46 protein-coding genes (1 of these 46 only partly in view) are annotated in these 57,671 nt (G+C 45.3%); 23 read left to right on the plus strand and 23 right to left on the minus strand.

Features of this window, described 5'->3' with window-relative positions; all coding sequences use genetic code 11:
* Positions 1-505: the 3' portion of a nucleoside-diphosphate sugar epimerase/dehydratase gene (locus tag P0M28_RS01390; RefSeq protein WP_302207608.1), read on the plus strand. It extends 338 nt beyond the left edge of the window; only the last 505 of its 843 coding nucleotides appear in the window; its start codon lies off the left edge, out of view; its stop codon occupies positions 503-505.
* Positions 506-569: 64 nt separating this feature from the next.
* Here P0M28_RS01390 and P0M28_RS01395 read toward each other — a convergent pair whose 3' ends face one another.
* The 5 genes from P0M28_RS01395 to P0M28_RS01415 all read right to left on the minus strand — a co-directional run bounded on the left by P0M28_RS01395 (position 570) and on the right by P0M28_RS01415 (position 8,783).
* Entirely contained in the window at positions 570-2,975 is a 2,406-nt protein-coding gene (locus P0M28_RS01395; protein ID WP_302207609.1) for an ABC transporter permease, read from the minus strand.
* A gap of 142 nt (positions 2,976-3,117) precedes the next feature.
* The gene (locus P0M28_RS01400; RefSeq protein ID WP_302207612.1) at positions 3,118-3,990 is read right to left on the minus strand and encodes a hypothetical protein; all 873 of its coding nucleotides are present in this window, start codon (positions 3,988-3,990) and stop codon (positions 3,118-3,120) included.
* Positions 3,980-5,023 (minus strand): hypothetical protein, encoded by a 1,044-nt coding sequence (locus tag P0M28_RS01405; RefSeq protein ID WP_302207614.1) that lies wholly within the window; start codon positions 5,021-5,023, stop codon positions 3,980-3,982. The genes P0M28_RS01400 and P0M28_RS01405 overlap by 11 nt, the downstream gene beginning before the upstream one ends.
* A 26-nt stretch (positions 5,024-5,049) precedes the next feature.
* Positions 5,050-6,435, minus strand: a complete 1,386-nt coding sequence (locus P0M28_RS01410; protein ID WP_302207616.1) for a hypothetical protein — start codon at positions 6,433-6,435, stop codon at positions 5,050-5,052.
* Entirely contained in the window at positions 6,432-8,783 is a 2,352-nt protein-coding gene (locus P0M28_RS01415) for an FG-GAP repeat domain-containing protein (protein WP_302207618.1), read from the minus strand. Before P0M28_RS01415 ends, P0M28_RS01410 begins: the two co-directional genes overlap by 4 nt.
* Before the next feature lie 254 nt (positions 8,784-9,037).
* On the opposite strand from P0M28_RS01415, the gene P0M28_RS01420 reads away from it, so the two are divergent.
* Positions 9,038-10,420, plus strand: coding sequence for a sigma-54-dependent transcriptional regulator (locus P0M28_RS01420; protein WP_302207620.1), 1,383 nt, complete (start codon positions 9,038-9,040; stop codon positions 10,418-10,420).
* A 94-nt stretch (positions 10,421-10,514) separates the two neighbouring features.
* On the opposite strand, the gene P0M28_RS01425 is transcribed toward P0M28_RS01420, so the two are convergent.
* Positions 10,515-10,766 carry a hypothetical protein gene (locus P0M28_RS01425; RefSeq protein ID WP_302207621.1) on the minus strand — a complete coding sequence of 84 codons (252 nt, stop codon included), beginning with the start codon at positions 10,764-10,766 and terminating at the stop codon, positions 10,515-10,517.
* Between the two features lie 308 nt (positions 10,767-11,074).
* Positions 11,075-12,286, minus strand: coding sequence for a hypothetical protein (locus P0M28_RS01430; protein WP_302207622.1), 1,212 nt, complete (start codon positions 12,284-12,286; stop codon positions 11,075-11,077).
* Between P0M28_RS01430 and P0M28_RS01435 the strand changes: the two genes are divergently transcribed.
* Together P0M28_RS01435 and P0M28_RS01440 are read left to right on the plus strand one after the other, a co-directional pair.
* Complete coding sequence (locus P0M28_RS01435) at positions 12,285-12,419, plus strand: hypothetical protein (protein ID WP_302207623.1); 135 nt, start codon at positions 12,285-12,287, stop codon at positions 12,417-12,419. The two genes, P0M28_RS01430 and P0M28_RS01435, sit on opposite strands and share 2 nt — an antisense overlap.
* 75 nt (positions 12,420-12,494) lie before the next feature.
* The gene (locus P0M28_RS01440; protein WP_302207624.1) at positions 12,495-13,577 is read left to right on the plus strand and encodes a sugar phosphate isomerase/epimerase family protein; all 1,083 of its coding nucleotides are present in this window, start codon (positions 12,495-12,497) and stop codon (positions 13,575-13,577) included.
* Positions 13,578-13,740: 163 nt separating this feature from the next.
* Here the strand turns inward: P0M28_RS01440 and P0M28_RS01445 are convergent, their stop codons facing one another.
* The 3 genes from P0M28_RS01445 to P0M28_RS01455 form a co-directional block, all read right to left on the minus strand.
* On the minus strand, positions 13,741-14,685 hold the full coding sequence (locus P0M28_RS01445) for a YihY/virulence factor BrkB family protein (protein WP_302207625.1): 945 nt from the start codon (positions 14,683-14,685) through the stop codon (positions 13,741-13,743).
* A 159-nt stretch (positions 14,686-14,844) separates the two neighbouring features.
* Positions 14,845-15,021, minus strand: a complete 177-nt coding sequence (locus P0M28_RS01450; protein WP_302207627.1) for a Lacal_2735 family protein — start codon at positions 15,019-15,021, stop codon at positions 14,845-14,847.
* Between the two features lie 2 nt (positions 15,022-15,023).
* Entirely contained in the window at positions 15,024-15,746 is a 723-nt protein-coding gene (locus tag P0M28_RS01455; RefSeq protein WP_302207628.1) for a tetratricopeptide repeat protein, read from the minus strand.
* A gap of 72 nt (positions 15,747-15,818) precedes the next feature.
* Between P0M28_RS01455 and P0M28_RS01460 the strand changes: the two genes are divergently transcribed.
* Positions 15,819-16,664: a CvfB family protein gene (locus P0M28_RS01460; protein WP_302207629.1), complete on the plus strand. Its 846-nt coding sequence runs from the start codon at positions 15,819-15,821 to the stop codon at positions 16,662-16,664.
* Positions 16,665-17,002: 338 nt separating this feature from the next.
* Positions 17,003-17,296 carry a hypothetical protein gene (locus tag P0M28_RS01465; protein ID WP_302207630.1) on the plus strand — a complete coding sequence of 98 codons (294 nt, stop codon included), beginning with the start codon at positions 17,003-17,005 and terminating at the stop codon, positions 17,294-17,296.
* A 5-nt stretch (positions 17,297-17,301) separates the two neighbouring features.
* On the opposite strand, the gene P0M28_RS01470 is transcribed toward P0M28_RS01465, so the two are convergent.
* The 3 genes from P0M28_RS01470 to P0M28_RS01480 all read right to left on the minus strand — a co-directional run bounded on the left by P0M28_RS01470 (position 17,302) and on the right by P0M28_RS01480 (position 21,890).
* Positions 17,302-17,676 carry a hypothetical protein gene (locus P0M28_RS01470; RefSeq protein ID WP_302207632.1) on the minus strand — a complete coding sequence of 125 codons (375 nt, stop codon included), beginning with the start codon at positions 17,674-17,676 and terminating at the stop codon, positions 17,302-17,304.
* Positions 17,677-17,679: 3 nt separating this feature from the next.
* Complete coding sequence (locus P0M28_RS01475) at positions 17,680-20,115, minus strand: penicillin acylase family protein (RefSeq protein ID WP_302207634.1); 2,436 nt, start codon at positions 20,113-20,115, stop codon at positions 17,680-17,682.
* Between the two features lie 200 nt (positions 20,116-20,315).
* Positions 20,316-21,890 (minus strand): peptide MFS transporter, encoded by a 1,575-nt coding sequence (locus P0M28_RS01480; protein WP_302207636.1) that lies wholly within the window; start codon positions 21,888-21,890, stop codon positions 20,316-20,318.
* A 551-nt stretch (positions 21,891-22,441) separates the two neighbouring features.
* Between P0M28_RS01480 and P0M28_RS01485 the strand changes: the two genes are divergently transcribed.
* Complete coding sequence (locus P0M28_RS01485; RefSeq protein WP_302207637.1) at positions 22,442-22,777, plus strand: cupin domain-containing protein; 336 nt, start codon at positions 22,442-22,444, stop codon at positions 22,775-22,777.
* A 4-nt stretch (positions 22,778-22,781) separates the two neighbouring features.
* On the opposite strand, the gene P0M28_RS01490 is transcribed toward P0M28_RS01485, so the two are convergent.
* From P0M28_RS01490 to P0M28_RS01500, 3 genes are all read right to left on the minus strand, one after another.
* Entirely contained in the window at positions 22,782-23,255 is a 474-nt protein-coding gene (locus P0M28_RS01490; RefSeq protein WP_302207638.1) for a c-type cytochrome, read from the minus strand.
* A gap of 128 nt (positions 23,256-23,383) precedes the next feature.
* Complete coding sequence (locus P0M28_RS01495; RefSeq protein WP_302207639.1) at positions 23,384-24,727, minus strand: PQQ-dependent sugar dehydrogenase; 1,344 nt, start codon at positions 24,725-24,727, stop codon at positions 23,384-23,386.
* A 66-nt stretch (positions 24,728-24,793) separates the two neighbouring features.
* Entirely contained in the window at positions 24,794-25,033 is a 240-nt protein-coding gene (locus P0M28_RS01500; protein WP_302207640.1) for a hypothetical protein, read from the minus strand.
* Between the two features lie 150 nt (positions 25,034-25,183).
* On the opposite strand from P0M28_RS01500, the gene P0M28_RS01505 reads away from it, so the two are divergent.
* The 3 genes from P0M28_RS01505 to P0M28_RS01515 all read left to right on the plus strand — a co-directional run bounded on the left by P0M28_RS01505 (position 25,184) and on the right by P0M28_RS01515 (position 27,254).
* Positions 25,184-26,245, plus strand: a complete 1,062-nt coding sequence (locus P0M28_RS01505) for a DUF748 domain-containing protein (RefSeq protein ID WP_302207641.1) — start codon at positions 25,184-25,186, stop codon at positions 26,243-26,245.
* 258 nt (positions 26,246-26,503) lie between these two features.
* On the plus strand, positions 26,504-26,875 hold the full coding sequence (locus tag P0M28_RS01510; RefSeq protein ID WP_302207642.1) for a phage holin family protein: 372 nt from the start codon (positions 26,504-26,506) through the stop codon (positions 26,873-26,875).
* On the plus strand, positions 26,859-27,254 hold the full coding sequence (locus P0M28_RS01515; protein ID WP_302207643.1) for a hypothetical protein: 396 nt from the start codon (positions 26,859-26,861) through the stop codon (positions 27,252-27,254). The genes P0M28_RS01510 and P0M28_RS01515 overlap by 17 nt, the downstream gene beginning before the upstream one ends.
* Here P0M28_RS01515 and P0M28_RS01520 read toward each other — a convergent pair.
* The 3 genes from P0M28_RS01520 to P0M28_RS01530 form a co-directional block, all read right to left on the minus strand.
* Entirely contained in the window at positions 27,227-27,982 is a 756-nt protein-coding gene (locus P0M28_RS01520) for a PIG-L deacetylase family protein (RefSeq protein ID WP_302207644.1), read from the minus strand. The two genes, P0M28_RS01515 and P0M28_RS01520, sit on opposite strands and share 28 nt — an antisense overlap.
* A 222-nt stretch (positions 27,983-28,204) precedes the next feature.
* A complete protein-coding gene (locus tag P0M28_RS01525; protein ID WP_302207646.1) occupies positions 28,205-29,023 on the minus strand; it encodes an SDR family oxidoreductase in 819 nt (272 codons plus the stop codon).
* 3 nt (positions 29,024-29,026) lie between these two features.
* Positions 29,027-29,761 carry a CPBP family intramembrane glutamic endopeptidase gene (locus P0M28_RS01530; RefSeq protein WP_302207647.1) on the minus strand — a complete coding sequence of 245 codons (735 nt, stop codon included), beginning with the start codon at positions 29,759-29,761 and terminating at the stop codon, positions 29,027-29,029.
* Between the two features lie 486 nt (positions 29,762-30,247).
* Here P0M28_RS01530 and P0M28_RS01535 point away from each other — a divergent pair, with 486 nt between their 5' ends.
* The gene (locus tag P0M28_RS01535; RefSeq protein WP_302207649.1) at positions 30,248-31,309 is read left to right on the plus strand and encodes a helix-turn-helix transcriptional regulator; all 1,062 of its coding nucleotides are present in this window, start codon (positions 30,248-30,250) and stop codon (positions 31,307-31,309) included.
* Here P0M28_RS01535 and trmB read toward each other — a convergent pair whose 3' ends face one another.
* A complete protein-coding gene (gene trmB, locus P0M28_RS01540; protein ID WP_302207650.1) occupies positions 31,310-31,963 on the minus strand; it encodes a tRNA (guanosine(46)-N7)-methyltransferase TrmB in 654 nt (217 codons plus the stop codon). It lies immediately after the preceding gene.
* 6 nt (positions 31,964-31,969) lie between these two features.
* Complete coding sequence (locus tag P0M28_RS01545; RefSeq protein ID WP_302207651.1) at positions 31,970-33,259, minus strand: bifunctional folylpolyglutamate synthase/dihydrofolate synthase; 1,290 nt, start codon at positions 33,257-33,259, stop codon at positions 31,970-31,972.
* Between the two features lie 421 nt (positions 33,260-33,680).
* Here P0M28_RS01545 and P0M28_RS01550 point away from each other — a divergent pair, with 421 nt between their 5' ends.
* From P0M28_RS01550 to P0M28_RS01560, 3 genes are all read left to right on the plus strand, one after another.
* Positions 33,681-34,193 carry a hypothetical protein gene (locus tag P0M28_RS01550; RefSeq protein ID WP_302207652.1) on the plus strand — a complete coding sequence of 171 codons (513 nt, stop codon included), beginning with the start codon at positions 33,681-33,683 and terminating at the stop codon, positions 34,191-34,193.
* A gap of 80 nt (positions 34,194-34,273) precedes the next feature.
* The gene (gene lptB, locus P0M28_RS01555) at positions 34,274-35,008 is read left to right on the plus strand and encodes an LPS export ABC transporter ATP-binding protein (protein WP_302207653.1); all 735 of its coding nucleotides are present in this window, start codon (positions 34,274-34,276) and stop codon (positions 35,006-35,008) included.
* Positions 35,009-35,012: 4 nt separating this feature from the next.
* Complete coding sequence (locus P0M28_RS01560) at positions 35,013-36,542, plus strand: GH3 auxin-responsive promoter family protein (RefSeq protein ID WP_302207654.1); 1,530 nt, start codon at positions 35,013-35,015, stop codon at positions 36,540-36,542.
* 59 nt (positions 36,543-36,601) lie between these two features.
* On the opposite strand, the gene P0M28_RS01565 is transcribed toward P0M28_RS01560, so the two are convergent.
* Positions 36,602-39,052, minus strand: a complete 2,451-nt coding sequence (locus P0M28_RS01565; protein ID WP_302207655.1) for an ABC transporter permease — start codon at positions 39,050-39,052, stop codon at positions 36,602-36,604.
* Between the two features lie 312 nt (positions 39,053-39,364).
* Between P0M28_RS01565 and P0M28_RS01570 the strand changes: the two genes are divergently transcribed.
* From P0M28_RS01570 to P0M28_RS01590, 5 genes are all read left to right on the plus strand, one after another.
* Positions 39,365-39,706: a PadR family transcriptional regulator gene (locus tag P0M28_RS01570; RefSeq protein WP_302207656.1), complete on the plus strand. Its 342-nt coding sequence runs from the start codon at positions 39,365-39,367 to the stop codon at positions 39,704-39,706.
* Between the two features lie 2 nt (positions 39,707-39,708).
* A complete protein-coding gene (locus P0M28_RS01575) occupies positions 39,709-42,366 on the plus strand; it encodes an ABC transporter permease (RefSeq protein ID WP_302207657.1) in 2,658 nt (885 codons plus the stop codon).
* Positions 42,359-45,016: an ABC transporter permease gene (locus P0M28_RS01580; protein WP_302207658.1), complete on the plus strand. Its 2,658-nt coding sequence runs from the start codon at positions 42,359-42,361 to the stop codon at positions 45,014-45,016. The genes P0M28_RS01575 and P0M28_RS01580 overlap by 8 nt, the downstream gene beginning before the upstream one ends.
* 141 nt (positions 45,017-45,157) lie before the next feature.
* Positions 45,158-47,767: an FtsX-like permease family protein gene (locus P0M28_RS01585; RefSeq protein WP_302207659.1), complete on the plus strand. Its 2,610-nt coding sequence runs from the start codon at positions 45,158-45,160 to the stop codon at positions 47,765-47,767.
* On the plus strand, positions 47,760-48,635 hold the full coding sequence (locus P0M28_RS01590) for a permease prefix domain 2-containing transporter (RefSeq protein WP_302207660.1): 876 nt from the start codon (positions 47,760-47,762) through the stop codon (positions 48,633-48,635). The genes P0M28_RS01585 and P0M28_RS01590 overlap by 8 nt, the downstream gene beginning before the upstream one ends.
* Before the next feature lie 15 nt (positions 48,636-48,650).
* Here P0M28_RS01590 and P0M28_RS01595 read toward each other — a convergent pair whose 3' ends face one another.
* Positions 48,651-50,111 (minus strand): ISKra4 family transposase, encoded by a 1,461-nt coding sequence (locus P0M28_RS01595; RefSeq protein ID WP_302204760.1) that lies wholly within the window; start codon positions 50,109-50,111, stop codon positions 48,651-48,653.
* 111 nt (positions 50,112-50,222) lie between these two features.
* Between P0M28_RS01595 and P0M28_RS01600 the strand changes: the two genes are divergently transcribed.
* The 4 genes from P0M28_RS01600 (at position 50,223) to P0M28_RS01615 (ending at position 57,638) form a co-directional block, all read left to right on the plus strand.
* A complete protein-coding gene (locus P0M28_RS01600) occupies positions 50,223-52,031 on the plus strand; it encodes an FtsX-like permease family protein (protein ID WP_302207661.1) in 1,809 nt (602 codons plus the stop codon).
* 113 nt (positions 52,032-52,144) lie between these two features.
* On the plus strand, positions 52,145-54,517 hold the full coding sequence (locus P0M28_RS01605) for an ABC transporter permease (protein WP_302207662.1): 2,373 nt from the start codon (positions 52,145-52,147) through the stop codon (positions 54,515-54,517).
* A gap of 176 nt (positions 54,518-54,693) precedes the next feature.
* A complete protein-coding gene (locus P0M28_RS01610; RefSeq protein ID WP_302207663.1) occupies positions 54,694-56,223 on the plus strand; it encodes an FAD-binding domain-containing protein in 1,530 nt (509 codons plus the stop codon).
* Positions 56,220-57,638 carry a DASH family cryptochrome gene (locus P0M28_RS01615; RefSeq protein WP_302207664.1) on the plus strand — a complete coding sequence of 473 codons (1,419 nt, stop codon included), beginning with the start codon at positions 56,220-56,222 and terminating at the stop codon, positions 57,636-57,638. The genes P0M28_RS01610 and P0M28_RS01615 overlap by 4 nt, the downstream gene beginning before the upstream one ends.
* The last annotated feature ends 33 nt before the right edge of the window (positions 57,639-57,671 follow it).

The raw sequence follows: 57,671 nt of genomic DNA on the forward strand, positions 1-57,671 counted from the left end.
TGTCTATCTTTACTCGGTACTAATTACGGTGAGTGCCAAAGTTCTTCTGCTATTTAGTTACCGCTTATTGAGTAACAAGCAAGAGAACAAAGTTAACTTTATCATTATCGGGCGCACCTCTACAACTCATGAGTTACTGCGCTCCCTTGATTTAAATCAAAAATTTGGTCATCACTTCTACGGGTTCTTTAATGGAAATGCTTCGGAGGAGAAGAAAACCAAAGATATTACTTCGGAAATTGAGGAGTTTTGCAAAGAGAATGCTATTAACTATATCTACTTTGATTCATCAGTTGATAACAAAGTATTAGTACAGCTCATCAAATACGCCAACAACCATTACATCCGGTTCTCGGTAGTACATAGTCCTATTACTGTTCCATTTAAGGAAGTTGAAACTTCAGTATTTAATAACATTCCGGTTATTTATGGTCGTAATTTCTCGGCCACTTCAAAAAATACCTTACCCGGTATGAAGAAGCTAATTAACTCACTCAAAGCCTAGCCCTTACCATTTTTATAATGGATGAAAAGCAGCTTCTAACTGGAGCTGCTTTTCTGTTTTTACCTTATTCGTACCTTAATGACTCTATAGGATTAGCCTGGGCAGCCTTTACCGTCTGAGTGCTTACAATCAACATTCCAATTAAAAAAACCAGCCCACTCGGTACCAAAAACAAGGTGATAGAATAGTCGATGCTAAAGGCATAGTTATCCAACCACTCTCGCATTATCCAGAATACAATCGGAATACCAATGGCTAGTGCCAACAGCATTAACTGAGCAAAATCGCGAGAAAGTAGTCGTAACAGACTAGCTACAGAAGCTCCTAGTACCTTTCGTATACCAATTTCTTTGGTCTTTTGAGCTACTGAAAAAGAAGTTAGGCCAAACAACCCTAGTCCGGCAATAAAGATGGCTAAACCGGAAAAGATGGCGAAAACCTGACCTATTCTTTGGTCTTCCTGATAAAGAGAATCAAACTGCTCATCCAGAAAATAGTACTCGAAAGGATTGCCAGGAAACAATGTGAGATATTCTTCTTTTAGACTGCTAATAACAGCAGCAACAGGAGTAGAAGCATAGTCGGTATCTATTTTTACCGAAAGTATCCCATTTTCTGGTCTGTAATTAAAGATGATTGGTTCGTAAGCATTTTTCAGCGATTTGTGGTGATAATTAGTAACGACCCCAATGATCTCTCGCAGTTCCTCAGAGTTTCCAACCTTAATTAACTTGCCAATAGCATCTTCCGAAGTACCAAAGCCTAAAAGCTGAACAGCCGTTTCATTAATAAGTAACCTCTCTGACTCTTGGCTTAGGGTATCGTTATAATTTCGCCCCGCCACCAGAGGAATTTGATATTCGGTGATGTACTGATCGTCTATTTCCAGAATGGAATAGCTATGAGCTTCGTTAAAATCTTCTCCTGGTAGTGCTGCCTGTACATTATAGTTATAGCTCTTACCGGGTACATTGCCTGAAAATACAACGCTCTTTACGAAAGGGAAACGACTAATTTCGGTCTTCAACGAAGCCATTTTTCCCGAAGAATTATCATCTACTATCGCCGGACTACTTATAATTAGCGTCTCCTCAATGTTCAGCCCGAGGCTACGATTTCGCATAAAGTTCAGTTGCTGGAAAACAACGTAGGTACCCCCTACCAGTGCCACCGATGCAACAAACTGAAGCACCATAAGCGTTTTCCGTAATGAGATGCCCTGGCGAGAGTTTGAAAAGCTACCTTTAAGCACGGCAATAGGTTGATAAGAAGACAGCACCCAAGCTGGGTATAAACCGGATACCACACTTCCTACTATAATTGCCAAAATGAAAGCTAGCCAGAATAATGGTTCGCCAAAGAGATGCACTGTCTGTATTTCTTTACCCAAAAGATCACTAATCGCGGGAAGGCTTAATTGAAAAATAGTGAGGGCTAGTAATGCACTAACTACGTTAAAGAGCAGTGCCTCGAGCAAAAACTGACTAATTAGTTGCACTCGCTGACTTCCCACTACTTTACGGATTCCTACTTCTTTCGCCCGTTCGGTAGCCTGAGCTGTTACCAAGTTTAAGTAATTGATCCAGGCAATTACTACCAGGAATACGGCGATGATGCTGAAGATGTAAATAATTTGAGCATTACCGGTACTGCCTAAACTATTGCCATATTCTGAATGAAGATACGTTTGAGCTATAGGCTCTAATGTTAATTCTCCCGAATCTTCGGGGTTAGCATTTTTCATAATTGTGTTCACGACCGATGAAACCTGCTGAGGCGATGCTTCTTGATGCAGAAGAGCGTAAGTAGTAAACGCGCTCCAATAACGTAGATATTCCGGTCCATTATCTATGACATCGAATGAGAAAAATATTTCCTGATCGATATGTGAGTTGGCTGGAAAATCTTCAGCAATTCCGGTCACTTGGTACTGCTGAGGTCCGAACATATGGTATAGTGTAACTGTGTTTCCTAAAATATCCTGATCTACCTCACCGAAGAACTTTTGGGCAACTGATTCGGTAATCACCACTGATTTCAGACCAGCCAGCACCTCAGTTCGCTCACCAAACAGCATTGGAAAGTCAAACATGGAGAAAAAGTTGGCATCGGTGTAGACGAATGTTTGCTTGAAAGAAGCCTGTTCGATGCTTCCCTGAATAACCAATGTACCGTTTTGCTCCCAGAGACGAGTGGACTTTTTTACTTGAGAAACTTCGCTCTCTAGCTGAGGAGCTACCGTATGGGGCAATACTGAAGACTTAGCATCACGAGCCTCATCAGTGTACCCTACCCGAAACAACTGATTCTTCTCAGTATGAAACTGATCAAAGCTGCGCTCAAAATATACATATTGAAGGATGAGCAAACCCGCCGCAAGACCAACAGCTAAACCAATAATGTTAATTAAGCTAAATACCTTATTCTTGCGTAGCGTGCGTAAAATTACGATGAATGTATGTCGTATCATAAATGTGCCATTTCTTTACATAGCCTCGAAAAATGATACCGAAATAGTAAATTACTGACTATCAGATATATACAAAATATACTATGAGCAAAATGTGCCAGAATGTAACAGTCATCTGTTCTATTTTGATACAATCCAGGTCTTAATTCCGACTTAAAAGTTGTCGGATTTTATCAGCTATTTCATTGTGCTCTTCTGAGGACGATACTGTAAGATCAGCTAAACTTATGTAAAACGTATTATTTACTGAAGTCATGAGCGGAACCGCTCCTTGCTGACGACCAAAGCCAAACACCACCATCCCGTCGGGTGAAAGGAGTCCCTCAGAAGTATTACCCAAGAAGCCAAGTAAATCAGCGTGACTATCCGGCTCCTGCATTCCCAGTAGTAATGTACGGGGACTGGTTTTACTTCCGAAATACGCCCACTGCCAGTTACCCGTAGCCCGCTCTTCTTTAAAATAATCCGGTAATTCAGTTTGATAACCCAGCTCATCGGTTCCCCAGTAAAAATTGTTGGGCGAATAGCTACCGCCGGGAGTTCCTTCGTATAAGAACCAGTACGCATGTTCACTATCTACCTTTTCCATCGTTACGGTAGCATAGGTGTCATGAAAAGTCCACGTCCACTGCCACTTACCACTGTTACTGTAAGTACGAATCTGATTCTCCCTAACAATCTCGCTAGTACACTGATCAAAACCAGGATGCCCGGCGCCACCATCATCTGACTGGAATACAAAATTAGGCATCCCCCGAAATCCGGCAGCGGCCGAGGCCGGATATTCGCTTAATGGGTTTTTCTTGAAAGCAATCCAATCGTTTCCTTCCGAGTCAATGAGGCAGGAAAGACCGCCCCCGGCTTGGTCGTACCAGTAGGTAGCCGATGCAGTCTTCACCACAAACTGCGGACGATCTTCGTACATCGCTTCTTCAATACTAACCGAAGCGCAACTAACAAAAGGAATGATTGCGACTAAAAGCAAGGAGGTTGAAAAGAAGAATTTATTCATCATTTATGGAAATAACTGAAAATGAGCCGAAGGTGACATCGGTATTATGGGCTAATAGTAATGCGCTACCTGATTGAATATTATCGGAAGCAAATTCTTCGGCTACCAAGTCCCAATCGCCAGGCTCAGCACTTCCATCCCCCCACAGCTTTACCTGGTAGCGAGTTAGTGAATCGTGAATAGTGAATACTCGATGTTTCATCTGATACTTTACTCCTAATTCAATGCTTCTTATTTTGCTGGTATCTTCTACGTACAGATTCTCCCCATCAAAAACTCTCCATCGGCAGCTATCCAAGTTATCCGTCAGACGGAATTCGGCGGTAGCTCCTAATGGGAACCACTTAGTATGAGGTTGATTTTTATCAAAATCGTGCCCCGGCCAACGGGTGGCGATAGCCGAGTGGCTTACATTAAACGTAGGTGGGCCAGGGCGAGGTAGGGTAAAATCGTGAAAAATCACCGAGGTAGTCACCTCGTAATCACGCCAGGAAGTATCGCCAAAGGCTAGTACCCGATCGTAATAAGGTTCCGATGTTCGAACACCACCCTCAACCAATTCCCACCTTCCATCGACAATCTGCACCACATCCGCAATCTGCTGAACAGTATCCCAGTCTACGGCATAGGGAAGTGTCCACTGGTTTGCCGATGTAAACTGAATATTTACGGTTTCATTTATCTGATTTCCTAAAGAATCTATTGCCGTAATCAGTAGTTTATTCTCTCCCTCTTGAAGCGAATCTACGTGCAGATCAATATTAAAATCCCCATTACGAGCGAGTCGCCTTCCATCTTCTCCGATAGAAAGAGTGTGATGGGAACCACCATTAAGCGAATAGCGAAGTGTTTGCAGGGAAGTATCCGGTTGAACATTCCCCAGTACATTGACCCATTGTTGGGTCAGCCCCGGTTGACCAAACTGCTGGTTGGTACCGTACCATACATCAATTTTTAGCGTAGGTTCCACCAACGAAGTCTGCTGCATCAGCAACAAAGCCGTTAAGCCGAAGCCAAGTCCAACGAACACTCGCATGAAAAATTTATTTCTCGTAACGGCTTTCATTTTTGAGGCGTATCAAAGCGCACTTTTACCATAATCCCCGGCCATTGCACTTCCATTCCGTGCACCATTTGTCCCTGGAATAGTGGGGTTTTCAGGGTAGTAATCGTATTCTTTCCAGCTTGCAATACGTGCGTGTCTTCTTGGGTGATAACGTGAAGCATAGCATCGTAGCAAGGATCTTCACGGGAATAGACCAGGTGATCGTTAAACAGAATTCCATTAGAATAACAGGGACTCCAGCTAATCCAGATGAGTTGATAGTCGGTTGCCTGCTGAATATCTTCTGAAATACTGATAGTCTCAGAAAACTCCCCTGAGCGGGTGACCCACTGGGCAGGAACATCCTGAGGTTTATATAGCTCTACTGAAAAATCTCGCATTGGTAACTCTAAAGATTCCAGAGCAGAAGTGGCGTAAATGAGGCCGTCTTTCGTAGTGATCCGAGCGTACACTTGCATAGGTTCAGGCTGATTGGGAAGCCAGTTGGTATTCCAATCTACTGTGAATGGCGCAGATGAACTACTCCCGATATGGCAGATTAATTGCCCCCGGTGCAGGTGGGCGTGCCACTGCCGGTACTGCCCATTGCCCTCCCAATCAGCATCTTCGTAGTAACCTATGTAATCGACTTGCTTAATTTCTTCTTGATTTTCAACATTCAGTGAAAAGCGCAAACCATTCTCGCTGGGAGTAGCCTGCACAGGAGAGGGTTCAGCAGCAAAGGGTGATGCCTGGTTGTAGTAGATGCGGAAGGTAACTCCGTAGAGTAGGTTTTGCGGCCAGCCCCAGTTCTGCGTGCTGTCCACCTTAAAGCGAAAGGTATTTTCTTTTCCTTCCTTCAGATAATCTAGCGGCATTTCTACCGTCGGATTGAAGTGATGCATGTAGTCGTAGGCGGGAGTTGGTATACTGTCGGCTTCGGGCAATGTTAGCCAGTCGCCTTCATTCACCTGGATAGCTAGTCCCCGGGTACCTTCATGACTGAGTACTTTCTCTACTACTACCTCTGCTTTCACTGCATCTTTCAGATCAATTGACTGCGGTAGCGGAATAAACCCGCCTTGATGAGTCTCAGCGGGGAAGTGACCGGTATTGATGGTATAGTCTAGCTTTCCCCCTACTCGCAGGAAACTCTCACCTTCTACTACTTGAGATGGTAGCCAGTGGTATTCACGAAAGACATCACCTGGTTGGGGTTGGGCAATTACTTCTCCGCTGAAACTAAGTAAAAGGAGAGACAATAACGTAATACATACGTTATTACGAGTGAGGAACGAACGAAGTAATCTCCCACTTTCATGGGAGAGTTCGTCAAAAATCCAACTTACCCCCTTTTTTAAAGGGGGAGTAGTGATGGAGAACTTGATAGCTTTCTTTTTCATGGGTTGGGAGTGCCTTCGTTGATCCAAACGTCGAGGCGGGGGGTTTTCCAACTGTAGGGTTTGCCGAGCACGTCGTAGTCGCCATCACCGTCCAAGTCAACTAAGCGGCCTTCGTGTACGCCGTAGCTGGTAGCCACTACGTGTTCATTGAAGTTTCCTTGTCCGTCTCCGAGCAGTATTCGTATCTTAGAATCAGGGTTTCCCTCACCGAAGCGCATCTCGGCTGAGAACAAATCTAAGTGCCCATCCTGATTAAAATCTAGCAGATCAATAGTATGCCCATTATCCAAGCTGGCAACTATTTCTTTTTTATGCCAAGTTCCTTCCTGGTATTCGTAGAGAATCATGGGAGCTACCCCATCCCCTACTACCAAAACGATCTCCGGTCGCCCTCCTTCTATAATCTGTCCGGCTACGGCACGGGTGAAGACGTAGGAAGCATCCACAATATTTTCCGAGAATTCTCCGTCGCCTGTATGCTTAAACCAGCGTCCTCCACCCACAATGTCCATGATTCCGTCCCCATCAATATCAGCTTTCGCTAGACCTTCGTGCTCGTTATCATCTTTCCAACCGGGATAACCTTCTTGACCCAACTGTTCCATCTGGCTATCGGTGCTGTACTTATAAATTGGGTGAAAATCCCACTCTTCAACTTCCTTCGGATTATCGGGTATTTCGGCTAGGAAAAGGGCTTTCCCTTGCTGGTTCCAAAAGACTAATTCCTGTTGTCCGTCACCATCAAAATCGCCGAAGAGTTGGTCATGGTGCTTGTTGCTTCCTGATTTCTTTATGGTGTAGCGTTTCCAGGACTGGCTGTAGTCGGGGTAAGGATTCGCCCACCACCAGACTTCATTACTGCGACTTTCCCCGGCAAATACCAGGTCTTCGTCGCCATCGCCATCAATATCGTAGTGGGTTGACCCGGCTTCTATGCGTAAAGCTTCGTCCTCTACCACCATTCTATCCCAGCTTTCCCCATTTTTCTTGTACCAAACTACCGAAGGGGCGGCAGTACGTTCGGTAATCACAAAGTCAGTTACGCCGTCTTTATCCAGATCAGTAGCCAACGATGCAGTCTGCTGCCCGCCACTATTAGGAATAGGAAGATCATTGTTTTCAGTAGAATAATGTTTCCAGGTGACGATGGGATCAGCATTATCGTTGCGCCACAGGTGAAGATATTGGTGTTGATCCCAACCCACGCTAACAATATCCAAATCGCCGTCATTATCCAGGTCAGCCAGTTGGGTGCCCAGATGACTTTCTTTTCCGGTATCCAGTTCGTTTTTAGTGAAGTTTCCCTGACCATCGTTGCTCCAGGCTTGCAGAGCTAGGTCAGCCCCTTTGTGTTCGCTGGTTAGAATATCGCTATCTCCGTCACCATCCAAGTCGGCTACGGCTAGGTTGTTCATTGAATACTGGGTCACGACCAGGTGCCTTGTCCACTTTTCTTCTTCCGAAGATGCGGGGTTTTCGTACCAAAACAGGTTACCATCGGCCTCTTTTCCCGGATAACGTTCTTCACTAATGATAATATCAGCTTGCCCATCCCCATTCAAGTCGGCTACTTCTACTCGGTCTATCGCGTGATTGCTACGTCCGACTACGTTGGTTTCCCAGTTTTCGCTACCATCGCCGGATGGCCGGCCCCCGGGGTTGGCAAACCATACTACTTTAGTGGGTTCTTCTTTGTTCTTTTCAGAATAGCCTCCGGCGGCAATATCAATGTCCCCGTCTCCATCCAGGTCTCCGGTACCAATGCCCTCATCCGAGGTATTTTTTCCTACCAACGTTCGGGGCCACTCTCCTTCTGTTGGGTCATTAGGTATGGTTAATGCGTAAATATCGCCCGCCCCGGCAATTAATAACTCCGGCTTGCCTTGCCCATCTAACTGGGCAGTAGTAAAACCCTGACTATTAACATGACTAGTAGCCGGTACTTCGGCCACTTTGATTGCCCGCCAGGATGTTCCCGCTTCGTCCTCAGCTTCCAGCCAGTAGACGTCAGGCAGTGCCATCCCAATCACATCGCCGTACTGATCTCCATCCACGTCTACCACAAAAATACCGTCTACATTCATACCAATGTCTTGTTTTTTCCAGTCACCACTCAGGTCTCCCCCGGGGTTTACGTACACGTGCCGTCCCGCCAGTATGTCAGGATAGTTATCGTTCGTCAGGTCGCCCATTGCCAAACCAAAGTAGCGTAGCCAATTGGGTTCAGCATAATCCCCCCACTTATCGCGGGTAGAATCGAGCTCCATATACGTCCAGTGAGAAAGGGATTGGGCAGTTGCCGAAAAAGTAGTGATAAGAAAAATGAGGCTATGAAGCAGATATTTCATAAAAGTACTGAGTTAGGTTGTGGAGGTGAAAATAAGGATTTTAGTAGAAAGATCATTAGCGTATTCCTGATCGTAGCTTCTTTTGTAAAAACCCTCTACTGCTAAAAATGAGCCTCAAGTAAGCAAACCAGCCCCCTTGTCATTCTTTCCAGCAGTATACGGATACATTACATTAGCGTTCTTCTTCCCTTCTAAGCATACTCCTCAAGACTTAACAGTTGTGTCAAAATGAAACAAGGCCTATCTTGGCTGATATGGACAAACAAGCAGGCAATATTCTTATTGTAGACGACGACCAAGCGGTGCTTTATACTGCCAAACTCATTCTGAAGCAGCATTTTACCCACGTACAAACCGAAGGCTCTCCTTCTCAGATTACTACTCATTTGCAGAAGCAGCCTTACGATGTGCTACTGTTGGATATGAACTTTGCCTCGGGAAAAACTTCCGGTGAAGAGGGCTTGTACTGGATTAAGCAGGTGCGGGAGCTAACCCCCAAAGTGCAAATTATTGTCACTACTGCCTACGGCGATATTGAACTGGCGGTAAAAGCGATGAAAGAAGGAGCAGTAGATTTTTTAACAAAACCCTGGGAAAAAGAAAAGCTAGTGGCAACAGTTGCTTCGGTTTGCCAGCTAAGCCACTCCAAGGGTGAGGTAGAAAAGCTAAAAAAACAGCAACAAGCCCTAAGTTACGACCTGGACAGTACCTTTTCTGATATAGTGAGTGAGAGTGAAGCTATGCGCCCGGTATTTGAAACCATTGAGAAAGTTGCCCAAACCGATGCCAACGTTCTGATTCTTGGTGAGAACGGTACCGGAAAAGAGTTGGTAGCCCGAGCCATTCACCGGGCATCACTTCGGTCGGTGCAGCCTTTTATTAAGGTAGATTTAGGTACCATTAGTGAGACCTTGTTTGAAGCGGAGCTGTTTGGACACAGCAAGGGAGCTTTTACCGGAGCGGTAGAAGCCCAGGCTGGTCGCTTTGAAGTTGCCTCGGGCGGCACGCTCTTTTTAGATGAAATTGGTAACCTTTCCCCTGCTTTACAAGCGAAGTTGCTAACAGCTATCCAGAGTAAAGAAGTTATTCGAGTAGGCACTAATCAGCCTATTCCAGTAGACATACGGCTACTTAGTGCCACCAACCAGCCCATTTACGCGCTATCGGAGGGGAACGCCCCACAGTTTCGGCAGGACTTATTGTACCGAATTAATACAGTAGAGGTTAGTATTCCCTCACTCCGTGAGCGCCCCGAGGATATTCCGCTACTTGTAAATCACTACCTCCAAGTCTACGGTAAGAAGTATCACAAGCAGTTTGATTCGCTCCGTTCGTTAGTAATTAGTGCTTTGCAACGCTATGCCTGGCCGGGTAATGTCCGGGAGTTGCAGCACGCTGTTGAACGAGCCGTAATTATGAGCAACAGTACCAGCCTGGAAGCTTCCGATCTGTTGGTAGATTCTCAGCGTAAGAAAGCCCTCTCTCCCACAACCAATTCCCTCAATATGGACGAGGTAGAGAAAAGAGCCATCCAAGAAGCCATCCGAAAACACCAAGGAAACCTCAGCAAAGCTGCCGAGGAATTGGGCTTAGGCCGCAGTACTTTGTACCGAAAAATGAAGAAATATGGGGTTTAGGGTGTTTTATGCTAAGCTTGGATTTATTCCGGCGGTCGTTACTGAACTCATTGGCTAGGCAGTGACATACTTGCGAGGAGGAGTTTGGGTGTAGCTACTCGCTTCGGATACATCGGCACTTCAGGTCATCGTTGCGATGACCATACTTTTCATCTACACTAAACGGTTCGTCGTAACCAGCAAGGCTCGACTTGGTATAAATCATGGTAGGGTATTGTTCCGGCTCTGTCGAGCTGTAGTAGACGTTAAATTGTTTTAGCGAATCCAGTAAGCCTAATTCGGTGACAACGGTATCCAACTCGCTAATAGCCGGTAAGTACCAATCGCTGTAGCCATAGGCCTGCAACTACTGGCAAAATCTGACCGACCTACCCAATGCTTCTTCCGTAGTTGGGCTATAAAAGTCTAATAAAATTCTTGAGTTGACCAACCCATTTTCCTTATCAAATACTCCTGCAGACCTTAAGAATGACTCTACAAATACGGTATCACCATTATGGGGAAATAAACTCAAATCAGCCGGGTAAGCCATAATGGTGCGTCCGTTGAACGCTACCTCGCTCAATTTCTCAGCAGTTTGGAACGAAAAAACCGCACTACTTGTCTTACATCTAATAGGAAACATCTGATTACAAATCTTTTTCAAATCCTGTGCTATTCCTCGAGCCACAGTGCCCAATCCGATGGGTACGGCGCGGTAAATGTATGCTTTCCTGCGCCTAGCGTGCTTAAATCGATTTCTTGGTAACGCTTTCTAGCATCAACAGCAATGACATTTTTAGGCTTTCCGGTAAAGCGATAATCAATCGTACTTGTGTTCTCCTGATAAAATACCAAGTGAGTATTGTCGGTTAAGCAGTAAGCTTCGGAAAGAGTGGTGTCTACCACCATATCTTTTTTAAACCGTTTCTTATCGTTCCAGAATACCGAAAAACACTTTAATGCCTCCTTATTTTCGTACTCACCTGTACCATCTAGGTTGCCCCATATGGCCGCGACGCCCCCGGCCAGAGTGTGGTGCCAAAGCCCCCGTCGGGTTTCTTCTTCATCATAATCTTTTTTCGGATACTTGCTGGGAGTACGAATGCGGTACCGGTCTTCAGAAAATGTTGGTTTATCCGGTCGCTTTTCCTTCATTTCCCGAAGCTCTTCGTACCAAGGCTTATGATATTCATAGCTAGCGTAATCCATTCCTTCGTAAAGTTGATCCAGCTTATTTTTAGAAGCCCGCGCCCCAATCAAGTGGTTCCAACCGTCTTTCTGCCACAGATAATCGTGCCACGCCCTAAGCTGGTTCTCGTCAACCCACTCCCACAAATCAAAGCCATAGCTTATTGACCAGCCTTGTAGCGGATTAAGCTGCCGATAAATTTCATTGAGCAATTCTTTTTCCTCCGCTCCCATAATACCGCCTTTCAAGCTTTTAGAAGTTTGGCTTCGGGAAGCATCTCCCCAGAGCCAAAGGTGGGTACTGCCTCCGGCTTCGTATACTTTACGAATAATCATCGTGAGCTTATCAAAGGTTGCTTGGTCAATACTACGGTCACCCTGACTTACTTTGTTGTTGCCAATATGAAACCACTGCCCGTAGACAGGAATGTGTGCGCCGTTAAATCCGTGCTCTTCCAGGTATATTGCTATAAATTTATCTACCTGCTCTGCTGTAATCAGACTCAGATTATTAGAGTTGTCTTCGTTACGCAGTTTACCGATTACATCAATCATTACGTAGTTCGGAACAAATGCCTCTCCACTACCCGACCAAAGGTATTTTCCCTGGTGGTTTACTACTTCCCCCCGATTAGTTGTTGCGGATTGGCCAGAAAAAAGTAAGCATACGAGCATTAGTACTACTCCAAATTTCATGATAGGTATTATTCTACGAGCGGAACATACGGACGGTGAAAAGAGCACAATGCCAAAACTAGCGTTTTACGCTGATAAATCAGTCATTGATAGCGTTTCTCGCATCTCACTGACCAAATTGCTCATCTTCTAGCTGTTTTATTGCATAAGTTTTCATTTTGAATACCGTAATACGACTAAAATTGTAAATTAGAGCAAAAAAACGCCCATGCAACGAAGAATATTCATTAAGCGATCATCTTTAGTAATCACCGGAGCTGGACTGTTTGGTGCTGCCTGTTCATCTAACACTACTCAAAGCGAAACCGAAAATAGCGAAGAGTCTTCATCCGTTGCGATGTCTACTTCCACTGAGCCACTGTACAAACTTTCATTGGCTCAGTGGTCATTGAATAAAGCATTATTCAATCCGGCTATGCAAGCACTGCCCTGGCCCGAACGCGCTAAACTCTATGATACTGACTACGAACGAGTAATTGCCAATAGTCAGTTAAACAACCTCCAATTCCCGCAGAAAGCCCGTGATCTAGGGTTTGAAGGGGTAGAATTTGTTAATCAGTTTTTTTACAACAAAGCTGAAGATACTCAGTATTTGGCCGATCTTAAACAGGCCTGTGCTGACGCCGGAACCCAAGCTTTACTCATTATGTGCGACCGGGAAGGCGAACTTGGTAACCCCGATGAAGCCGAACGGATGAAAGCCGTAGAAAGCCACTATAAGTGGGTAGATGCTGCCCAGTACCTGGGTTGTCACTCTATCCGGGTAAATGCTCAAAGTAGCGGCAGTTACGAAGAGCAGCAAAAACTAGCTGCCGATGGATTAGCCAAACTGGGCGAATACGCCGACAGTGCTGGCATTAACGTGCTGGTAGAGAACCACGGGGGGCTATCGAGCAATGGCGAATGGTTGGCCGGAGTAATGAAAATGGCTGAAAATGACCGTGTGGGTACGCTACCCGATTTTGGTAATTTTTGCGTAAAGCGAGAATACCCCACTCAAGAAAACCCCAACCCACCCTGCGAAGAAGAATACGATCGCTACCAGGGAGTGGCAGAACTGATGCCCTACGCCAAAGCCGTCAGTGCTAAAACCCACGATTTTAATGAGCAAGGAGAGGAAGCTCATACCGACTATGAGAAAATAATGCGAATTGTTCTGGATCACGGGTACCGCGGATTTGTTGGGGTGGAATACGAAGGCAGCGAATTGGGCGAAGAAGAGGGCATCACAAAAACCCGGGAGTTACTAGAAAAAGTTAGAGATAACCTGGCGGCGGAGTATCAGTCGTAATATACCTCCCTGTATCTCAGCAGCGCTTTCCTGAGTGGTTCTACTAAAATCGTGCAGCAAAGCAAAAGTTTCTAATATTGCCTAATCACTATTCTGATTGGGGTTATTTCTTCCCGATAGATAAAGAGCCGTCACGACTACGTGCTGGCAGATAGTAGTTATTTTATGCATTTTCTTTTTCAATACCATGCTCTTCCTTGTAGTCGGCCAATCGGCGTTCGGCACTCCACCGGGCATGATCGGAAGGCTCAAATTTATGGCCTTTACGCCGGGCGTATACTTGCGTAAACTCCGCTCCGAATAAAAAAATCAGTGCCGAATAGTTGACCCATAACAGAATGAGAATGACCGCTCCGGCAGCCCCAAAGGCTGAACCAGGCTCAGTCTGGCCAAAATAAATTCCCAAACCAATTTTACCGAGTACAAATAGTAACGCTGTTACTGACGCTCCCACCCACACCGACCGCCACTCTACATCTACATCGGGCAGAAACTTATAGATCATAGCAAACAACGTAGTAATTACCCCCAACGACAGTAGTATTTCAGCTATCTGGAATATGTAAAGCAAATAATCAGGTAGAAACTGCTGAATAAAATTTCCGAGTGCCTGAAGTCCGGCGGTTAGCGCGAGTGAAACAATTAGTAGAAACCCAACACCCAGAATAAAGCCCAGTGATAACACCCGATCCAGAGCAATCTTCAGTATGCCTGATTCGGGTTTCGCCTCTACCTCCCAAACTTTATTAAGTGATAACTGCAACTGCACAAACACTCCGGTTGCCCCAAACAGAAGCGTACCAATTCCTACAGCAATAGCAAAGGTAGAATCACCTTGCTGACTTACATTATCAATCATAGTTTGCACTTGTTGAGCCGCCGACTCACTCACTGTGCTACTAATCTGAGCCGTAATTTCTTTTCGAATATCTTCTTCCCCAAATACTCGCCCTACTACTTTGATGATAATAATCAGTAGAGCCGGTAGCGAAAAGATGGAGTAATAAGCAATAACTGCACTCTGTCGGAAGGGATCGTCAGAGATCCATTCTAGATAGGTCTTCTTCAAAATTGAGAAGAGACTTTTCCCTTTTTCTCGTAGGTTCATCAGCTTAAAAAATTAGTCTCGACTCTCAGTTAACCAACTTCTTCATTAGAAGGTTATGATACCTGTCAGCAGAAATAGCACAGCCAAGCACATGTTGCGGTTATCTATCCAATCATGCTACAGTACATCTCAACGAAAATACTACTTATTACCAAAAGCTTATGCACCTTCACTCTTCAAGCGGTCTATTTCTTTGGCTACCTCTTCCGCCTCTGCCATTTTCTCATCACCTGCCCGACGGTCGCGCTGCGATAGTGTGTGCGACTCAGCTAACAGCTTACGGTATTTATCCTGCAATTTTTCCAATGGGTCTTTTTTCTTAAATAATCCGAACATAGTTACTGAATTTTACGAAATGGGTTACGTACAAACTGCATAAAATCCCGAAACTGCTCTCGGGAAGTAAAAACTGCGCGTATTTCTGACCAATATCCTCTCCACTCGGGTGGGTCGGAAGATGCCTGATCGCTTAGCGACTTAATATACTTTTGATTTTCAGACGCTTCCATTGTAGGTCGCTCGGTGGTTACATCTGCTTTTCCGTTGCTACGTTGGTCAAGCCGATCGGCTTGCTGATAACTCTTCTTAGCTTTTTCAATGTAGCCTAGCTTCTCCTCCACTAGCCCTCGGTTATTATAAGCAATGGCATCCTCCGGATCAAGCTCAATGGCTCGGGAGTAATCGTCAATGGCTCCTTGGTAATCGCGCAGCCGATCTTTAATGTACGCCCGGCTAGAATAGCGATACGGATTTTCTGGCTCTAGCTCAGCGGCCCGATCAAAGTCTTCCAACGCTAACTGATTGTTCCCCATCCAGTGTAACGCTACTCCCCGCTCGCTCAGGTAAGTAGCGTTGTTGGGTAGCAAATTAATCAGTCGGTCAAACGTTCGGATAGACTCTTCGTAACGCTGCAACTTGAAGCTAGCTCGGGCTGCCCCGTACAAGCTTTCCGGGTGCGTATCTTCTTCAGCCAAAGCGCGCTGAAAATGCTCCAGGGCTTGTTGATAATTTTCTTGCTGTAACTGCTGATATCCTTGCTTCGCGTGATCCTCGGCACTCATAGACTATAATGGGAGAGTTTTAATGGTACTAGTATTGAACCAGTTAAATCAAAATTAGTTTTACTTTGCAGTATGTTAAGTATCGGAACATTTAATAATTTGACTATTCTGCGCGATAGTCCCCACGGTTTGTTTCTGGAGGCAACCACTGCTGAGGGAGCCCAGGATATTTTATTGCCCAAGAAATACGTTACCCCCAAAATGAAGATAGGGGAAGCCGTAAGCGTGTTTATTTATACTGATTCGGAAGATCGGTTGGTGGCTACTACCGAAACGCCCCTTGCCGAAGTAAATCAGTTTGCGGCACTTACCGTAGTGGGGACTACCTCTTTTGGGGCTTTCCTGGATTGGGGGTTGGAAAAAGACCTGTTACTGCCGAAGAAAGAACAGTTATATCCGGTAGATGAAGGTGATACGGTAGTAGTGCGTATTGCGCTAGATCAGCGTACTCAACGACTTATTGCCGTGTCTAAGCTTCAGCCTTTCTTTCGGAAAGATACTTCTGAGCTACAGGAACAACAGGCTACCTTGGCACTGGTGTATGATACAACTGACTTGGGCTACAAAGTAGTGCTCAATAACCAGTACGACTCGCTGCTCTTTTACAGCAATAGTGCTACCGAACTTGAGCGGGGCGATTCGCTGACAGTATATGTTAAAAATATTCGGGAGGACGGTAAGATTGATGTAACTGCTTTTCCGGCAGGTCGTAATGCTACCGAGCAAGCCAAACTCAGTGTACTCCAAAAATTACAAGAAGCCGGTGGTCATCTATCCCTACACGATAAAAGCACCGCTCAGGAAGTACAGGAACAACTGGGTATGAGTAAAAAAGTATTTAAAAAAGCAGTGGGTGGTTTGTACAAAGAACGGAAGATTCAGTTAGAGGGAATAAATGGAATCAGGCTAACGGAATAACCTACTGTTTTTCAGCAGATTCCCTCACGTGATATAACTATTTAGCTCCGAAGTGTGTATAATTGCACCTGACACTAATATACTATGGGAGTTAAGCAAATTTTCGGCGTTCTATTCACCTTAATGGGTACCGCTATTCTGTTATTTTCAGTTTATGTAGTACTAAAAGGACCCGCCTCAATCTTTGAAGTAGAGGTCAGTGGGTTCCAAACGGCTATTGTTGCAATTTTAGGGTTAATATTTTTCTCAGCGGGAGTTAAATTCCTCCGATAACTATCTTTTTGCTTATTCATTTAGTATTTTGAAGTCCCGTTATAATACTACACATACTGCCAGCCATGATTAGACAATATTCGTCGCATACTGAGATCAAGCGGTTCGTATTTTTAACTGAGCAAGAGTACATTCTGTACTTTGGTCAGCACTACGAAGATTCCGTACAACGAGCCAACACTGAGGGTGAATTAGTTATCCGAGCCCGGAACGGCAACGGAATTGTTTCTTCCTTACCAATTGACCGAGCAAACTACTTAATAGAAAAGTATCATAAACTACTGAAGCGTAACCCTTCCTTGGCACTGTCTTCTCAACCGCAAGATGTAGAGGAGAAACCAGCCGTGGCTAGCAACTAGCATTTTCACTTATAGTACCCTGGCTTTGCAACTTCCTTCTGATTGATAGTACGGAGCAGGCTTCCAGTTAATGCCCCAAACCCTCCGGAAAGTCCGCCAATAGCCGCTGTAGCTGCTACTACCAAACCTGATTGATTTAGCTCAAAGAGTTGGGCGATTTTATCGGTTAATATACTATCGGTGCTGCTATCAATCATCCAAGCAAAAACGAGCCAAAGTATCCCTACGCCCAAAAAGCCGCTTATAAAGGCATTAAAGCCCTTGGTAGGTATGAGTAAGTTGACCAAAAAAGCACACAACACCACCGACCACCACGGAAGAAACTGCTCAGCAATGTAGCTCAGCCCGGCAATGAGTACAATTTTAACTACAAACTTCATAGGCTATTCGGTAGGCTTTGGCTGAATAGTTTGGCGGGCTAACACTGAAGTGGGATTATCCTCAGGATATTGGTAAAACTTCATTGGGTAGTATCCTCCTTTTGCCCAAGTATCAACCATATTCGTATAAAAGTAACTACCCGGATTCCCAGATTGTCCGCCCGGATACACTCCCCAAGCCTTCACCGATTCACTTAAATCAACAACCATTTTCCAGGATGCCCCGTGCCGTTCACTATTGGCACTCACAATGCTTCGCCCACCGCCTACAGGTACGTTGCTCACCCCAAATGGATCTAACTGCAACATATGCTGGATACTTGTTGATTTATAGTCGCCCCAATTTACTGCCGTGCCATGTACTTCCTGCCAATCCTGAATTTTCTGCTGCGCTTCCAAGAACGATTCCTGAAGTAGATCTTTGAGACTTTCCTGGGCGGTAGTAAGCTTAGAGTCGAAAATTGTGTCGTTAGGAAACTGTTTCATCAGATAGATTGTAGCAGCATCGGAAGGCGCATCAAGCGTAATTTCTTCCGCAGCAAACTCATCCCATATGTGTTTTCGCAACGCTCGCCACCAAGTCCGAAAGATAGCGGGCGCGGCTTGACTCACGGCATTCCGGTAGTTCCAGCGTCGCAGAATATCGTACATATCCCTGCCTTCCGCAGATAGAGCCGATAAGTCTAGACTATCGAGCATTAACGGAAGTATATCCGATGCTTTTTGATTGTAAACATCATTTTGTAATTCCATCATTTGCTGAGGGGTAGCTCGTCGAGTTCGGGACAATTGGTCGTTGATACGACGGTTCCGAAAATGTTCGTAGGAATGATCGTAAATATAGTACGGATACGTGGTATCCGCTGGAATTTGGTTTGCCGAACTTACAAATCCCCGCGCGGGGTTTCGCACGTAGGCATTATGTTCTTTCGGAATAAAGGCTTTCCACTCCTGCTCCGGATGGCTTCCGTCCATCAAATACCGTCCTTGTCCCTGCCATTTAGCCGGAAAAGCCCCTTGCACCCACATGGCAATATCACCCGAAGTAGAAGCGAATACAAAGTTTTGGGCGGGGCTCCGATAATGGTCGAGGGCTTTTACGTAGTCGTTGTAATTACGGGCGCGGTTAAGTTCGTAGAAAGCCACTACTTCTTCTGAAGGGTCGTGAGCCACCCACTTCATGGCGTAGTCGCGCGGGGCTGATGTGGAACTCTCTTTGGGAAAACGCTGATCGTACACTACCGGGCCGTAGTGGGTGTAAATGATCGTATCGTAAAATGTATCAGATCCGCGTACTTTTATTTCTTCAATGCGCTGCTGGGTTTTTAGCCGTCGTGAACCAAATTCGTACTCGTCGCGCGATTCGCTGGTAAACGTAATTTTGTACCAATCTTTTACATCTCGGCGAGCGTTAGTCACTCCCCAGGCAATGGAATCATTAAAGCCGATAACCACTCCGGGAGAGCCAGGCAGCGTGGCCCCAAATACGTTCACTCCGGGAGCCTTTAGCTGAACCAGGTACCAGATTGAGGGCAGATTCAATCCTAAGTGCGGATCATTGGCTAGCAGTGGAGAGCCAGAGCGGGTTCTGCTGCCGCTTACTGCCCAATTGTTGCTACCGTTATCCGGATTAGGCTCCTCGATCGTTTCAGTATACAGCGCATTGTTCGAATAGGTTATTTGGGGAGTATCAAGCGGCAGCGCATCAAAGGCCCAATCACGCTCCGTAGGGATCACAGGATCCCGACCGGGTAAAAACACTGGAAAATAACGATCTAGGCTTTCTTTACCGAATAGTTTCAGGGCATTCGTATTTTCCACATCTTCGTCGCTACCCGCCAAATCATCGGCCATGTACTTTAGCAGTAGCGCAGTCTTTATTGGTTGCCAAGGCTCGGGACGATAGTTCAGCAACTTATACTCAACTGGATAATCTTGGTACTTGAGACTTTCAATATAGGCGTTTATACCATCGCTGTAGGCTTCTATTATCTGCCGTACCGTATCATTCTTTTGAACTGCCTGCCAGGAGTTCTCGGCAGCAAAGGCCAACCCCTTACGACGCTGCCCCCGATCGAACTCCAGGGCACGCTCCCCAACGATCTCCGAAATCCTACCCGCCGCCACGTGGGTAACAAACTCCATTTGCCACAGCCGATGCGAGGCTTGCACAAACCCTTGCGCCCAGTACAGATCATACTCGTTTTCGGCAAAGATATGCGGAATCAACAGAGAGTCGTAAACTACCGAAACCGGCTGGCGCACTGAGGCTGAAAGCGTAGGGTCAATATACAATTGTTCCGGTTCGGCATTCTGCCAGAAGCCGTGGAATGGGTCAAGAAAATAACCTAAGGGAGGTACTGATCCGATCTTTACGCTCAAGGCGATGGTCAAAGCCAACGTAATAAGTAGCGAAGAAAAGAATCCAAAGATTTTCATATATTCAATCACCCCTTTGCCTAACTGCGTACCCCAGACGATCAGCTAAGCATAAAAGAATACGATTTTAGGCAGTAAATTACCAAAGTCCGAAAATAGAAAAGTTCCCTCAGATTAAAAACTAAATGGCTCATAGTCCACCGATACTTGCAGACTGTAGACTATCGACCGTAGACTTTTGCATTTCATATTTCGCATTTTCAATGTACTTCTGCCATCCATCGGTTTAGCAGAGGGGACAGCAAGAGTACCACTATCGCCCCGCCGAAGCATACGTAGGCAATAGACTCAAACCCGGCAGTGTAGATTTGCAAGGTTTCCAGTGGCGAAGCTTCCTCTCCTGAAGCTAAATCATCAATAGCTAATCGCTGCCCTACAAAGCCCACAACTTGGAAGGCATAAGCATTGGATAGAAACCAGACCCCCATCATAAAAGCAACAATAATTTGAGGAGAAAGATCAGTAATTTTAGACAAACCCACCGGATAGGTAAATAGCTCCCCCAACGACATACAAAGGTACAGTAGTACTAGAAAGATAAAGGGCACCATTCCCTGTTCGTTAGCCGAACCACCACTTAAAAATAGTATATAGTATCCTAGCCCCAGAAAAGCAATACCCATCGCAAACTTATAGGGTGTGCGCGGGTTAATACGTTTTTTGGATAACCACACCCATAAAGCTGAAACCGGAATAGCAAATAAAATGATAAATAATGGATTCAGCGCATTGGTAGCAGCGGCATTATTGAACGGCCACACATTTAACGTAACATTGCGGGCCGAAAACAGCGTCAGGATATTGCCTGAAAGCTCGTGGAAGCCCCAAAACAACGTCATAAATACCGTAAGAAGTATAGCTACTGCCAACTGCTTACGGGCTTTGGCCTCAATGCGAGACATAATGTAAGCCAAGTACCCTAAGATGAAAATACTAAGTCCGTAGAAGATGAGATTAACAACCGTAGTTTTTCCCAGAAAGCTTTCCCCGCCCGCAATATATTGATAGGAGGCCAGCAGTAAAGCGATAACAGGAACGGCTAGCAAAGAAAGAACCCATACAAAAGATTCTAGCTTTAGGCCAAACTTTTGCTGCTCCAATTTTTTAGGTTCAGGCGGTAACCCATGATTCATAAAAACCCCCTTATTAATTCCTTGCTGAAAAACAATGACTCCTACTAACATGCCTACCCCCGCCAAACCAAAACCATAGTGCCAACCGTAAGCTGCCCCCAGCCACCCACAAAGAATAGGTGAAAGAAAAGCTCCAATATTAATTCCCATATGAAAGATAGTGAAACCAGAGTCTTTGCGGGTATCACCCGGAGGGTACAGGGCTCCCACAAACGTTGAGATGTTAGGTTTGAAAAAACCATTTCCTACAATAATGAAAGCTAAAGCCAAGAAGAAGGCAACATTGTTTTCAATAGCCAACACGAAGTGGCCAACGGCCATAAATATGCCTCCCAGCATAATTGATTTGCGGTAGCCCAGTAGCTCATCAGCTATCTTACCACCAATTAAAGGAGATGCGTACACCAGTGAACCATACGAAGAGTATACGATAGCCGAAATGGTGTCGCGATTGGATAACGCCTCAAACACCTGCTCTACCATGTAGAGGGTAAGCAACGCCCGCATTCCGTAGAAGCTGAACCGCTCCCAAAGCTCAGCAAAAAACAAATAAAACAGCCCTTTGGGATGTCCAAACACTTCGGGGGGAGAAGTTTCTTGAGTTGCAGTAAGGGGGTTAGTTTCTGAGGCAGTGTCAGCCATGTAGTTTGATTTTCAAGTTAGATTAATGCCTAAAAATAGCAATTTTCTACTGAAACAAATTATCAATACAAACCGACAGGGTTGCCTACCCACTGACTGTTTTAGAACCACTTTGACTGTTTTAGAACCACTTTCAGACCAGCTTATGCACTTATTCAACTGTCCCTTCTTCTGCACGTTTTCTGTTGTGTTAGAAAGTAGCTTGAGCTATAAAATTGTTGTTGAGCACTACGTAGTTACAACCAACGGCTTAGTAGTAAGTATGTGCCACCATAAATTTTCGGTTTTGGTGTTACAGCAACTATATATTCACGCATCACTTTAATACAACGTATGTAACGCACTAAATAGCAGATAGTTATAATATTGTATTCATTAGTATACTTTAAGGTACAAACCAATGATTCGTTGTTAATTTTTGGGTGTATGAGACTTATCAGTTACTTGTAACTTAATATCTTCCTTCCGAGTGGGAAGCGATAAGCTAGGTGCTTTGATACCGACCTATTTATTATCTACCTTCGCTCTACTCATATTTCAATCTATTCGTTATGCCCATACTTAAATACCAATCGACTCAGCCCGAACAAGTGAATGACGATATTCAGCGGCGGCTGGTACACACTGATTCATTGATGACGGCAGTGCTTGACCTGAGTGGTGGCCCCAAAGCCGAGCCTGATCCGTATCATAGTCATCCGCACGAGCAGACTTGCTATTTGGCAGCGGGGAAAATACTCTTTCTGATGGAAGGAGAAGAACCCGTAGAACTACAAGCAGGTGACTTGTTCTACGTACCATCGGGCAAACCGCACGCCATTCAATTACTGTCAGAAACCGCTCGGTTGGTAGATAGCTTCAGTCCCATCCGGGAAGATTTTCTTTAGTGCTTTAAGTCCCTGCTTCAGTATTGCTAGCCCGGACTTCGGCGACTTCTTCTGCTGAAATAGGCTTAGCATCATTACCAAACGACTGGCGTACATACGTTAGCACTCCGGCTACTTCTTCATCGGTTAAAAAGCCATGCGGGGTCATCACCCCATTGTAGGTTTCGCCATTAACCGTAATTTCTCCTTGCAGTCCATTGAGCACTACCGAAATCAACCGCGTATTATCGCCGTTCACCCACTCGGTTTGCACCAATGTTGGAAACGCACCGGGCACGCCTTTGCCGTCAGTTTGATGGCAAGCAATACAGTACTGACCGTACACTTTGTTACCAACAGCCATGAGCTTAAGTGCTTCAGCCGACATTTTTTCGGGTTCTGGCTCGGCAACAGATTCAGAAGATTGTTCAGTTTGAGTACCTCCGGAACAGGCGAAGAGAAGCCAGCCAAGGGTAAAGAAAATTGCTAGGTTTTTCAAGATTATGAATTTTATGGACAGAAAATTTTTGCCAGCGATAAAAGTATAAAAAAGCCGAGTGCCTACCAAGTAGTAGCGCTTATGCATTAGCTTTCTGTCACACAAAAGAGTTTACTAAACTACCTCACCTACTCGGCCAGAGCCACTTTATCCGCTTCGGCTTGGTAAAATACTCGCCAGATTCTTCCTTTTTGGTCATCAGTAATGTAGAGCGACCCATCTGACCCTACGGCCAAACCTGTCGGTCGAAATTCGGCATCGCCCGGACTGGCAATCTCGCCACCTGATCCAGCAAACTCATCGGCAAATCGTTCGAAGTCACCACTAGGCATTCCGTCGGTGCCAAAGGGAACAAACGCAATATTGTAGCCTTTCTGCGGTAGCGGAGCCCGGTTCCAGGAACCATGAAAGGCGATAAAGGCACCGGATCGATACTTCTCGGGAAACATATCGCTATTGTAGAAAATTAAATCGTTCGGAGCCCAATGGGCAGGAAAAGCCATGATAGGATCTTCCTTATCGGCACAACGCCCAGTTTCTTCGCCATTGCCACCGTACTCCGGAGCCAGCACCTTCTGATTTTTTTGAGGATCGTAGTAGCAAAACGGCCAGCCAAAGTCAGCACCTTCGCTCACTTTCAGAAATTCTTCGGCCGGTAGTTCGGCACTTTGTAGCGAATCGTAGTATTCTGACCACAAGTTGCTTAACTGATCGCGCCCGTGCTGTAAAGCGTACAAGCTATTTGCTGGCTTATTCCAGTCTAGGGCTACGGCATTCCGAATGCCCGTAGCGTAACGCTCACCATGTTCTTCTTGGGTTTGATTTAGCTCAGTAGCCGAAAATTTCCAAATTCCTGCCTGACGATCCAGTTGCGGACACGGGTCTTGTCCGGGTGATTTTGGGGTACGCAGTTGTTCTTGACAGGCGTTAGAAGGTGCTCCTATATTAACGTACATATTGCCCGCACCATCAAAGGTAAAAGGTTTTACCGCGTGCTGGTTCTGGATGGGGAACCCTTGCACTACTACTTCCGGCTCAGCCGTAGGCACTAGTTCACTAGCATCTAGCGCAACTCGGTAGATTACTGAGTCGGATGAATAGTAGAGGTAGTTCTCGTAAATATCTATTCCGGTTCCACCGTACTCAATAAAATACTCCTTTGTATCGGCTCGTCCGTCACCATTGGTATCGCGCAGGGCTAAAATGCCCCCACCATTCTCAGCCTCTCTCAGTTTTACGTAGATATCACCATTGTCACGAACAACAATGTGGCGGGCTTTTCCTACATTATCAGCTACCACATACGCTCCAAAGCCATTAGACAGTGTAATAGAGCCATTATCGGTATCAGCCGTTAAGTGCGAAGGAGCTTCTTCCGCAGGTTCCTGAGATGTTGAACTATCACAGGCAGTAAACAACAAAAGCCCCGTCACCGAACAGGTGCAGAGCATAGGTAGCACGCGTACATTCATAATTACAAAGATTGACTGGTTTATTGAAGGCATTTTGGTAGTACTGATTTATTCAGTATCGGATTATCATAAAGTTTTGTTATCACTATTGGCATCTTCGGCCATTCTCTCCAAATTTCGCGAACGCTGCATTCTCCTAAACACCCGGATTACAACAAACGCAACGATAACTAGTACCGCCGCCGCTGCTATCCAAAGCAAAGGTCCACCAAACCCTTCCTGCGGGGTGTAGGGCACACCCTCATCAGTGGCATTTCCTGCTTCCTGAAAAAATAATAAAAGAGCAAAAATCAATGTCATATACATAAAGAAAAAGTATGGGTTAACAATATAATATAAAACTACAGTTAGCATTGATTGTTCTCCTATCCACTTAAATCGGGGGAATTATAGATCTGCTGCCAAACATACCCATCTGATGTTAGTTACGCTGATACACCAATTTTTTAAACTTTTATGAAGAAGGCAGGCATTGCTTTAGCAATTATCATTGGAGTATTTATCTTACTACATTTTTTACTAGAACCCTTTGTAGAGCGGTACGTCAACCAGCAACTAAGTAGCCTAGAAGAATATACGGGTCAGGTCAGCGATATTGATATTCATTTGTATCGAGGAGCCTATCAGGTGAAGGGTTTGGAGTTAGTAAAGCGAAATAGCGAGGCATCCGACCCGTTTTTACAAATAGATACTATCGATCTTTCAGTAGAATGGGGCGCGCTGTTCGACGGAAGAGTGGTGGGCGAAGTAATTTTATCTCATCCCACCGTTACTATGATTGTTACCCCCACTGTGGAAGGAGATAGTGCTCAAGAGCAAACCGGAAGCGATGTAGATTGGGTACAGCAAGTTCAAGAATTAATTCCCCTCACGATTAATCGGTTTGAAATTAAGAATGGCGATATATCTTATAAAGACCCATCGGTTGACCCAAAAGTAGATGCCTACTTTCGGGAGTTATACCTGCTGGCCGAAAATATTAGCAATGTAGCTGATAGCAGCCAGCAGTTTCCGTCCTCACTACAGGCAAACGCCGTTACGGTAGGCAATGGCACACTTAATGCCGACCTACAAATGAATTTGCTAAAAAATATTCCAGAGTTTAAGGCCGACATCAGGCTAGAGGATGTTGATCTTACGAAGCTGAATGATTTTATTAAAGCCTACGCTAATTTTGACGTACAAGAAGGTACGTTTGAAATAGTTACCGAGATGACCGTAGAGAACCAGCAGATAAGCGGTTACATCAAACCCTTTTTTGAGAACCTAGATGTGTTTGACCTCCGGGAGGATATAAAACAAGACGATAGCGGTTTCTTTCAGAAAGCATGGGAAGCAATTGCCGGACTAGGCGCAGAAGCGTTTGAGAATCAGAAAAAAGATCAAATTGCTACTGAAGTTCCGATAGAAGGTTCATTGGAAAGCCCTAGCCCGGATGTTCCGGTCACCGTTTGGAACATCTTTCGTAATGCGTTTATCGACGCTATCGAAAAGAATTTTGAAAGTGTTGCCCGTTAGCTGAGCGCGCGGTGCATGGTATGAATATCTGCTAAACTATGTCTTTCATGCCTGTTTCTCTGGGTAACAAATCTAGGAAAAGTTATTCACCGTACACTACTGCAATTCTGTTACTGGTAACCAACCCAAAAGCCTATCTACGCCACTCTGTTTTGCTAAGTACTTGGGTAGGCGACGGCAATGTTGTATTTTAGCGATCCTATAATTTTTAATGGCCTAATCGTCATTTTTCATTCTACTTTTTTCTTTGTTTGTTTCATGAGCTACCCAACCTCTCCGCTAGAAAAGTTACTCCAAGACGCCAAAGACTATGTTGTTGTACAACGCAGACTAATCTCTACTATCGCCTCTAAAAAAGGGGCTGACATAGCATTTGTAATAGTAGCAGGATTGGTGTTCTTCTTAATTGGTCTATTTATTGTCATATTTATCAGCTTCACCGTGGCCTACGGGCTGGCCATATTGCTGAATAATACTTTTTTAGGTTTTTTAATTGTCACCTTCTTTTATATTCTCGTTTTTATACTGCTGTGGATATTTAAAGATCGGCTAATTAAAACGCCTATTCTCAAGCTTTTTTTCCAACTATTTAATACCAAAAAACCCTCCAGTAATGAGCCAATTGCCTAGCCAGGAAGAGTACGAGCGAGTGAAGAAAGAGTATCAACAGCAAGCCCGCGATTTAGAAAAGAAGTTGGGCAGTGATTTGGTAGACCTTCGCAACGACTTAGTTCCTAAATACTTGAAGGGTAAGTTCTTAACGGCCTGCGCTATTTTTGGAGCCACCTACATGGTAGAAGAATTAATATTCCGCAAAAAAGTACCCGGTCTAGTTAAATTTGTAGGGGCACTATCGGCCACCGTGGTAGCACCGAAAGTTTACCGCATGGTGTATCAGAATTATTTTGAGGTTCCGCCCGATAGTGTATCCTACCCGCCCCCTTCCGTGGAAGTTGAAGAAGTTTCTGACGGTCAGCCCGACTACCCTCCCATTCCCGAGTCAGAGTAGGGTATTTCGCTGCTGGGGTACTCCCGGTAGGTTTCCCAAGGATTGGCTTGATGTACTAGCATCTCTTGCTGGGGGTTTCGCCACGGGAACCCATATTCTGGTTGCCAGTGTCCGTCTAAAGCTCTCACCTTCTGGTCAATTACTTCCTTAATATCCAGGCGCCACGTTTTGGGCTGGTTTTCAGAAACCACTACGCTGGTACCGGAAGCTGCCCCGGACCAGGGGCAGTACTCAACCATCCGAATTGGGTAGTAGCTTTGCCCAGCCGCTCGGCGAACCAACTGCCAAGTAGCTTCCCCGTCTGAGTTGCCTTGCTTGAGAAATGGTAGTAAAATAGTGTCGGGCTGGAAGTATTCTAACTCGTTTTGTATGAGGCGTACTGCTTCATCGTAACCTGGTTTGCTCTGCGCTGGAATGAACCCCGCCCGCAGGTTAAGAAAAACAGCGGCCTGGCTACTAATACCCACTCTTTCCATTCGTTGACAAATCGTGATTTCCGTTGTACCGGAGGTGTTTTGAGCATTATTCGTTCGCCCATCACCTAAAAACACAACGCGCACCCTAAATCCCACCTGGCGAAGTAGTGCCATTGCTCCGCCACACCCTAAAACATCAGCGGTTGGGTGAGGCGATACAACTAGAGTGCTTCCCCAGTCGTATACTTGCGCTGCCGGATAGAGCAAGCTTTCGTTAGCAACGCCTTGCAGGATTTTCTGATGAGCAAACATAGTGGAAAAAATTAAGTGGGCACGCTTTGCAAATAACTGACTTACCAAAGGAGGGCAAATTCGCCCTAAAAAAGCTAGAGGCTACGGTAACCTCGCACTTAATGTAGAAATATATTCTTTATTTTTTACTAAAGATCAGTGTAAAACATTACACCTAATTTATGGCGTAGAAAAATTCCGATGGTATTGTTCAAGAATACACCATGACAAAAGTATTGATTTTCAAGTATTTAACCTTCTTATTCTCTCCTTCGAACGGATCAGAACCCAATCAACTAATCGGGGAAAAAGTACGTTAGCCAGCGCATTAAGCTTCCCAAGTACTGTTAATATTTTTTTAAACTGACGCTTTTTCACCATGCGTACAATGGCGCGGGCAACCTCTTCGGGTGTTTGAGTATTACGCTGTTTACGATCTTTCAGTAGTAAGTACGACCCATCTTTATCAATAACCCTTTTGCCCGGATCGTTTTCAGTAATTCCAACGTAAACAATGCCTACGTGAATACTTTTATCGCTTAGCTCTACTTTCAGTGATTCGGCCACCGCCGTAAGAGCCATTTTAGTAGCGCAATAAATACCCGTTTCTGGTAATCCTCGGATGCCCGCTACGCTAGATACAAATACAATGCTTCCGCTGGTAGACTCCAGGTAAGGTAAAGCCGCTTTTGTAGGATGTAGGCATCCCATTACATTAATTTGTAGCATTCGCTCTAGCACTTCGGGCTCAATCTCTTCAAAATACCCCCGGGACGACATACCCGCGTTGTTAATGAGTATATCGATTTGCCCAAAATGATTAATTGCTTCAGCAATCAGCCGAGAGGCCCCTTCCAGCGTAGAAATATCAGCTACTACGGCTCGCACTTCGTACCCAGTCTGCTCAAGCTCCTGCCGAGTTTGTTCTAAGCGATTTTCGGTTCGGCCGTTAATCACCACCTTGGCTCCTTGACTGGCCAGTAACTTGGCGGTGGCTTTTCCAATTCCCATGCTTGAACCAGTAATGACTGCAACCTTTCCCTGCACTGTTCTTCTCGCCATTCGCTATTTCCTTGAGAATTGCATGTTAGGATTATAATAAACCGCCAGATAGTCGTTACTAAGCGATAAAATAACGTGCGCTACTACAGCCACCCAGATCGTACCAGTGGTTAGAGTAATATAACACATCAGCAGCCCAAAAGGTATTGCTCCGATAGTTTCCGCTGGTCCTTTAGGCAGATGGGTAGTAGAATACAGTGCTACATTAACGGCAATCCCTGGCCACACCCCTAGCGTATCTACGCAAGCAGTTAGCAAGATACCCCGAAACAGTACTTCGTACGAAAAAAGGTAGGTAATGGTAGCCAAGGCGTTTAGCAGCACCAACCGCCATGTCCATTTTTCGGCTCGTATCATTGGGTAGTAGTCTAGGTTCTCAGGTCGTTGAGCCGCTCGAATATTGAGGGGAATAACCACAGTAGCAATTCCGCTTATCCACAGCATAGAAGTGCCGGTATTCTGAAAACCTAGGCCATATTCCACTACTGAGTAGCGTAAAAAAAATACGGCTATAAGGAAAGGGATCACTCCCAGTAAAAGTGCCCCCAGGGCCTTCTGGTAAACGACCTTAGCAATAGATGCCGATACTTTGTTGCGGTGAGTGCTAAGCCGTTGGTGGATAGCCGTCGACTCCGACAAAAACCAGAATGTTACAAAACATACCGTTAGTGTCATAATAGATACTACCGAAGGTAAAAAGTCAGGGTGCCAGTTAAACGATGGTGCTTCTTGAATCATAGAAGGCTGCAAAGTTAACAGCAAAACTAACAATTGAAAATTGAGTGCATATTGGGCAGTGGTTAGTAGTCAATAGTCCACGGGCATTAAGTTACAGGCAGCTGTCGTGCGGGTTAGAAAGTTGAAGTGTTCAGGTGTTATGGTGTTAGCGTAGTTTAATGTACGGGGGTTAGCTTTACCCACTGCTCATTGTCTACTGCACAGTGTCTCATGCCAATTAATCATGATTCATCAGTCATTATTCATTCGCTGGTTGGTTCCACCAACAATCAATTTTAAATTCCGGTCTCCGGTCTCCGGTCTCCGGTCTCCGGTCTCTATTCCACAGGGGCTGTCCCACAGCGGCCGGTCTCCAATTAAATCATTCAACTCTTCAAGATCATTATGCAAAGTGGAATGGCGTATTTGCTTTCAAGCGCGTAAGCTGTTGCATTTATTAGGTATATTCTGCTAAATTTACCGATACTACTTTTTTTAACTGCCAGCATGGAAATTCTTATCACTGACCCCGACATTCATTCCGTTATCAAAACCATTGCCAAGCAACTGGGGACTCGCCAAATACGGTACTTCTGCGAAGAGACTACCCTAGTTATCCCACCCCAATACGGTCAGGGCTACATTAAAGGAATTAATTTTAAAGACGGCTTAGGTCTGCTATTATTCAATTGCACATTTAACGAACAAACCTCTTTTCGCTATTCTTTAGATGAATCTCATCCGTTGCGCGTAGTGTTTTGCCAGCAAGGAAAGATGACCTACAGTTTTGAACCAGATCAGGAAAAGCACGAAATTCCGGAATTGCATACTGCTTTTTGTACCAGCACAGAAACCTACGATCATCTGTACGAATTTCCCAAAAAAACGCACGTGCAATTCACCAGCTTAGAAATTAATCGCCGGGTCTATCTAAACAAAATTGAATGTGACATTACCACCCTTCCTGATGATCTGGCAAACCTCTTACGCGATGTTAATGCCATTGATCCATTCTCCTACGAGAGTGCTTACAGTATAATATTGGCTGATGTTATCAGTAACATTCATACCAACGACCTGAAAGGACTGGCTCGTAAAAGCTTGCTCGAGTCTCGCTCCCTCGATTTATTCGCCCATATTGTAACCCAGTACGTAGACGATTTGAACCCGCAAAGTAAGCGGGTACTACTGCGAAAATCGGATCTCGCTTTAATCGTTGAAGCCAAAAATATTCTAGTTGAAAATATTCAAGAGAATATCACTATACCCGAACTCTCGCGGCAGGTAGGGATAAATACTACGAAGCTAAAGCAGGGGTTCAAAAAAGTGTTTGGTTATACGATCAATGAGTTCGTTAGAAACCACAAGCTGACCCTAGCCAAAGAATTGCTATTAGGTGGTAATTTATCAGTAAAGCAAATTGCTGAGAAGGTGGGATACCGCAACTACGCTTACTTCGCTTCTCGGTTCAAAGAACGGTACGGTGCGTTGCCTTCGGAATACATGAAGCATGTTAAGCACCAAGTTCCCATTGACGAAGTAATAGAATCACCACCGGAGCAGGTGTAATCACTGGAACTGAAACCGCAGGTACTTGATCGGAATACCACGACGAGCAAACTTCCGCTCGTAGGTGGTTTCAATTTGTTGCTCCAAGCCGTACAGGTCAGAATGATAAAGGTCGTCGGTACAGATTACGTTGTGAACATCCTCTCTCTCTTTTAGCACTTCCCGGCTATATTCGTATAAAGCCAGATTGTCTGTTTTCAGGTGAACCCAGCTACCGGGTTGCATAACCTGCTTGTACATTTCTAAAAAGCGAGGGCTGGTAAGGCGTCTTTTTTCTTCTTTTTCTTTTGGGTGAGGGTCAGGAAAAGTAATCCAGATACCGGCTACTTCCTGCTCAGCAAAACTTTCAGTTAGTTGCAGTATTCTGATACGCAAAAAAGCAGCATTGGTAAGCTGAAGAACTTCGGCATCGCGACTCCCCTTCCATATTCTAGCTCCCTTTACATCTACGCCTATAAAGTTCTTCTGGTGGTGAAGTGTGGCCAGCCCTACCGTATATTCGCCGTGACCACAGCCCAGTTCTAAAATAATAGGATGGTCATTCTCAAAATACGAATGCCAATTTCCCCGAATGGAGGTGAATATTGGCTTGCCAGGCTCAACTACGTTTTTTCGCTGGGCATTTTCGGCAAACCGAGCTAATTTACTACGCATAGGTTATCATATTTCCAGTTCAGCCACCACAAAAGTACTGCCCCCCACAAAAATAAAATCGTCAGAAGCCGACTGAGTTTGGGCGGCCCGCAACGCTTGGTTCACATCGCTAACCACTTCAAAATCGAGCTGATACTGTTGAGCAGCCTCTACCACTTGGCTGAGTGGCATTGCCCGAGGAATATCTGGCTGGCAAAAATAATATTTAGCAGATGTTGGCAAAAGCCTGAATATAATATTCAAATCTTTTTCCTGCACAAAGCCTAGCACCATTCTTAGATTTCGATATAAATGCTGACTAATCTGACGAACAATTTCTTCCAGGGCTTCTCGATTGTGTCCGGTATCAGCTACTACTGTTGGATTGCTACCCAGCACCTGCCACCTTCCTTTTAGTCCGGTGAGGTTGGACACTGCTTGTAACCCCGCCCGAAGATGCTGCTCAGAGATAGTAAATCCGTGGGTCAGTAGTTGGTTCACACTCGCAAGCACTCCCACCAAATTATACTGCTGATAACTACCCAACAAAGCTAGCTTCATTTCAGGGTAGATGAGTTTTTCTTGATGATAAACTGAGAAGTACTGATAGTTGGCATCTACCTTTTGCCTCACTACTCGGTACTCCTCAAACGCCAGTAGTAGCGGACTATCTTCTTGCTGCGCCTTGCTCTTGAAAACTGGTAGCGTTTCCGGATGGTAGCTGCCCACCACTACCGGAATACCCGGTTTTATAATGCCGGCTTTCTCGTAAGCAATCTTGGCCAGCGTATCGCCTAGCATATCCGTATGATCCAGGCCAATGTTCGTAATTAGGCTTAGCAGCGGAGTTAGAATATTGGTAGAATCGAGCCTACCGCCCAGTCCTACCTCCACCACGGCAATATCTACTTGCTCCCTCGCAAAATAATCAAACGCCATGGCTACTGTCATTTCAAAAAAAGAAGGCTGAAGAGATGCGAGATACGCTTGGTTGTACTCTACGAACTGTACTACTGCCGAACGCGGTATCGGTTTGCCATCAATCCGAATTCTTTCGGTAAAGTCCTTTAAGTGAGGCGACGTGTATAAACCAGTTTTGTAGCCCGCACTTTGTAGTATAGCCGCCAACATATGGGCGCTACTGCCTTTTCCGTTGGTACCAGCAATATGCAGGGCAGTAAATTTATGATGAGGGTTTTCAAGATGTTCACTAAGTGCCCGAATATTCGTGAGATCTTTCTTCATAGCCGATCTTCCTACTCGCTGGTAGATCGGTAGCTGTTCCAGTAAAAAAGTTAAAGTATCTTGATAAGTCACACTGCTGTTGGATGTACTATATTTTCAGGTTTGCAAAATTAACTCACAAAATTTACCGGCCTAACCGGTGCTTCCTTCTTTTTAATAAAAATTTTGTACAACTAATTCTGGGAAAATATAATCTGAATAAAGCAGAAAATAGAATGATACAATAAATTACTGCCAAATTAAAACATAATATTACTAGCTAATTACTCTATTTTCTTGGAATAGAAGATGCTTTTTTACGTAACACTGTCCTTTTTTTTTGTCAATCGTCAATTACATTGCATCCGTCAATATCGCCCTTAAATCTCGTATTGTGCTAAATCTTGAAAAATATTCCAAATATTGGTCATTTTATCACTCTCGGTACCGATACTATACATCTCGAGAGGAGTATTATACCAACCTAATTACTGAGAAAACACCGAGTCAGCTCTTGAAGTTATGCCGCAACCAGGCTCACCTAAGTGAAACTGACGCATACCTTCAGTTTAACGGATTAGAGCTTGGAGCCACTCATCGGGAGATTGTCCGCCAGTTGGGTCGCCCTAAATTCAGTTGGAAAAACCCGCTCTTCCGTCCGCATCAGGTAAAAGTGTATCGGATGAATATTCATCATATCTACTGCTACGCCACGCTGCATTTTATCAACAGTCGCTTGTTTGCGGTTGATACTAACTTTAAGAAACTTTCTAACGATAATACTAACCGTATTCTCGATACCTTAAAAAGCAAGTATCTGAACGATAATGAAAGCGATCTGTTCAATGGGGTAATTGACGACTTAGGTAATACCATGCTGCTGGAGCATAACCACTACTTATCGCTCAAGTACGTAGCAGGCGAGATGGCATTCCGTAGAACACTTCATAATGCGGTACAAAGAAAGGAGAAAAGCAAAGCATCTTTTGAGATTAACCTAGATACCGCCTTAGCCGAATACCTGTAACCTTCTCATTCTTTCTATATCTATTCCCCAAAAAATTCGTTAGTTAGCATTACCTTTACATCTCATACTGATTAAGGTTCATGCTATTACGAGGAGAAAACTTAGTAAAAAAATACAAACGGCGCACGGTAGTAGACGGCATCTCGGTTGATGTGCAGCAAGGAGAAATTGTTGGTCTGCTGGGTCCCAACGGTGCCGGTAAAACAACTTCTTTCTACATGATTGTTGGCTTAATTAAGCCGAACGAAGGGCGCATTTTTCTGGATAAGCAGGAGATTACTGATCTGCCCATGTACAAGCGGGCCAAACGAGGCATTGGCTACCTTGCCCAAGAAGCTTCGGTATTCCGAAAGCTGAGCGTAGAAGATAATATTATGGCGGTGTTGGAGATGACATCCGGCCTATCTAAGGCTGAGCGTCAGGATAAAGTTGATGCTTTGCTTGAGGAGTTTAGCCTTACCCACGTGCGGAAAAACCTCGGAATGGTGCTATCGGGTGGCGAGCGTCGTCGCACCGAAATTGCCCGCGCCCTGGCAGTAGACCCCAAATTTGTACTGCTGGATGAACCTTTCGCCGGGGTTGATCCTATTGCAGTAGAAGAGATTCAGAGCATTGTTGCCCAGCTGAAAAACAAGAATATTGGTATTCTGATTACTGACCACAACGTAAACGAAACACTTTCTATTACCGACCGGGCATATCTGATGTTTGAAGGGCGGTTACTCAAGGCGGGCAGTGCCGAAGACTTGGCTAACGATGAGCAGGTACGAAGGGTTTACCTAGGAAAACACTTTGAGCTAAAGCGAAAAATCTGAGTGTATGGAAATCGTTAACTCAGTGCTCACCTGGCTGATGAAAAAACGGATTCATCAGATTGAACTCTTTCTCAAATATCCGCACGACGTTCAGCACGACGTTTTTCAATACCTTATTAAAACAGCTAAGGATACTAAGTTTGGTAAACAGTATGGCTTTCGGGAGGTTTCCCAGGTACAGCAGTTTCAAGAACGGGTGCCAATTGTCAGCTACGAAGATTTCTTTCCCTACATTGACCGGCTGATGCACGGCGAGGAAAATGTGCTGTGGCCCGGACGAGTGAAGTGGTTTGCTAAATCATCTGGCACTACGAATGCTACTAGTAAATTTATTCCCGTTTCTCAAGAGGCACTAGACGATTGCCACTTTAAAGGCGGTAAAGACCTGGTTTCTATCTACGTCAACAATTATCCGGCTACCAAGATGTTTGTCGGAAAAACCCTGACCATTGGTGGCAGCCAGCAGATTAATCAGCTCGATCAAAACGCAGAGTCGTACACTGGTGATGTTTCCGCGGTACTTATGAAGAACTTACCGCTCTGGGCTCAGTTCACTCGCACTCCGAGCATGGACATTGCCCTGATGGATAATTGGGAAGAAAAAGTAGAGAAGATCGCCCAGTCTACCGTACACGAGAACGTAACCGCCATGGCCGGAGTACCTACCTGGACTATCGTGATCTTGCAACGAATTTTGGAGTTAAAAAACGCCAAGCACGTTCACGAAGTATGGCCCAACCTGGAGGTTTTCTTTCACGGGGCAGTTTCTTTTACGCCCTACCGCGACCTGTTTCGGAAGCTAATTCCTTCGGATAAGATGCACTATACCGAGACCTACAACGCTACCGAGGGCTTTTTTGGCATTCAGGATCAGCGCGACTCCACCGAGATGCTACTGATGCTGGACTACGGAATATTTTACGAGTTTATTCCGATGGACGAAATTGAGCAAGAACACCCCCAGACTCTAACCATTGACCAAGTGGAGGTTGGAAAAAACTACGCCTTAGTTATTAGCACCAATGCCGGACTATGGCGTTATAAAATTGGGGATACCATTCGGTTCACCTCTACCCGCCCCTACCGCTTCCGTATTTCTGGTCGTACTAAGCACTTTATCAATGCTTTTGGAGAAGAGCTGGTGATAGAAAATGCGGAACAAGCACTGGCTGAAGCCTGCCGACAAAGCGGTGCCCTTATTGAAAACTTCACCGCAGCTCCGCAGTATATGGGCGAAAGCAACAAAGGTCGGCACGAGTGGATTATTGAATTCTCCCAACCTCCAGAGTCTATTGATCGGTTCACGCAAATTCTGGACGAAACGCTCCAAAAACTAAACTCCGATTATCGCGCTAAGCGAGAGAACTCATTAGCAGTAGATGTTCCCCTAATTCACGCCGCTCCTGCGGGTACGTTTTACCGCTGGATGAAAAGCCGGGGGAAACTGGGCGGACAAAACAAAGTACCTCGCCTGGCTAATAACCGGGAGTACTTGGAAGACATTCTTTCCAACCACATGAATGGTGTTACTTAGTAAATATTGCGGCGGATAACCAGAAGCAACACCGTGAAAGCTGATACCAATCACTACATTCACTCCTGCTTTAGCGAGTCTACCGGATTAGCTAAAGCCGCTTGAACCGTTTTGAAACTAATGGTGAATAGGGTAACCAGTAGTATTATCACCAACGGAAATACTATCAACTGCCAGCTAACATCTATCCGAAAAGCATAATTTTCCAGCCAAAGCTGCATACTAACGTAGGCAATAGGCATCGCTACTATTGATGCTAAAACCAGCAGTTTTATGTAATCTTTTGCCAGTAGAGCAATAATACCCTGCGTTGAAGCTCCCAAGGTTTTACGAATCCCAATTTCTTGAGTGCGCTGCTGGGCGGAAAAGGTAGCCATGCTAAACAGTCCTAAGCTAGAAATCAAGATCATCAAAACTGAAAGAGCATTAAAGAAACGGGAATACTGCTGCTCCGCTTGATACAACTGCTGAAAAGCATCATCCAAAAAGTAATAGCTAAATGGGTTATCAGGGAAGTGTTCGGCAAATAACGCTGACACTCGCTCAATAGTCGAAGCTACATCAGAAGAAGCAAGCTTGACCATAAAATATTCATGATGAGTAGGAAGATAGACAAAGGCTAGCGGAATAATGGGTTCCTGCAACGACTTTTGGTGGTAATCATTAACGACTGCCTGTACTCGGTGCTGGCTCCCGTGATGCGTAACGTACTGACCCACGGCAGTAACGGGGTCAGTAAAACCCAATGCCCGAGCCGCTTTCTCATTGAGTATGTAGGGTACTTCGTCAGATTTAGATTTTTCAGCGAAGTTTTCGCCCGCCACAATCTTTAATCCTAGTGTCTTAACATAGTCAGCATCGATACCTATAAAGTTCATATCAATGCCTTGCCCAGCATCTTGGCCTTCAGCGTAAATTTTACTGGTACTGTACTCCAACAATCGGCCGGGGACGTGGGTAGAAGCCGACACACTACCAATAGCTCCCGAAGCAATTAACCGTTCTTTAAACGTCTGAACCTGGGTGGCGTAGGCTTCGGTACCTCGTACGGTTTGCACCGTAGGAGCCGAAAAAACCAATAGCTGCTCTTCAAACCCTAGATTTTGCTGATGCATAAACTGATACTGCTGGTAGAGCATAAAGGTAAAGGTGAGCGTAAGCAGCCCGATAAACAATTGAAATCCAATCAGGCTATTCTGAAGATACTGTAGCTTGGCGTGCCCCTTGTATCTCCCCTTGATAGCATTTATCGGTTCAAACCTGGCCGCAAATCGCGCCGGATAATAGCCTATCAGCACTAGTAAAACTGTTAAACCCAACACAACGGATGCTACGAAGTAGGGATCAAACCAATTAGCTGAAAAAACGGGTGAGGTTGGTAGCTGAGGTAGTACGAGTGAAATACACACCAAAGTGATGGCTAGAGCTAACAGTAAAATCAAGCCGGTTTCAGTGAGTGTTTGTCTACGAAGTTGCCGTTTGGTAGCTCCCAAATACTTACGAATACCTACCTCGCGTATCCGCTTAAGCGATAGGGCAGTAGACATATTGGCGTAGTTGAGCCCAGCTACAATAAGCAGTGCCGAAGCTATTATCAGTAAAAATGCAATATGCTGGTAGCTCCCGTTTGCCTCAGCTTCTAATTGCCGATGCGAATGCAGATGGATATTGGTGAGCGGCTGAAGCACCACTTTACTTTTGACTGATTTGCCTTCTCCCATTGCTTCACTATTGGTTTGCAGTAGCGATTGCAGTTGGGTAGTAAGTTGCGTAGCCTCAGTGCCCGTTTGCGCCAAAAGGTATACGTAGGTATCGTACCATTCCCAGCTATCCGCAAAATTCTCTTCGGGATAGAGTGCTTCAAAACTACTAGCACTGAGCAGCAGATCAAACGACAAGTGGGTATTAGCCGGGACATCTGCAACAATTCCGGTCACCGTATGCTGAATATCTTGCGAGAAGGAACTTACTTCCATACGCTGGCCAATTATATCTTCTACCTTAGTATCGGAGCCAAAGTACTTCCGGGCAGCAGACTCAGTTAATACAATAGAAAAAGACGCCTCTAAAGCTAGTGCTGGATTACCCGCAATAAAGTTGTAGCTGAAAATCGTTGTAAAATATTCGTCAGCGTACAGAAAATGATCTTCTTGAAATTGGCGGATACGATCACCCTGCCGATAGGTAAAAATAAAAATTCCCGATGCCGGACGAAAAGGCATTGTGACCTTTTCTACTGTCGGAATATATTCCCTAATTGCTTTAGGCAGCGCGTTGAAATTGGTAGCAAACGGTACAACCTCTTGGTTACCCTGATATTTATTCAGAGCAACCCGATAGATACGATCGGAGTGTTGATGCCACTTATCGTAACTCAACTCATAGCTAACAAACTTTAGAATAAGCACAAAGGCACTTATTCCAACTGCCAAGCCAACAATATTAATGAGGCTAAAGACACTGTTTTTTAAAAGGCTGCGATAAGCTACCTTAACATTATTTTTTAGCATAGTTGGCACCAAGATAATAAGACTAAGATCAGGTAACGCAAGGTAAATCTTTCAATTTTTAGTACCAAGATTATTGGCCAAGCATAGCTGCTAGACCAATGGGGTGCTCTGGTTATATCTCTACTAATTTTTCGAGAGATGCGTATCAACCACTGTCCAAAACCGGATAGCTAGTGTTCGCCGATGAACACTTTATGATAGCATGAGCACGCACAAATCAGCGTATACGGGCTACTACAGACCATTCTGAATTTTGGCAGATCATTTGTTATACCGAAATAGAAGTAATTACTCAAGTAATAAACCTATCCTATGAGAAGAAGCGATTTAGGTGAATTCGAGGAAGTAGTACTGCTGTCAGTAGCGGTGCTCACCCCTCAAGCCTACAGCGTAGCCATTGCCGAGGCACTGGAAGAAGAAACTGGCAAGACGGTTACTACCGGTGCCGTTCACGCAGCTTTACAACGACTAGAAAAGAAAGGCTTTGTCAACTCCCAAATGGGAGAAGCTACCCCCGAGCGGGGCGGACGACGCAAACGCTTATTCACCGTCACCATTGCCGGCAGCCGAATTCTGCACGAAGTTCAGGCCGTCCGCAACCGACTGTGGAACCGGATCGCTCCTCAGGGTTTGCCGCAAATTAACCTAACATAGATATGGCTAGCCGAGATCACAAGTCTAGTGCCCCTCCATCTATTGTTGATAACATTTTACGCCGATTCTGCACATCACACTTGGTTGAAGAAATCTTGGGGGATTTGCACGAACGCTACTATTTGATAGAAGAAAAAGAGGGAACCGTGGAGGCTAAGCGGCGGTATTGGCGTGAAGCCATCGCTTATTTACGCCCGGCTATGTTTATCACTGACCCATCTCAATTAACCCCTACCAATGCAATTTCTCCAGCTATGCTTACTAACTATTTTAAGATCGCTCTTCGTAATCTTACTCGTCAAAAAGCTTTCTCTTTTCTCAATCTGTTCGGATTAGCACTTGGTATTGGATGTAGCCTACTCATTTTCATTTGGATTCAGAGCGAACGAAGCGTAGATAATTTTCACACCAACGGTGATCAGTTGTACCAAGTGTATATGCGAGCATATAATGGCGATGAACTGGAAACCAGCTACCGTACTCCAGCACCGTTACCCACCGAACTCAAGCAGACGATACCAGAGGTAGAATACGCCTCAGGATTTGCTAAAGTACTTCGATTAAGCCAGCAGGGCGATATTTACGAAGCTTTTCAGGTAGGTGATGAAAAGCATAAAATGAAAGGCAGTCGGGCTGGTACCGATTTCTTTACCATGTTCAGCTATCCGCTATTGCATGGCACACCGGAAACAGCCCTTAGTGACCCAAAAAGCGTAGCAATCTCCCGCAGTATGGCTAATCTGTTCTTCAGTAGTCCTGAAGATGCTTTTGGCGAGACAATGATCTTTCATACCGAAAGGGGGAAACAGGAAGTAAAGGTAACAGCCATATTTGAAGATATTCCCTCAACTTCTTCCGATCAATTTGACTACCTCACCAACTGGGACACATGGGTGGAAAATGATGAATTTAAACAATTTTGGGGGCACTTTGGCACACTCACTTACGTGCAGTTACAAGCAAATACCAATCCTGATTTGGTAGCTGAGAAGGTTGCCGACTTTCTTACTGACTACGTGGATGTGCCGGAGGGGATGAACCTGCGCTTTGAACTTGATCTACACCCCTTCAGCGAGCGTTATCTTTATAATAACTTTGAAAATGGTCAGCCTAACGGAGGGCGTATCGAGTACGTTCGTTTACTGAGTATCGTCGCGATTTTCATTCTCTTTATCGCCTGTATTAACTTCATGAATCTAACGACGGCTCGCTCTCTTCGTCGGGCAAAAGAGGTAGGGGTACGCAAGGTAGCAGGAGCTGATCGCCGGAGCCTGATCTACCAATTTATGGGCGAAGCCGTGTTACTGACGCTACTTGCCACACTGCTAGCTCTTCTACTCGCCTCAGTGCTCATGCCCTGGTACAATACACTGACTGAAAAGCAGTTATTCCTACCATTTGCCAACCCCATCTTTTGGGTAGGTCTTTTAGGACTTATCCTGACAGTAGGACTAATCGCCGGAAGCTACCCAGCATTATTTCTATCAGCTCTTCTTCCGGTTCGAGTACTCAAAGGATCACTAAAATTCAGTACTGGAAATACCCGCTTTCGCCAAGGGCTAGTGGTATTTCAGTTTGCTCTCTCCGCCTTACTCATTATTGCCACTATTGTGATTACCCGACAAACTGAATTCATCCAAAACAAGCATTTAGGTTACGACCGAGAAAATGTAATCTACCTTCGGCTGGAAGGCGATCTGGTTGATAACTACTTAACCTTTAAAGAAGAAGCGTTACGAATGCCCGGAATAAAGCACGTAGATCGTAGTGCTCAAACTCCCCATCAGATGGGACTCAGCGGTTCGTTTGTTCGCTGGCCGGGCATGAATGAAGACAACCCCGTGAGTTTCACTCCCAGTTCAGTGGGTTACGATTTTGTAAAACTTATGGGCATTGAAGTAGTTGAGGGACGGGATTTTTCACCGGAGTTTGCTACCGATACTTCCAGCTTTTTAGTCAGCGAACTAGCCGTGCAGCAAATGGGACTAAAAGACCCCATTGGCAGCGAAATTACCATTTTCGGGAAGACTGGGCCGATTGTAGGGGTGATCCGTGACTTTCATACCCAATCACTACATCAGTCACTTCGCCCGGTGGTGCTAGACGTGAAAGAAGGATTGAATTTCGGAACTATTCTGGTTCGCACCCAGCCAGGGATGACGAAGGAAGCTCTCGCCAGTTTAGAGGAAGTCAGCCAACGGTTGAATCCTGCTTACCCATTTACCTATCGTTTTTTAGATGATGAGTACCATACTCTCTACCAAAGCGAACAAGTTGTTGCTCGGTTGTCTAATGCGTTTGGTCTGTTGGCCATTTTTATATCATGTCTAGGACTACTCGGCTTAGCAATGTTTGCCGCCCAGCAGCGAGTCAAAGAAATGAGTATTCGTAAGGTATTGGGGGCCAGTGTCAGCCAGATATTCACCCTTTTTACCAAGGATTTCTTACAGTTAGTGGGTATGGCACTGCTAATTGCTATTCCTACTGCTTGGTTGGCGATGAATGAATGGTTACAAGGCTTTGCTTTTCGTATCAATTTATCCTGGTGGATATTTGGGCTTGCCGGAGTATTCTGCCTAGGAATTACCATGCTAGCTATTGGCTACCAAGCCTTCCGTACTGCCCAGGTAAACCCGACCAGCTCTCTGCGGAATGAGTAAACGAAAATTCTCATATCAACCACCACCCCGCTGGGTAGATAAGCTACTCAGACACCTCTGTGCTCCCGAACTACTGGAAGAAATACTCGGCGACTTACACGAACGCTACTATTTGCGAGCAAAAAGAGAAGGGGAAGCCAAGGCTCGAAGAACTTACTGGCAAGAGGTACTTGCCTACCTACGTCCTGCGATTTTTAGACGACCATCAAATACATCTATTTCTAACGATATGCTAAAAAACTATTTCACCCTCGCGTTGCGATTATTCGCCCGGAATAAATTGACCACTGCGATCAACGTACTGGGATTAGCCCTGGCACTGACCGGTAGCCTACTCATTGCCATGTTCATCCAAGATGAGTTAAGCTACGATCGCTACCACAAAAATGCGGATCATATCTACCGAGTTACGCGAGACTTTCTCTCTTCCGACGGAAGTTTAGCCTTGCATCTCGGTCATACCGCTCCTGGCTTTGGCCCACGATTGGCAAATGACTTCCCGGATATTTTGGAGGTAGCTCGTATTTGGCATACCAATATTACCTTGGGTACAGTTGATGAGAACCGATCTTTTCAGGAGAGCTTGAACGTCGAAAATCTCTATTACGCTGAACCGTCGGTGTTTGAGGTGTTTACGATTCCTATTTTGGCAGGTGATTTCGAAACCGCTTTGGAAAACCCATTCACCATGATGCTCTCCGATGCGGCAGCGGAAAAGTACTTCGGTACGCAAGATGTGGTGGGCAAACAGCTCCTATCTCAAGATAATTACTTCGAGATTACTGGAGTGTACGAGGCTTTTCCGACGCAATCGCACTGGCACCCTGACTTTCTAGTCGCCTTTAGTACGCTGAATACTATTTTAGGGCAAGAGCGTTTAGAGGCTGGCTGGGGCGATAATGTCTTTGGAACCTACCTACTGGTTAACGATGAATTTGACCCGAGGCGAGTGGAGGCTCAGTTTCCGGATTTTTTGGATCGGCATATGAGTAACCCGGATGTTCCAGTGAAACCTAGCAGTTGGACTAACCTTTACCTTCAACCACTCACTTCTATTCACCTGCATTCTCAGCTTGATGCAGAAGAAGAAGCGAATGGTAATATCAATTACATTTATATCATAGGGGCTATCGGGGTATTTCTGCTGCTGATCGCTGGTTTCAACTTTATTAACCTGTCAACGGCTCGGGCTACTACCCGAAGTAAAGAAGTGGGGTTACGCAAAGCCATTGGTGCCTTCCGCCAGCAATTAATTCTCCAGCACCTAAGCGAATCGGTACTACTGGCTTTTTTCGCTTTTCTACTATCGGTAGTACTGATTTCACTAGCCCTTCCCTGGCTCAATGAGTTTGCGGACAAAACTATTGAGCTATCGCAGTACACTACTCCAACAGCGGTATTGGGCGTGATAGCCATCATTGTCTTGGTAGGAATACTTGCTGGGATTTATCCGGCGTTCATTATTTCCGGTTTCAGGCCAGTTCTTGCTTTGAAAGGCCGCAGCGTTACTACCCGTCAGAGTGGGCGGGTGCGTCAGGCTTTAGTAGTCGTACAGTTCACTGTTTCCATTGTGATGATTATTGCCACGCTTATCACCTACCAGCAGCTTACTTTTCTCAACGACCAGGAACTGGGCTACGCCAAAGATCAAGTCATTTTTCTGAGCTATACCGATGAGATCGACGAACGCTTTGAAACTTTCTACCACGAACTTACTGAGCATCCGGCCATTCTCAATGCTACTCGCTCGAGCTTAGTACCTACCGCACGGCTAACCGCCTATCAGGGCACTGCGGTTCAGCAGGGCGATAGTATGGTAACGACCGATGTGATAATGAAAGATGTACGGATTGACCACAACTATTTTGATACCTACCAAATACCGATTGTCAGTGGAAGAAACTTCTCCGAAAACATTGGTTCGGATGATTCTACCAACTTTATCATCAACGAAACTGCCGCCCGCATGGTGGGCTGGACGAATGAAGAAGCCATTGGGCAAACGCTTAAAAACGGCAGAACTATCGGCACGGTAGTCGGAGTAGTGCAGGATTTTCACTTTGAGTCGTTGCACCAGCCAATTGTACCGGTAGTTTTTCACGGGCAGCATATGTTTAATGAGCTTTCGGTGTTGGTTTCTAAAGATGATATGCCGGAAGCACTAGCCCACATGGAAGCGGTATGGGAGCAATTTGTACCCCAACAGTCGTTTGATTACTTATTTCTTAACGAACACTACCAGCAACTCTACCACAGTGAACAAAAACAAAGCAAGCTATTCATCATCTTCGCCGGGCTCGCTATTTTAATTGCTGCGATGGGCCTGTTTGGCTTAGCGACCTTCAGTACGCTCCAGCGCACCAAAGAAGTAAGCATCCGAAAAGTGCTAGGTGCCCCCATCGGCAGTATCTTGAAGTTACTGAGTAAGGAGGTCTTCTGGCTAGTCTTCATTGCCAACCTAGTGGCTTGGCCTATTGCCTGGTACTTCATGCGGGAGTGGTTAAGCAGTTTCGCTTACCACATTGAAATGAACCTCCTCACCTACTTAGCCGCCGGAATAGTAACGCTGGTTATCACACTCATCACCATCAGCAGCCAGACCATCAAAGCCGCCCTAACGAATCCCGCTACTATTTTACGAAACGACTAATTATCATAAAGGAATGAGTAATTTGTCTTAACCAAGATAAGCAGAATGAGAAAAAGATAAACACAATGATGTGCCTAAAGCATTACCCAACTGTATCTATCCTATTCATCCTGACCTATTCTATGTAGCCCGATTCTGACCATGAGCAACCAACCTCCCAAATGGCTAGACCAACTACTTGAACGGTTTTGCGCTCCCGAACTATTGGAAGAAGTACTGGGCGATTTGCACGAGCGGTACTACTTGCGAGTGCAGAAAGAAGGAGTTAACAAGGCACGAAAAGGTTACTGGCGTGAGATGCTGGCGTATATGAGACCCTCAATTTTTAAGCGACCTACTTTTGACAATTCAGCAAATAATATGACTATGCTTAACAATTATTTCACCATTGCGCTTAGAAATCTAAGCAAGCACAAAAGCTTCGCGGTAATTAACGTTGCTGGGCTAACCTTAGGCATAACCGGGGCACTTATTATTTTCCTGCTGGTGCGATTTGAGCTAAGTTTTGATACGTTTCATAGTAAAACCGACCGCATCTACCGAGTGATTACGGGCAGTATTCCTGACGAGGCAGAATCTTACGGTACAGGTACGCCCCACGGACTGGCTAAAATTTTAGAGGAAGACTTTGCTGAAATAGAGAACGTAGCTACGATCTATCATCTCAATCCTAAAAAAACGCAAATAGAGATTGATGAGGACATTGTTAATAATCCTCATACGTATTTTAGCACCCCATCCTTTTTTGAGATTTTTGATTTTGAGTGGACTATCGGCAGCCCTCAAAAGTCACTTTCGCAACCGGGGCAAGCAGCAATTAACGAAAGCTTGGCTAAGCAGTACTTTGATGGCGATGCCATCGGTAAGCGTATCCGCCTAAATAATGAGTTTGATTTAGTCATTAGCGGGGTTATACAAGATGTACCCAAGAACACCGATTTTCCTATTCAAATTGCAGTGTCGCACGCGACGTTTGCTGCTAGCCCAAAGTTTGAGGAAGCGTACTCAGCGTCGCACGGCTCGGGCTATCAAACATACCTATTGCTAAACGAAAATACCAAACCGGCTCCCCTGGAGGCGAAGTTTCCAGCGATGGTAACCAACTATCTGGGAGAGGAAGTTGCTGAGAAATATTTGGCTCATAAGCTGCAACCGCTAAATGACATTCATTTCGATGAAGCATTTGGTGGTGGTAACTTTTCTAATCGGGCAGTCTCGAAAGAATCGCTTTGGAGTCTAACATTCATAGGAGTGTTCATTCTCATAATTGCTTGTATCAACTTCGTGAATCTGGCTACCGCCCAGGCCAATAAAAGGGCTAAAGAAGTAAGCGTTCGTAAAGCGTTAGGAAGCACGAGAAAACAACTATTTCTACAATTTATTGGCGAAACCTTCGCGCTGACCTTCATTGCTACGATGATGTCAGTAAGCTTAACGCTACTACTATTACCTCAGCTACAAGCATGGATCGATATACCGCTAGATCAAGCGATGGTACTACAACCTTTGGTACTAGCTTGGCTAGTAGGGCAATGCGTGGTAATAAGTCTGCTCGCTGGACTTTACCCGGCTCTTATCTTATCTAAGATTCAAACCGCTATGGTGTACAAAAATGTCTTAACTTCCAGTTACACCAGCGGTTTATTGTTACGAAAAGGGTTAGTGACTTTTCAATTCGTTATTGCTCAGCTACTTATTTTTGGAACGATCGTGGTAGTAAGCCAGAATAAGTACTTCAACACTCAGGCGTTAGGCTACGATAAAGAAGCCGTTATTATCGTAGACGTTCCACAGGACGAAACAAATAGGCTAAAGAGCTTTAGAAATAATCTTGCTAAGCACACTCCAGTTAAGGAAGTAAGCTTATCTATGAACGCCCCATCGGCTACTTCCAATAAGTGGTTTAACTGGTTCTGGCATAAGTCAGATACAGAAGGTAAACTTTTGGAAGTGAAACCTATCGATGAGTACTACTTAGATTTGTATGATATTACACTTTTAGCTGGAGAGGCACTAACCGAAAGTGATAATGGTGTTGTAGTCAACGAAACCTTACTAAAAGCAATAGGAATTACCGACCCCGAGCAGGCTCTGCAAGAGACAATTACCATTGGGGGGCAAGAGGTGACGATCAAGGGCGTCGTACAAGATTTCCACACGCTTTCTCTGCACCAAGAGATTTACCCGTTGATTTTAGTAAATATGGAAGATCGGTTTCAACTAGCTTCCCTTAAAATAGATTTAGCGCAGGCGTCAGAAGCTATCAGCATCGTAGAAGAGCAGTGGCAGAAAATGTTTCCTGATTATTATTTCACCTATCGCTTCCTTGATGATGATATAGCTACTTGGTACGAAGAAGAAAGAAAGACCTCTCGTTTACTCTCGCTATTTGCAAGCATTGCTATTTTTATTGGTTGTCTGGGCTTGTACGGATTGATCAGTTTCGTTACTGCACAGCGTGTCAAGGAAATCGGTATTCGTAAAGTACTAGGCGCAACCGTTCAGCACATTGTGTATCTATTCACCAAGGATTTTATCTTCTTAGTTGTCATTGCTTTTGTCGTTGCTGCTCCGATTGGCTATTACTTTATGCAACAGTGGTTAGCAGATTTCACCTACAAGATTGATCTTTCTTGGTGGATGTTTGCCGTAGCCGCACTAGCTGGACTGCTGATCGCTGGTATCACTGTCAGCTTCCAGTCCATCCGAGCCGCCCTCGCCAATCCGGTAGACTCTCTGCGGAATGAGTAAATCCGATCACCCATATCAACCACCTCCCAAATGGCTCGATAGACTTCTCGAGTGGCTCTGCACTCCCGAACTATTAGAAGAAGTGCTGGGCGATTTACATGAACGCTACTATTTGCGCGTACAGAGGGAGGGAGTCAGCAAAGCGCGAAAAAGCTACTGGCGAGAAGTACTGGCATACTTGCAATTTTCAACCCTTAAAAGACCTTCATCTCAATCCATAACTTTAATCTCTTCCGATATGATTCGTAACTATTTAACGATTGCTCTCCGCAACTTAACTAATCACAAAGCTTTTTCAGCACTCAATATACTCGGGCTGGTGCTAAGTATGACTAGCAGCTTACTAATTTTTCTCTGGGTGCAAGATGAACTAGGCGTAGATAATTTTCACACTAATAGCGATCGCTTGTATGCTATCTATCAAACCATTGAGGCTAACGGACAACTAGGAGGCAGTTATTCAACACCCGTTCGCTCAAATGCCGACGGTCCGTTCTTGCCTATCGATGGCGTGGCTGATGCAGCGCCCGAAATTGAGAATCTGGTTTATTATGCTACGGGCTACGAACTTCCTTGGGGGCATCCCGAAACATTTCAAGTTGGGGATAATATCCATAAGTTGGAAGGCTCTCGGGCGAGTCAAGCCTTTTTTTCCATGTTTGACTATCCACTCATTGCCGGAAACCCTAAAACTGCTCTAGCAAAAAAGAATAGCATTGCTATTTCGGAAACAATGGCTCAGTTATTCTTTGACCACCCGGAAAAAGCCATCGGTCAAAGCATACGATACGAAAACAGGTTAGACTTCGAAGTCACTGCAGTCTTCGCGGATTTATCTTCTCAGAGTTCATTACAATTGAGTGTATAACAAAAAGGGTGTAACTCAGGCAGCTTTTTGGTAAAGAGCTTGTTGTTCGTGTTTGACTACTGTTTGTAGGTAGTTGTCCCAATCGCCGTTCTTTCTGACGGCTCGTAGGTTGAGCATATTCTGCGCACCTTGTTTTCCCCAATGCATGCCGTTTCTCTCCATACGGCTCTTTACAAAATGTCCACAGGCACTTTCCACCGCTCCGGTGGTGATAGGAAATCCTAGCTGTAGATAGGTTTTGTAATCTACCATATGCTGATGGTTGGTCAGGTAGGTGATGGCTCGTTGGACAGTGTCACGCTTGTATTGAGACAAGGTAGCCTGTTGCAAGATAACTTGCCATTGCTGTCGTACCTCATCATGCTGGCTGTCTAGTAACAAGGCGGCTTGGCTTCTCACCCAAGCAAAACGATTGGGATGCTTCTCCCCCCAATGAGCGTTAGCCACCTTCCAAACGTACTCTAGCAAGTGAATAAAATCCAGTACGTAGGCCTCTACCCGATGGGTAACTTTCTTTTCTTCTACCACTTGCCGAACTGCTTTTTCTAAGGCTCGGTCACCGTCTATCAAAACGATGATCGGCTTTTTTGCACTAGCATCGCGCCGAAGTAGGTTTTCCACCCCGTAGCGGATGGCCCCTACCTTGTCTGAGAGAAAGGCTCGTAGATGCTTGTGCTCGTGCCAGGTATGCCCTCCATCGGGCTTCTGCGGCTCATGGGTAGGGCAAAACAAGCTCTCTAAGAGTTCTTGAGCCTGCCGGGGCCGCGGGGTAAACGAACTGCTCAGGCTTACTGTGGCTTCTTTTTTGACCCCCTTCTTCTGTCCTTTGCTCAGACGAACCGCCGTACTTTCCTCAGCTCGCTGAGTTTCGCTGCGACGAATGGGCACCCCCTTACCGTCAAAGCCTACGCTCAAATGAGTACCATCTTCTATGTTTTCCCAGGCTTGTTGCTCATAAAAGTCTTTTACTTGCTCGCAAAGCCTGTAACTACACCGTTGGCTTTGCATACCCCTTAGGGGATGACCTAAGATGCGCTCCAACTGCTCAGCACTTTGGGCAAAGTCCATCTCGGTGGCCCCATACCCTAACCAATCATCCAATACGTAAGAATAGTTGCTCTTGGGTAAGCCCAACGCTTCGTCCAGCCGGTAATAGCTCTTACCAGTGGTTGAGTAATACTTGGGGCGGGCAATGGATAACGGGCCAAAAATGCTTCGGTAAGGCCGACTACGCAGCCCGGTGTTCTTCATCTTTTCCCCTGCACGATCAACGGGAACCCCCTGAACAGCGACTACCTGTTGTATACTCAAAATGTAGTATTCTAACAGTTGAAAACCTAACTGCAATAAACTGGTAAACAAAGACCGCTCTACCTGATGAATTCTCATTCCTTCTTTACTTCGGGCATCCATTTGGGCTATTATCTGATCTAAGTGTTGTCTTATCTGGTTGATTTTTGCTTCCTTTACTTCCATAGCGAGTTTTTTTGATGGTGGTTGAAGACCTCAAAATTAAGGGAATCTCTGCATTCCCACTCGCTTTTCCTCTGCACCCAATTCGTTATACACTCATTACAATTTGACTTCTTGATTGATTGGGAATCGCAAATGACGCAATTAGAGTGGGCATCTGGCGTGATGCTAACCACTGTCCGCTTATCAGAGACTGCCGATGTTAATCAGGCAACCGAAAAAATCAATCGCTTCCTTCAATCGCGATTAGATGATTCTGAAACTACTAAAATAACACTTGGGCTTCAGCCATTTACTGATCACTACCTCCGAGCTAATTTTGCCAACGGGAAACCCCAAGGAGGTCGTATTGAGTACGTAAGAATATTTAGTGGAGTAGCCATTTTTCTGCTGGTTATTGCCTGTATTAACTTTATGAATTTAGCTACCGCCCGTTCCATGAAACGAGCGCGGGAAGTAGGGGTTCGAAAAGCTATCGGGTCTTCGCGCATACACCTTATCGGGCAATTCTTAGGTGAATCTGTTTTTCTCTCCCTACTCGCCCTGATTTGCACCATCTTGCTGGTACAGTTATTACTACCTAGCTTCAACCAGTTTACCACTAAGCATATTACCATACCGATTGAGTCCCCCAGTTTCTGGCTATTAGCTGTCGGGCTAATGTTGGTGGTGGGTTTACTCGCCGGCAGTTATCCGGCACTGTATCTTTCTTCATTGAAACCAGTACGAGTATTGAAAGGGTCGTTACGAACTTCTCCTAAAGCTATCTGGCTTCGAAAAGGGTTGGCCGTTTTTCAGTTTAGCTTATCTATTCTCTTGCTGATCATTACATTAGTCGTTTCCCGCCAGATTAGTTACGTGCAGAATAGGCATTTGGGCTATGATCGAGAGAACCTTATTTATACCCGTATCGAGGGCGAACTAAACGAAAAGTACGCTGTGCTTAAAGAACGATTGTTGAATATGCCTGGGATTGCAATGGTAGACCGTAGTAGTGAAGCACCGCACGCTATGGGATTTTTGGTAGATGAAGTAGATGGGTTTAGTAATACTAATACGGGTGAAGATGCTATTAACTGGGAGGGCAAAGAAGCAGGCGAATCCGTAGCCTTTAAACCTACCTCAGTAGGGTATGACTTTGTGAAGATTATGAACTTAGAGATTGCCGAAGGAAGAGATTTTTCCAGAAGTTTCTCTACTGATAGTACGGCATTTCTCGTCAATGAAGCGGCAGCCTCAGCCATTGGAATGAACGATCCTATTGGTAAATGGATTTCAGCTTGGGATAAGAAGGGTACGATCGTTGGCGTACTGAAAGACTACCATACCTATTCACTACATGAACCTATCAAACCGCTGATTGTAGATATTAAAGAAGATTTATACTTCGGGGTTATCCTCATTCGCACGGAACCAGGCCAAACCACCGAAGCACTGACCAGCATGGAAGAAGTATTTCGTGAAATTAATCCGAATTATCCTCTGAGTTATCAGTTTATAGATTCGGAATATCAGCAACTCTATCAAACCGAACAGGTAGCTGCCAGCCTCTCTCATATTTTTGCGGGTATTGCTATTTCAATTTCATGTTTAGGACTATTGGGTTTAGTTATGTTTTCTACCCAGCAGCGAGTAAAGGAAATCGGTATTCGTAAAGTACTAGGAGCCAAAGTCACGCACATTGTTGGACTGTTATCTAAAGACTTCCTTCAATCCATCGTAATTGCCTTCTTAGTGGCTACTCCTATTGCTGTGTACCTACTAAGCAAATGGTTAGATAACTTTGCTTACAAAGTACAACTATCGTGGTGGATCTTTATCGTATCGGGAATACTAGCCTTATTAGTTGCTTTAGTGACCACGGGTACACAAACTATCAAAGCCGCCCTCGCCAATCCGGTAGACTCGCTACGGAATGAGTAGCAATAACTGACGATCTTCATTCATCAATCATCATTTCATTAGTCATTAATCTTTTGTACCTTATCTACCGTTGGCTGACTAGCTGATTTTTTTACCACTACTTTTTCATCACTATGCTATACAACTATTTTGTTACCGCCCTGCGTCAGTTCGGGAAGCGCAAGAGCTTCACCTTTCTGAATGTGCTGGGACTAACTATCGGACTCACCGCCAGCTTACTAATTCTGCTGTGGGTACAACACGAGCTAAGTTACGACACTCAGCACAGCCAAGCCGACCGCATCTATAATGTAAGCGCTAACTTTAATACTGGCGAGGGGGTGCAAACTTGGAGCTCTTCACCTGGAGCATTAGCCGTAGCAGCTCAACAGAATATATCAGATATAGAAGAGGTAGTTCGTATCCGCTCTAGCTCCGAAGCAGAATTAGTAAAGTACCAGGATCAAACCTTCACTGGCGACAAGGGTGCTTTTGTTGACCCCGCTTTTTTTACGGTCTTTGATTTTACCCTGCTTCAGGGCGACCGCCAAAATATGTTCTCCGATCCTAAGTCGGTAGTGTTGACCCAAACCACCGCCCAAAAGTACTTTGGCGATACCGATCCAATGGGGGAAGTAATTCAGACCAAAGATAGTAACGAATACATCGTCCGGGGGGTGCTAGCAGACTTTCCGGCAAACTCCAGCATTCAGTACGATCTGCTATTTCCGGTAGAAGTACTCAGCCAACGGTACACGGCCAACGACTACTGGAAAAGTCTGGAAACCGACTGGGGCAACTTTAACTACGAGACCTACCTGCTGCTACCTGCTCACGCTTCAGTGTCAGAAATAGAAGAACAGCTTTCGGTGTTGCACCGCACCAGTCACCCCTACTATGAGGAAAATGACCAGAGCTTTTTCTATACTACCCGCCCACTAGCTGACCTGCACCTGTACGCTGCCGATGGTAGCGAAGCGGGTATACAAGAGGTACGACTCTTTGCAATTGTCGCGCTCGTTATACTGCTGATCGCCTGTATCAACTACGTGAACCTCTCTACTGCTCGCGCTACCCAACGTGCCAAAGAAATAAGTTTACGCAAGCTGATTGGTGCCGATCGCCGACAATTATTCGGGCAGCTACTTATTGAATCGAGTCTGTTGTTTGTAGTAGCTGCTGCATTAGCACTGTTGTTGGCCTACCTGCTGATGCCAGTCTATAATACACTTTCCGGCAAATCCCTAGAATTTGATGTGCTTAGCCAGCCAGTATTGCTTACCCTGACTGGTACATTTCTGTTTACGCTACTTACGGCGGGCATCTACCCTGCCCTGCTGTTGTCTACTTTTAAACCCATTGAATCTATTCGAGGAAAGTTCTCTATCGGCAAGAGCAATGTTTCGTTTCGGAAGGTTCTGGTGGTGTTGCAGTTTTCTTTTTCCATTGTGCTTATTGTGGGCACACTGATTATAAGTCAGCAAATGCGCTACGTCCGCGATAAAAAATTAGGGTACGACCGGGAGAATGTGTTTACTTTCGGTATGCGAGCTATGTACGACCACTTTGATGCGGTAAAAGCTGAACTAGAGAAGGAACCAGGGGTGTTAGCCGTTACCTCCGCTAATCAAACGCTCGTAAACATTGGCAATACCACTGGAGATACCGACTGGGACGGGAAAAGTGAAGACCGCATGTTTCTAATCCACCCCATCCGCATTGATAAGGATTTTCTGGAAGTGATGAACATGGAATTGGTGGCCGGACGGGGATTTACCGGTTCCCCCGCCGACTCGGCTCACTATATTCTGAACGAAACGGCCGTAGCGGAAGCGGGAATCGATGATCCCGTTGGTAAGCGTTTTAAGCTGTGGCAAACCGAAGGAACCATCATCGGTATAGCCAAAGATTTCCACCTAGCATCGGTACACCAAGAGATTGAACCGGCTATTTTCCACTACGGCGATAAGAACTGGCACCTCTACCTTAAAACCACCGGCCAACAAGCTAGCCAGGCCATTACCGCTGCCGAAGCCCAGTGGAAGCAGTATAATCCGGAGTATCCATTTGACTATAAATTCTTAGACGAACGCTACGATGCGCTCTATAAATCCGATCAGCGTACCGGAAAGCTATTTAACTATTTTACCGCCATTGCTATTCTGGTATCATGTCTAGGCTTGTTCGGTCTGGCTACCTTCACCGCCGAGCAGCGGGTTAAGGAAATTGGGATTCGTAAGGCTCTAGGAGCTACTGTGGCTAGTATCATTGTACTACTCTCCCGCGATTTTGTAAAGCTAGTACTGCTATCGATACTGATTGCTACTCCGATTGCCTGGTTTGTAATGAACCGTTGGTTGGAAGATTTTGCCTATCGTACTGAGGTAGGCATGGGCGTATTTCTACTAGCTGGGTGTTCGGCACTACTTATTGCTTTATTAACGATCAGTTCTCAATCCATTAAGGCGGCTTTGGCCAATCCGGTAGACTCGCTAAGAAATGACTAAAAGCCGGGTGCTTGTGTCTGGACTTGATAAAAGCAGAGAACTTTTCTGGCAAAAGCCAGCTTTGTTCTCACAACGATGTTCCGCCTTAACTGAAGATTACTCCGCTCTTCGTAGTTAAAACGAGATAACTTTTGCTGCTTTAGTTGGTTTACTAGGTACTTTTTAATCTACTTGTTATGAGTCCTGAAAACCACCTTCAAGTTGTTTGGTTTAAGCGTGATTTGCGCGTGTCCGACCACCGTCCGCTCTACGAATCTTCTCAGAAGGGCACTGTGCTTCCGTTGTACATTGTAGAACCATTGGTAGTTAATGCTCCGGACTTCGGTACTCGTCACTGGGAGTTTATCCGAGGCAGCTTAGAGGAGCTACGGAAGAATTTGGCGAAACGAGGGCAACCGCTTATCGTACGAATTGGTGATGCGGTGGAGGTACTAAAAACCCTGCACCAGCAGCGGGGACACTTCACGTTGTACGCTCACGAAGAAACGGGTAACGACATCACTTTTCAACGCGATAAAGCGGTGCGGAAGTGGGCGAAGTCTCAGCAGATTCAGTTTCACGAGTTTTACCAAAATGGAGTAGTGAGAGTATTGAGCGACCGCGACGGCTGGTCGAAGATTTGGGAGAAGCGAATGTCTGAAGAGATTTTCCCAACTCCTGACCAACTATCGACTATTAAAGAATTGGAAGTTGGAGAGATTCCTACCAGCGAACAGTTGGAGTTATCAGATCTACTAGGTTCGGTACAGCCACCGGGCGAACAAGCCGCTCAGGAATTGTTGCAATCATTTCTCTACGAGCGAGGCCAGCCTTACCATTTTGCGCTTTCCAGCCCACTTAGTGCCTTCGATCACTGTTCGCGGCTTAGCCCCCACATCGCTTACGGTACCATTAGCCTGAAAACTGTGGTGCAAGCACTGGAGAAACGGCGAGCCAAACTTAAAGATGATACTACGCCGGAAGCCGGCGACTGGAAAAAATCAATGCGCGCGTTTGAAGCTCGCTTACATTGGCAGAGCCATTTTATGCAAAAACTAGAGAGTGATCCCAACATTGAATTTCAGAGCTTTATTCCGCCCTACGATCAGCTACGAGAAAGTGAATTTAATCAAGAATATTACCAAGCTTGGTGCGAGGGGAAAACGGGTTTCCCAATGGTAGATGCCTGTATGCGTGCCCTGCGGGGAACAGGCTATCTGAACTTCAGAATGCGGGCCATGATCGTCTCATTTGCGGCTTATAACCTGTGGCTGGACTGGCGACAGTTCGGACACTACTTAGCTCAGCAGTGGACGGATTACGAACCGGGGATTCACTACAGCCAGTTGCAAATGCAAAGTGGCACTACTGGTATTAATACTGTAAGAATTTACAGCCCTACCAAGCAGGGAAAAGATCACGACCCGGAAGGAGTGTTTATTAAACGCTGGGTGCCTGAGTTGGCTGAAGTTCCGTTGAAATACATTCACGAACCGGCTAAGATGCCCGATGAGGTACAGGAAGAAAGTCGGTGCGTTATTGGTAGAGATTACCCCTACCCTATTGTAGATCACGTTGCTACGGCGAAGGAGGCTAAGCGAAGAATTTACGAAATGCGCCGATTGCCTGAACTGCGCCAATTAGCCGATGAGGTGATGGCGAAGCACGGCAGCCGGAAAAAGCCTTCTAGCCGACGGTTTTCTAAGAAGAAATCATCCGCCTCATGAGTCGGGCTTTGGTCTACTTTCGGAACGACCTGAGATTGCACGATAATCCTACTCTCTCGGCAGCAATAAATCAGGCCGATGAAGTACTGCTGCTGTACTGTGTTGATCCTCGACAATTCGCGAAGTTAGATTTAGGGTTTAGAAAAATGGGTATTCATCGCGCGCGTTTTCTGTTAGAAAGTTTAGAAGACCTTAACGAACAATGTCAGAAGTTGGGCGGACAGCTACTGGTAAAGCAGGGCTTGCCCGAAGATATTATCCCTCAATTGGTAGCGCAATATGAGTTGAATGAGGTTCATTTGCAACGTGAAGTAACTGAGGAGGAAACCCAAGTGGAACAGGCTGTTGAGCAACAACTCAAAAGTACCGACTGCCAGCTTTGTTTTCACTGGGGGCTTACCCTCTATCATCCTGATGATCTACCTTTCGAGCCCGCTGATACTCCCGAAGCCTTCAAAGCCTTTCGGAACGAAGGCACTAAGAAAGCTTCCGTCCGCGATGAGTTTCCTCCCCCCAAAACCATTAAGTGGGTAGCCGAGGTTGAAGCTCCGGTTATTCCCACTTTACCGGAGCTAGGCTTTACCCAGCGTTCAGGTGAAGAAACCAATTATCCGGGCGGGGAATCAGCAGCACTGCAAAGATTGCAGCATTATTTGTTTGATTCGGAGCTACTTACTCGCTACAAATGGACCCGCAATCAGTCGCTGGGCATGGATTATAGTTCAAAATTCTCACCTTGGCTGGCACTGGGTTGCCTTTCTCCGCGCAGAATTTATTACGCCGTTAAGCATTATGAGCAGGAGGTAACCCGCAATATTTCTACTTATTGGCTCATCTTTGAAATGCTGTGGCGCGACTACTTTAAGTTTCTGGGATTGAAGTATGGCAGTAAGATTTTCTGGAAGCAGGGTATTTACGACAAGGGCATTGAGTGGAATTATGATCGTAGCAAATTCGATCTTTGGTGCCAGGGGAAAATCGGAATCCCATTCGTGGATGCTCATATGCAAGAACTCAATCAAACCGGCTTTATGTCGAACCGCGGACGAGTGAATGTCTCTACCTACCTCACCCGCGACTTGGAAATTGACTGGAGATGGGGAGCCAGCTACTTTGAGTCGCTGTTGGTTGACTACGATGTAACCAGTAACTGGCTTAACTGGTACTTCCAAGCGGTGGTTTGGCGGTACACCCATATTTTGTGGCAGTCTACCCACTATGATCCTAAGGGAGAATATATCCGGCACTGGTTACCGCAACTCGTTGAACTTCCGGAAGAGTTGATTCCGATTGCCTTCTTGCTCACCGAAGAAGAACAGCAGCAGCATAATTTTAAATTAGGGCGAGACTACCCGGAGCCACTACTGATCCCTAAAAAGTGGAACCGGATGCTGAAGCGTATAGGCAGACAATGAACTACCTATTTCTGACGTAGCTTAACCAACGCT

The organism is Tunicatimonas pelagia (assembly GCF_030506325.1).
Lineage (GTDB): Bacteria > Bacteroidota > Bacteroidia > Cytophagales > Cyclobacteriaceae > Tunicatimonas > Tunicatimonas pelagia.

What these genes read in the sequence shown, in the direction of transcription:
- P0M28_RS01395 (WP_302207609.1), bottom strand. Translation starts at nt 2,975, where the DNA reads ATGATACGACATACATTCATCGTAATTTTACGCACGCTACGCAAGAAT.
- P0M28_RS01400 (WP_302207612.1), bottom strand. Translation starts at nt 3,990, where the DNA reads ATGATGAATAAATTCTTCTTTTCAACCTCCTTGCTTTTAGTCGCAATC.
- P0M28_RS01405 (WP_302207614.1), bottom strand. Translation starts at nt 5,023, where the DNA reads ATGCGAGTGTTCGTTGGACTTGGCTTCGGCTTAACGGCTTTGTTGCTG.
- P0M28_RS01410 (WP_302207616.1), bottom strand. Translation starts at nt 6,435, where the DNA reads ATGAAAAAGAAAGCTATCAAGTTCTCCATCACTACTCCCCCTTTAAAA.
- P0M28_RS01415 (WP_302207618.1), bottom strand. Translation starts at nt 8,783, where the DNA reads ATGAAATATCTGCTTCATAGCCTCATTTTTCTTATCACTACTTTTTCG.
- P0M28_RS01420 (WP_302207620.1), top strand. Translation starts at nt 9,038, where the DNA reads ATGGACAAACAAGCAGGCAATATTCTTATTGTAGACGACGACCAAGCG.
- P0M28_RS01435 (WP_302207623.1), top strand. Translation starts at nt 12,285, where the DNA reads ATGATAGGTATTATTCTACGAGCGGAACATACGGACGGTGAAAAGAGC.
- P0M28_RS01430 (WP_302207622.1), bottom strand. Translation starts at nt 12,286, where the DNA reads ATGAAATTTGGAGTAGTACTAATGCTCGTATGCTTACTTTTTTCTGGC.
- P0M28_RS01440 (WP_302207624.1), top strand. Translation starts at nt 12,495, where the DNA reads ATGCAACGAAGAATATTCATTAAGCGATCATCTTTAGTAATCACCGGA.
- P0M28_RS01445 (WP_302207625.1), bottom strand. Translation starts at nt 14,685, where the DNA reads ATGAACCTACGAGAAAAAGGGAAAAGTCTCTTCTCAATTTTGAAGAAG.
- P0M28_RS01450 (WP_302207627.1), bottom strand. Translation starts at nt 15,021, where the DNA reads ATGTTCGGATTATTTAAGAAAAAAGACCCATTGGAAAAATTGCAGGAT.
- P0M28_RS01455 (WP_302207628.1), bottom strand. Translation starts at nt 15,746, where the DNA reads ATGAGTGCCGAGGATCACGCGAAGCAAGGATATCAGCAGTTACAGCAA.
- P0M28_RS01460 (WP_302207629.1), top strand. Translation starts at nt 15,819, where the DNA reads ATGTTAAGTATCGGAACATTTAATAATTTGACTATTCTGCGCGATAGT.
- P0M28_RS01465 (WP_302207630.1), top strand. Translation starts at nt 17,003, where the DNA reads ATGATTAGACAATATTCGTCGCATACTGAGATCAAGCGGTTCGTATTT.
- P0M28_RS01470 (WP_302207632.1), bottom strand. Translation starts at nt 17,676, where the DNA reads ATGAAGTTTGTAGTTAAAATTGTACTCATTGCCGGGCTGAGCTACATT.
- P0M28_RS01475 (WP_302207634.1), bottom strand. Translation starts at nt 20,115, where the DNA reads ATGAAAATCTTTGGATTCTTTTCTTCGCTACTTATTACGTTGGCTTTG.
- P0M28_RS01480 (WP_302207636.1), bottom strand. Translation starts at nt 21,890, where the DNA reads ATGGCTGACACTGCCTCAGAAACTAACCCCCTTACTGCAACTCAAGAA.
- P0M28_RS01485 (WP_302207637.1), top strand. Translation starts at nt 22,442, where the DNA reads ATGCCCATACTTAAATACCAATCGACTCAGCCCGAACAAGTGAATGAC.
- P0M28_RS01495 (WP_302207639.1), bottom strand. Translation starts at nt 24,727, where the DNA reads ATGAATGTACGCGTGCTACCTATGCTCTGCACCTGTTCGGTGACGGGG.
- P0M28_RS01500 (WP_302207640.1), bottom strand. Translation starts at nt 25,033, where the DNA reads ATGTATATGACATTGATTTTTGCTCTTTTATTATTTTTTCAGGAAGCA.
- P0M28_RS01505 (WP_302207641.1), top strand. Translation starts at nt 25,184, where the DNA reads ATGAAGAAGGCAGGCATTGCTTTAGCAATTATCATTGGAGTATTTATC.
- P0M28_RS01510 (WP_302207642.1), top strand. Translation starts at nt 26,504, where the DNA reads ATGAGCTACCCAACCTCTCCGCTAGAAAAGTTACTCCAAGACGCCAAA.
- P0M28_RS01515 (WP_302207643.1), top strand. Translation starts at nt 26,859, where the DNA reads ATGAGCCAATTGCCTAGCCAGGAAGAGTACGAGCGAGTGAAGAAAGAG.
- P0M28_RS01520 (WP_302207644.1), bottom strand. Translation starts at nt 27,982, where the DNA reads ATGTTTGCTCATCAGAAAATCCTGCAAGGCGTTGCTAACGAAAGCTTG.
- P0M28_RS01525 (WP_302207646.1), bottom strand. Translation starts at nt 29,023, where the DNA reads ATGGCGAGAAGAACAGTGCAGGGAAAGGTTGCAGTCATTACTGGTTCA.
- P0M28_RS01530 (WP_302207647.1), bottom strand. Translation starts at nt 29,761, where the DNA reads ATGATTCAAGAAGCACCATCGTTTAACTGGCACCCTGACTTTTTACCT.
- P0M28_RS01535 (WP_302207649.1), top strand. Translation starts at nt 30,248, where the DNA reads ATGGAAATTCTTATCACTGACCCCGACATTCATTCCGTTATCAAAACC.
- trmB (WP_302207650.1), bottom strand. Translation starts at nt 31,963, where the DNA reads ATGCGTAGTAAATTAGCTCGGTTTGCCGAAAATGCCCAGCGAAAAAAC.
- lptB (WP_302207653.1), top strand. Translation starts at nt 34,274, where the DNA reads ATGCTATTACGAGGAGAAAACTTAGTAAAAAAATACAAACGGCGCACG.
- P0M28_RS01560 (WP_302207654.1), top strand. Translation starts at nt 35,013, where the DNA reads ATGGAAATCGTTAACTCAGTGCTCACCTGGCTGATGAAAAAACGGATT.
- P0M28_RS01565 (WP_302207655.1), bottom strand. Translation starts at nt 39,052, where the DNA reads ATGCTAAAAAATAATGTTAAGGTAGCTTATCGCAGCCTTTTAAAAAAC.
- P0M28_RS01570 (WP_302207656.1), top strand. Translation starts at nt 39,365, where the DNA reads ATGAGAAGAAGCGATTTAGGTGAATTCGAGGAAGTAGTACTGCTGTCA.
- P0M28_RS01575 (WP_302207657.1), top strand. Translation starts at nt 39,709, where the DNA reads ATGGCTAGCCGAGATCACAAGTCTAGTGCCCCTCCATCTATTGTTGAT.
- P0M28_RS01580 (WP_302207658.1), top strand. Translation starts at nt 42,359, where the DNA reads ATGAGTAAACGAAAATTCTCATATCAACCACCACCCCGCTGGGTAGAT.
- P0M28_RS01585 (WP_302207659.1), top strand. Translation starts at nt 45,158, where the DNA reads ATGAGCAACCAACCTCCCAAATGGCTAGACCAACTACTTGAACGGTTT.
- P0M28_RS01590 (WP_302207660.1), top strand. Translation starts at nt 47,760, where the DNA reads ATGAGTAAATCCGATCACCCATATCAACCACCTCCCAAATGGCTCGAT.
- P0M28_RS01595 (WP_302204760.1), bottom strand. Translation starts at nt 50,111, where the DNA reads ATGGAAGTAAAGGAAGCAAAAATCAACCAGATAAGACAACACTTAGAT.
- P0M28_RS01605 (WP_302207662.1), top strand. Translation starts at nt 52,145, where the DNA reads ATGCTATACAACTATTTTGTTACCGCCCTGCGTCAGTTCGGGAAGCGC.
- P0M28_RS01610 (WP_302207663.1), top strand. Translation starts at nt 54,694, where the DNA reads ATGAGTCCTGAAAACCACCTTCAAGTTGTTTGGTTTAAGCGTGATTTG.
- P0M28_RS01615 (WP_302207664.1), top strand. Translation starts at nt 56,220, where the DNA reads ATGAGTCGGGCTTTGGTCTACTTTCGGAACGACCTGAGATTGCACGAT.